We start from the raw sequence: 57,671 nt of genomic DNA on the forward strand, positions 1-57,671 counted from the left end.
GCCTGTACCGCGTAGATATCGTGGTCAACGGCCAGGCATTGGGGCGCAGGGAGGTGGAGTTCGTCGCAGCCCAGGCAAAGGCCGGCGCGCAGCCATGCTTGAGTCGCGAAGTGTTGGAAAAAATCGGTATCGCGATGGATAAAGTCGATACCGAGGCCCATGGGCGCGAGGTCGGCAACCCTGCCGCAGCCGGCCAGTACTGCGGCGACCTGGGGCAGTGGATTCCGATGGCATCCAGCACCTTCGACCCGGGTGCGCTCGAGTTGGCCGCCAGCGTGCCGCAGGCCTATATGAAGCGTTCCATGCGTGGCTACATTGACCCCGAGTCGCTGGATGAGGGGATTGCCGCAGGGTTACTCAATTACAACTTCAGCACCAGCGCAGTCACCGCCGGTGAAGGTGACGGTCGTACTTACCTGGGCCTCAATGCAGGGATCAATCTGGGCGCCTGGCGCGTGCGGCACCAGGGCGCCCAGGCCTGGAGCAATCGCACAGGCTTCGAGACTTATCAGAACACGTCCACGTATGTGCAGCGCAGTATCATCCCCTGGCAGTCACAACTGACCCTGGGAGACACCTTCAGCAACGGACAGATCGTCGACGGGGTCCGCCTGCGGGGCGTGACCCTGGCCACCGATGACCGCATGCGCCCGCAGACGCAGCAAGGCTATGCACCGCAGGTACGGGGTGTCGCCGACAGTAATGCAACGGTCACGGTCAGCCAGAACGGCTACACCATTTATGAGACCACGGTGGCGCCTGGCCCCTTTGTCATCAGTGACCTGCATGCCACCGGTTACGGCGGTGATTTGATCGTCAGCGTGACCGAAGTCGACGGGCGTCGGAACACCTTCGTCGTGCCGTATTCAGTGGCCCCGCAGCTGCTGCGGGCCGACACGACGAAATACAGCGCCACCCTGGGTGAGGTGCAGCAAAAGGGCATCGATGCCAAAGGTGCGAACGTCTTTCAAGGCACTCTGCAACGCGGCTTGACCGATGACCTGACGGTGTATGGCGGCGGCAGTCTTTCCAAAGGCTATGAGCAGGGAAAGGTCGGTGTTGCGTTGAATACGCCCGTCGGCGCCTTTTCGCTGGACACCGCCACCTCACGTACCGCGGTGCCAGAGCATGGACGCCTGACCGGGCAAAGCCTCGGGCTTGGCTACAACAAAAGCCTGCCGGCCTCGGGGACGCATTTTGCGCTGGGCGCGTATCGATTCTCCACGGAGGGATACCTGAACCTTCCGGATGCCCTGAATGTGCGTGAGATCGCGAGCCGCTCCGGTGATGTCAACGGCTATGCCCGGCAAAAAAGCCGGCTCGACTTGACCATCAGCCAGCAACTGGGCATCGGCACCCTGAGCCTGTACGGCAGCTCTGTCGACTATTGGGGCGAGAACGAGGGCCGCCAGGTTTCATTCACCGCCAGCTACGGCTCGACCTGGAACAAGCTCAACTGGAACCTTTCGGCGCAACGTTCGAGGGTCCAGGACACGCGACAACTGACCCAAAGCGAGCTCAGTGACGATGTGTTCTTCGGGCGTATCGGTCAACCCGGGCGCATCGATAACCGCTACATGCTCACGCTATCGATGCCCCTGGGGAGTGAGTCGAGGTCGCCGACGATCAATACTTCGCTGTCTCGGGATACCGGCGATACACGGGGCAGCCAGCAGCAGGTGGGCATCAACGGCTTCCTGGGCGAGAACGCCGAGGTCAACTACGGTGTTTCCGCCCACCGTGCGATCAGTGAAGGCACGCGCTCCAGCCAGTTCAACACCTATGCAGGTTATCGCACCGATGCCACCCACCTGCGCGCCGGATATGGCCAGAGCCGCGATAGCTCGCAGCTTTCGTTCGGCGCCGACGGCGGGGTCGTCGTGCACCCCGACGGTGTGGCGTTCTCGCAAAGCCTGGGCGAAGCCTCGGCGCTGGTCCATGTGCCGGGAGCCGAAGGCGCCCGGCTTGGCGGTGGCGGCGGTACACGGGTCAACAGCAAGGGATACGCCGTCGTGCCCAATCTGACGGCGTTCCAGAACAATACGGTGGAGATCGATCCGGAAGGCATGTCGCTGGATGTGGAGCTTCAGGAATCGACCCGCAACGTCGTACCGACCTCGGGTGCGGTATCGCTGGTCAAGTTCGACACGGTCAATGGCCGGGCAGTGGTGGTCAAGGGCGTTCGCGAGAATGGCAGCCCGCTGCCATTTGCTGCACAGGTATTCGATGGGCAAGGGCGTGAGGTCGGTGTGGTGGGGCAGGCCAGCAAAGCCTTCGTCCGGGACATCCCGCAGGAAGGCCGCCTGACCGTCAAGTGGGGCAGCAAAATCGCCGAGCAGTGCGATATCCACTATCACATGCCGGCGGTGACCGCCGGCCAGCGACAGGTCACTACCGATTTCATGCAAGGGGTATGCGTGGCGAGCCAGGCTCGCCAGGTGGCGGGCCAGCCATGAGCGAGCGCCGATTCATGATTGATGCGATGCAAGACTTATCCGATATGACAGAGGTGTTGTTTTCATGACTAGGTATTCGCTTGCCGGCGTGGTGCTGGGAGGATGGATGGTGGCGCTGGAGGCTCAAGCGATCACCTGCGCCCCCGGCCCGTCGGTGAATATTACTATTCCCCCGATCACCGTTGCGGCCGGGCAACAGGTAGGACAAGTGATAGGGTCCGCCAGCGGCTATCGCTTTGACAGCCCTCCAGGATCTGCGCTTCGGTGTACCACTGGCATTGCTTTTGGGGCACAGGCCAGGCTGGCGCTGGTCAATAGCCCGCCGACGGGCCAGACATTTTCCGCCAACGGGCTTTCAATGCCGGTGCACGCCACCAATGTGCCTGGGGTCGGGTTTGCCATGATGGCGAGGGACCCGAATCGGCCGTTCATGCCTATCAACACGGCGGGTGTCACACTGATTGTTGGAGATATCAGGGCAAGGCCCATCGTCCTCGGGCTTGATACCCGTATCTACTTTGTAGCCACGGGCCCCATCACCGGCGGCACGATCGCCGCCAGGAACCTTGCAAGGTATACGATCACCGGCACGCCCATCAGCGGGGCCGGCTATTACGCGGTGAACTTTTCCAATATCACGATCAATGCGCCCCGCAAACCCACCTGCAGCGTCACCACGCCTTCGGTTGCAATGCCCATGCCGGCCGTGGCTGCACGTGACTTTCGCGGGGTGGGCAGCTTCGCCGGCAGCGTGACCCGTAACATCACACTGTCATGTAAGGGCGGCACCAGCGGTGCTACGCGTGACGTATTTATAACGGTGACAGACCAGACCGCGCCGGCCAATCGCAGCGATGTGTTATCCCTGACCCCGACCTCCGTGGCCAGCGGCGTCGCACTGCAACTACTGCGGGGGAGCACACTGGTGCGTTACGGCGCCGACTCCACGACCATTGGCAACCCGAACCAGTGGCTGGTCGGCACAACCGGCAATGCAACCGTGCAGATTCCTTTGACTGCACGTTATATCCAGACGGGCTCATCGATCCGGCCCGGCAGCGCGAACGGGTTGGCGTCCTTCACAATGAGCTACCGATGAGCATCGCGCTGTGGAGCAGGGGCCTTGGCGTGCTGATGAGCCTGCAGGCGATCGTCACGCAGGGTGAAATCGTGATTGACCGCACACGTGTCATCTATCCGGGCGCCGCGCGCGCGGTGGTGATCAACCTGCACAACGAGGCTGACAGTCCGCGCCTGGTGCAGGCGTGGATCGATGACGGCGATGCGGCGGCGGCGCCCGAAAACAGTGATGTGCCGTTCACGATTACGCCACCCATCGTTCGCATGAATGCAAGCACCGGACGCGCCTTGCGGATCATGCATTATCAAACGCCGAAGCCGATGGCTGACCGGGAGTCGGTGTACTGGCTGAACGTGCTGGCAATCAGGCCGAGTGTTGAGGCCTCGGCTGAAACCAACGTCCTGCAATTTGCCTTTCGTACGCGGATCAAGCTTTTCCTCCGGCCCGCCGAACTGCCGGGGCAGGTGCAGGACGCGGCTCACGCGCTGCAATGGTCCGTAAGCGGTGGAGGCGAGGCGGGGTTGGAGGTGCTTAACCCCACGCCCTATCACGTGACCTTGTCCGGGGTGGTACTGACACTCCGCGCAGTGGAGCATCGCAGTGAAGATCCGCCGATGGTCGCGCCCTATGGGACTGCACGGATTGCGATGCCCGGGCTGCCTCACGAGGGCCTGACCGGCACGCCAGTAGAATTCACCACCCTGGACGATGAGGGGGCCACTCAACATCATCAGGCGCTGTTGCGACCTGTCGCCTGTTCGTCGCTCAAGCCCTGCGCTGACGCACCAGGTGCTTGACCCCTTCGAACACAAGGACCATGACCGCTATCCAGATCGGGATGTAGGTCAACCATTCGCCGGCCTTGATGCCTTCACCCAGCAGCAGCGCCACCACCAGCAACAGCACCGGCTCGACATAACTGAGCAGTCCGAACAGGCTGAACGCCAGCAGGCGGCTGGCGATGATATAGCTCACCAGCGCCGAGGCGCTGATCAGGCCCAGTATCGGGATCAACCCGTACAGCTTGGGGTGGGCATCCATCACCGCAAAGCCCTGTTCGCCGCTTTGCACAAACCACCAGGCCACCGGCAGCATCAGCGCCATGTCCAGCCACAGTCCGCCCAGGTGGTCGGTCTTGAGGTATCTGCGCGCAATGAAATACAGCGGGTAACCGATGATCACCACCAGCGTCGCCCAGGAGAACCCGCCGGCCTGCAACAACTCGTTGAGTACCCCGAGGCCGGCAAAAAACACCGCGATCTTTTGCAGGTAGGACAACTGTTCGCCCCATACCAGGCGCCCGGTCAGCACCATGGTCAGCGGCAGCAGGAAGTAACCCACCGATACATCCAGGCTGCGCCCATTCAGCGGCGCCCACATGAACAACCACAACTGCACGCCCAGCAACGCCGACGACAGCACCACACCGCCGATCAGCCGAGGCTTGGCCGCCAGCACTCGCAGCAATTCCCAGACCCGCCGCCATTCGCCGCTGACGATCATGAACACCGTCATGCACGGCACGGTCAGCAACATGCGCCAGCCGAAAATTTCCAGCCCGCTCAATGGCGTCAGCAATGACGTGAAGTAATACATCACGGCAAACAACACCGAGGCCGACACCGATAACACAACACCTTTAGACACGCTGTCCTCGCGAAAACCGATTTCAAACAAGTAGGGGGAATTTCAACAGGGGATTATGGTGCTTTTGAGGCGGGAAGGGCGCGCTGTTTTGGGGCGTTTTTCAGGAAAATGTCTCGCTGCCGCCGCTTGGGTCTGCCTGGCAGGGGCAGTCGGGGTGTTGTTGTGGTTGTTGTTGTTGTTGTTGTTGTTGTGGTTGTTGTGGTGAGCGGGCTTGCCCCGCGCTGGGCTGCGAAGCAGCCCCAATAACTGGCGACGAGGTTTTCCTGGAAAAACGCGACGGCTTTAAAGGGCTGCTGCGCAGCCCAGCGCGGGGCAAGCCCGCTCACCACAGCAAGCCCGCTCACCACAACAAGCCCGCTCGCCGCAGTAAGGCCGCTGCGCAACCCTTACTTGGTCAATCAGCCTACGCGCGCGTCACCCGGCCCGAGACAAAATGGCCCACATCATTGAACCCCGGCGTAGATGAATGCCCCGGCGTTACCAACGAATCAATGAACGCTTCATCCTCAGCCGTGATCTTCACGTCCAGCGCGCCGGTGTAGGCATCCCACTGCGCCTCGGTGCGCGGCCCTACGATCGCCGAGCTCACCGCCGCGTTGTTCAGCACCCAGGCGATGGCAAACTCGACAATGCCCACGCCACGGCCCTGGGTGTATTGCTGGATCTGCTGGGCGATGCGCAACGACTCCACGCGCCATTCGGTTTCCAGGATGCGCTTGTCCTGGCGTGCCGCACGGCTGCCGGCTTCGGGTGTCACGTCCGGTGCGTACTTGCCGCTGAGCACGCCGCGGGCCAGTGGGCTGTAAGGCACCACGCCCAGGCCGTACGCGGCAGCGGCGGTGATCTGTTCGACTTCAGCCTGGCGGTTGACGATGTTGTACAACGGCTGGCTGATCACCGGTTTGTCCACGCCCAGGCGTTCGGCGACGCGGATCACCTCGGCAATTCGCCAGCCGCGATAGTTGGACAGGCCCCAGTAGCGGATCTTGCCCTGGCGAATCAGGTCGCCGATGGCCGATACCGTCACCTCCAGCGGGGTGTCGTGATCTTCGCGGTGCAGGTAGTAGATGTCGAGGTAGTCGGTATCGAGGCGGGTGAGGCTGGTTTCCAGCGCGTTGAAGATGCGCTTGCGGCTCAGGCCACTGCGGTTGGGCAGGCCCTCGGTGGGGCCAATGGCGACTTTCGACGCCACCACCCAATCCTGACGATGGCGAGCGATGGCCTCGCCGACGATTTCCTCGGAGCGCCCGCCGGTGTAGACATCCGCCGTGTCGATAAAATTGATGCCCTGGTCCCAGGCCTTGTCGATGATGCGCAGCGAGTCCTCGGTGTGGGTCTGTTCGCCAAACATCATGGTGCCCAGGGTCAAGGCGCTGACCTTCAAACCGGACTGGCCCAATGTGCGGTAAATCATGCAAAGCTCCTTGCGGCAGTGAGACGTGCCCTATGCAATACCAGACTCGCAGGCTCTGGAACAAGCCCTGGGGGCGTATCTTCATGCACTCAGCAAGGCCTGGCAACGCCCTTGCAGAAATCGGTGCAGCGCTTTCACCCGCTCCGACACTTGCAGGCGGTGAGGGCACATCAGGTTGAACGGGGTGGGTTCGCCCTGCCAGTCCGGCAACAGGTGCACCAGCCGTCCGGCCTTGAGGTCCCGGGCGATGTCGAGGTTGGCCTTATAGGCAATGCCGTGGCCGGCCAGTGCCCAGCGCCGCACAATCTCGCCGTCATCGCTCAGGTAGTCGCCCGTCACTTCGACTTCCTGCAACGTGGCGCCCTGGCGAAAGTACCAGGTGCTGTTGGCCCGGCCCTGGCGCATGTACCGCAGCGTATTGTGCTGCGCCAACTCCGCCGGGATGCGCGGCGTGCCGTGACGCGCCAGGTAGTCGGGGCTGGCGCAGGGCAGGCGTTGGTGATCGGACACCACCGGCAGCGCCACCAGGCTGGAGTCCCGTGGGACGCCGAAGCGCAGGGCGATGTCGACGGTGTCGCGGAACAGGTCGGCATTGCTGTCGTTGAGCAGTAGTTGCAGGCGGATGTGCGGGTGTTCCAGCTTGAACTCATCCAGCCAGCCCAGTACCACATTGCGGCCGAAATCCGAGGGTGCGGCCAACTGCAACAAGCCGGTCAGGCCCTGGCTCTGCTGCTTGAGCGCTTGCTCGCCTTCGGCCAAGGCGGCCAGGGCCTCGCGCACGCTGTCGAGGTAACGCCGGCCTTCTTCGGTCAGGCGCATGCTGCGGGTGGAGCGTGCCAGCAGGCGGGTACCCAAGCGGGTTTCCAGGCGCTTGAGGGCAATGCTGGCCGCTGCGGGGGTCAAGCCGAGCCCGCGTGCGGCGGCAGACAGGCTGCCGGTGTCGGCGGTGCGTGCGAACACTTCGAGGTCGAGGATTGAGCTCATTTGTAAAAATCCTTTAAAGATCCTGTCGTTTTACCGGGATTTTTCGTTGATTGCCAAGCTGGGATGATGAACGCTCACTTTCTGACCCAGGACACTTCCCCATGAATTCCTCACTCAACGGCAAAACGGTGATCGTCATCGGCGGCAGCAGCGGCATCGGTGCAGCCGTGGCCAAGGCCGCAGCCGCACGCGGTGCCCAGGTGGTGCTGGCGGGGCGGCGCCTATCGTCTGGCCGCGATAACGGCCTGCGCAGCGAACCGGTGGACGTCACCGACGCCGCGTCCCTGCAACGGTTGTTCGAAACCGTCGGGCGCTTTGACCATCTGGTGTACACCTCCGGCCCCTCGGTACGCGCCAAGGCCCTGCCCGAAACCGACCTGGGCGAGGCCCAGGACAACTTCAACGTGAAACTCTGGGGTGCCTTGCGGGCGATCCAGCACGCGCTGCCTTTCCTCGATGAGCACGGCAGCATCAGCCTGACCTCCGGGCAACTGGGGCGCAAATTGGCACCGGGGCAGTTCATCAAAGTCGGTATCAACGCCGCCACTGAAGCCCTGGGCAAGCAGTTGGCAAAAGAATTGGCACCGCGTCGGGTCAACGTGGTGAGCCCTGGGGTGATTGATACCCCGGCGTATGCGGGGTTGGCCGAGGACCAGCGCCTGGCGATGTTTGCCAAGGCAGGTGGCGCGTTGCCGGTGGGACGTGTGGGGCAGGCCGAGGAAGTGGCGGCGGGGTATGTGCTGGCCATGGAAAATGGCTACATGACCGGTGCTGTCATTGATATCGACGGCGGTGGCCTGCTGTAAACGCAGGCTAAATGTGGGAGGGGGCAAGTCGAATCGTCGCACCGCCCCTCCCACATGGACCGCGTTATACCTTCAAGGTCCGCGTCATCCGCAACGCCAGCACACTGCCCGCCACAATCACCGCCGCCAGCAGGTACAGCGCCATATCCGTGGACCCGGTGGCGTCCTTCACAAAACCGACGATATACGGACTGAGGAAACCGGCCATCTGGCCCATGGAGTTGATCAGCGCCAGGCCGCCGGCCGCTGCGCCTGCACTGAGCATGGCGGTCGGCACCGGCCAGAACATCGGCAGGCCGGTGAGGGCGCCCATGGTGGCGATGGTCAGGCCGAGGATGGCGATGGCCGGCGTGGTGGCGAAGTTCACCGCGATCACCAGGCCGATGGCGCCCATCAGCATCGGCACCACCAAGTGCCAGCGACGCTCCTTGCGCAAGTCCGCCGAGCGGCCCACCAGCAACATGAAAACCGCTGCCAGCAGATACGGAATCGCACTGAGCCAACCTATTACCAGGTTATCGCTGAAACCCAGGTTCTTGATGATCGACGGCAGCCAGAAGTTGATGGCGTATACGCCACTCTGAATGCAGAAGTAGATCAGGCCGAACGCCCAGATCGCCGGGTTCTTGAACACTTCGGCGAGTGAATCGGTGGTGGTTTTCGGCTTGTTGGCCAGGTCGGTGGCCTGGTCGGCTTCCAGCACGGCGCGTTCGTGGGGCTTGAGCCACTTGGCATGGGCAAAGCTGTCGCTGAGCAGGAAGTAGGCGAGGGCGCCGAGGATCACGGTCGGGATGCCTTGCAGCAGGAACATCCACTGCCAGCCCGCCAGGCCGCCCTGGCCGGCGGCGAAGTGGTTGAGGATCCAGCCGGAAAACGGGCTGCCGAGCAAACCGGACACCGGGATCGCCGACATGAACAGCGCCATGATCCGCCCACGGCGGAACGTCGGGAACCACTGCGAGAGGTACAGCACCACACCGGGGAAGAAGCCGGCTTCAGCCGCACCGGTAAACAGGCGCAAGGTGTAGAAATGCGTCGGCGTGGTGACGAACAGCAGGCAGGTGGACAGTGTGCCCCAGACGATCATCATCAAGGCAATCCAGCGCCGTGGACCGAACCTGGTCAGCGCCAGGTTGCTCGGCACGCCGCACAGCACGTAGCCGATAAAGAAGATCCCGGCACCGAGGCCGTATACGGTTTCGCTGAATTCCAGCGCATCGAGCATCTGCAACTTGGCAAAGCCAACGTTGACCCGGTCGAGGTAGTTGAACAGATAGCAGATGAAAATGAAGGGGATCAGGCGCAGGGTAATGCGCTTGTAGATGGCGTTTTTATCGTCATCGGTGGCCAGTGTGACAGCGGCGCTCTGTGACATGGGAGTCTCTCTTTATTATGATTTTTTGCGATGCGAGGGTAACGTTGATCGCCCAATGAGTCTCGGCCACGTGGCGGGGTGCTGTCTTTGTGCTTGCGCACAGTGATGCATGCTTTGCGCTGTGCCGATGAACAACCACGCTTTCAAGGACTTTCTTTCAAGGAGATGGCCGCATGTTCGAGCTGGATCATGACCTGGCGCAGGATATCGTCAATCGCACCATGGCGATCCTGCCCTATAACGTCAACGTCATGGACAGCCAGGGCCTGATCCTCGGCAGCGGCGAACCCGAGCGCATCAACACCCGCCACGAAGGCGCACAATTGGTGCTGGCCAACGGTCGCGTGGTCGAGATCGACGGGCAGACCGCCAAGCACCTCAAGGGCGTGCAGCCGGGCATCAACCTGCCGCTGATGCACGATCAGCGCCTGATTGGCGTACTGGGCATCACCGGCGAGCCCGAGCTGTTGCGCACCTATGCCGAATTGGTGCGCATGACCGCCGAAATGCTCGTCAGCCATCGTCATCAGCAAGCCGAGCAGCAATGGCGACGCCAGCGTTGCGATGATCTGTTGGCGTTGCTCCTCGCCGACAGCGGCGACTCACCACGCCTGGTCGACGAAGCCCAGCAATTGGGCCTCAAGCCGCAGCTGGCACGCACGCCGTACCTGTTCGAACTGGGGGCGGGCCAATCGGCGGAGGCCTTGAACACCTGGCTGACCTCGCGCTACCCGGACAGTTGGTGCGTGAGCTCGGCGCAATTCTCGCTGCTGTGGTGCCGACCGGCGGCGCAGCAGGTGGACAATCCACGGTTGCTGGAAAAGCTCCAGGGCCTGGGCTGGAACATCCTGCGGGTGGCCGTCGGCGGCCAGGCGGATGGCCTGGCCGGATTGCGCCGTTGCTATCGTCGCGTCGGCGATTTGCTGGCCTACGGTCGCGATGTACTGCCGCACTCGCGGCTGTTGACCCTCAACCGCTACCGCCTGCCCGTGATGCTCTGGCGTCATCGCAACGACGATGCCCTGGACGAACTGCTCAACCCCTTGCGCAAGGTGCTGGCCAAGGACAGCAACGGCCAACTCCTGGCCACGCTGCGCAGTTGGTGCGAACACGACGGGCAAAGCCAGGCCTGTGCCGACGCCCTCGGCATTCACCGCAACAGTCTGCGTTATCGTATGGAGCGCATCGCCGAACTCAGCGGCGTCGACCCGTTGACCCTGGATGGCATGCTGGCGCTATACCTCGGCGTGCAGCTGCTGCCCCAGGCTTTGTCGGAATGAACAACAAACCTTACCCGTACTTGTGCATCGGACCGGCGTCAGCGGCGGTGCCAACTGGCAGCATGGGCGTGATAAAAACCGGAGAAAGCCCATGAAAATCATCATCGCCCCCGACTCGTTCAAGGACAGCCTGAGTGCCGAGGGCGTCGCCCAGGCCATTGCCGCAGGGTTGGCGCAAGTCTGGCCGGACGCACACGTGATCCAGTGCCCGATGGCGGACGGTGGTGAAGGCACGGTGGACGCGGTGCTCGCCGCCTGTAACGGCCAATTGCGCCGCCAGGCGGTACGTGGCCCGCTGGGCGGTACGGTTGAAGCACGTTGGGGCTGGTTGGCCGACAGCCACACCGCGATCATCGAAATGGCCGAAGCCAGCGGCCTGCAATTGGTAGCGCCAGGCCAGCGCGATGCGTGCACCAGCAGCACCTACGGCACCGGCGAGCTGATTCGCGCGGCCCTGGACCTGGGTGCCCGGCGCATCATTCTGGCAATTGGCGGCAGCGCCACCAACGACGCCGGCGCGGGGGCGATGCAAGCCCTGGGTGTGCAACTGTTCGACGCTGCGGAACAGGCCTTGCCACCCGGAGGCCTGGCCTTGTCACGGCTGGCACGTATCAACCTGGAAAAACTCGACCCGCGCCTGGCCCAGGTACGCTTTGAAATCGCCGCCGATGTGAACAACCCGCTGTGCGGCCCCCACGGCGCCTCGGCGATATTCGGCCCGCAAAAAGGCGCCAACCCCGAGCAGGTGCAACAACTGGACGCCGCCCTCGGCCACTTCGCCGATCACTGCGCTAACGTCCTGCCCAAGGACGTGCGCGACGAGCCCGGCAGCGGCGCCGCCGGCGGCCTGGGTTTTGCCGCCAAGGCGTTCCTCGGCGCGCAGTTCCGCGCGGGCGTGGAAGTCGTCGCCGAGCTGGTAGGCCTTGACGACGCCGTACGCGGCGCCGACCTGGTCATCACCGGCGAAGGCCGCTTCGACGCCCAGACCCTGCGCGGCAAAACCCCCTTCGGCGTGGCCCGCATCGCCCGGCAACACGGCGTCCCGGTGATCGTCATCGCCGGCACCCTGGGCGACGGCTACGAGCAGATGTATGCCCATGGCGTGGAGGCGGCGTTTGCCTTGCCAAGCGGCCCGATGAGCCTGGAGCAGGCCTGCAGTGAGGCACCGCGTTTGCTGCGCGAGCGCGCAGCGGATATTGCGCGGGTGTGGCGTGTGGCTGCGCAGGGCTGATAGAGGCAGCCCTTGGCGTCGTGACAGATCTGTCGATAATTACTATGATCCGTGCTTACTTTGAAGACTGGCTGACCTGGCCGGGCACGTTGGAAGCCGATCATGCAGATCAAGCGTTTTACTCTCGTCAATTTTCGCGGCATCGAGCACATGGAACTCGACTTCGAGGGTAAGAAGACTGTCGCTTTGGTGGGCGTCAATGGGGTGGGCAAGTCTTCGATTCTGGATGCGTTGGCGATTACGCTTTCGAATTTGACGGCACGTATGGTTGGTCAACCTTCTAAATCAAGAACGATCTCGAAAGACGACATCAAAGTTGGGGCCGAATACACACGCTTGCACGTCGAGACAAAGCTGTTTGAAAACTACGATGTAGATTGGGCAATTGCCCTGAATCGAAAAGCCGGCAAACATCCACGTGAGCGCAGCAGTGATTTGTTTCGGTTGAATGACGCTGCTGATGGCGTTGAATATGGCATCAATCAGCGCGAGTTTGAGGGTGGCGGACCAATAGAATTGCCTTTGGCCGTTTACTATGACGTTCATCGAGCGGTGCTAGACGTACCCTTACGCGTCCGCGAACGTCTGGAGAATGCTATTGCTGAAGGTTATGACGACGCGCTAGGGCATGGCGGCGCCGACTTCAAACGGTTCTTTATCTGGTTCCGCAATCAAGAAGACTTGGAGAATGAAAACAGCCGGGATACCCCGGGCTATCGAGACCCTGCGCTTTCCGTTGTTCGCCGGGCAATTGAAACCTTTACTGGATTCAAGGATGTCCGGATTCGCCGCAAGCCAGCATTGAGAATGACCGTCCTAAAAGGCAACCTTGAATTCAACGTGTTGCAGCTTTCGGATGGAGAGAAATGTCTCTTGGCATTGGTCGGAGACCTTGCCCGCCGACTTACATTGCTTAATTGTGAAGTACTTGACCCTTTAGAGGGAAAGGGTGTTGTCCTTATCGACGAACTGGACCTTCACCTTCACCCGGGTTGGCAACGCACCGTCGTCGCCAACCTGGAAAAAACCTTTCCCAACTGCCAATTCATTATCACCACTCACTCTCCGCAAATATTGGGTGAACTTCCTGCTGAGGCGGTGATGCTGCTCAAGGAAGGCAAGTATATCGGTCATCCGGAGCGCTCACTGGGCCTCCGAAGTGGTGAGGTCATAGAGGAACTGATGGGGGAATTGGCCCAAAACCAAAACGTCAGCCAGCAACTCAGAACAATCTACCGTGACCTCGACGACGACAATCTTGAATCCGCCCAGGCTAAACTCGCGAAATTGCGCGAACAGGTCGGCAAAATCCCTGATGTCCTTGAAGCCCAAGCCAGTATTGACTCTCTGAGGTCGCTAGAAGAGGGCGGCGCGTGAGGTCTATCAAAAAAGGCGCCGAGCCACGGGCGCTGATTGAATGGAAAAGAGAAAACCGCAATACGCCGCATAACCTTTACTACGGCAAGGGAAGCAGCTTTCCGAGCGAGTCCGTTCGCCAGGCGCTCTTGAAGGAGCAGTTCCATTTATGCGCCTACACCTTGCGGCGGTTGCCCACTGCGACCGAATGCCAGGCAAAGGGACAGGGCACACAATTCAGCTGCCACATTGAGCATGTCCTTGCACAAACGCATCACGAGGCTGACAGCATCGCCTACGACAATTTGGTGGCGTGTTACCCCTCCAGCCAAACCAAGATGGCTTGTGGTTATGGTGCCGTGGAAAAAGCCGACTACGACGTGGCCCGAAAGCCCTTCGTTTCTCCGTTGTCAGCCAATGTCGAGCGCCAGTTTCGATATTCCAGTGATGGCTACGTAGAAGGTCTGACGCCTGACGCTGTTGCCACCGTCGAGGTCCTTAAACTCAACCATCCAACGCTGGTAAACGATAGGGCCGCCGTTATCAGAGGCCGATTGCGACCACGCGGCACTCCGATCACTGCCGCTGCTGCCCGGCGCCTGGCAGACGAAGTCGACTCACCCGATGCCCAGCATTGCCTCCCCGAATACTGCCAGGCACTCAAGCAACAGGCCGAACGTCACGCACAACGTCTCGAAAAGTACGCAGCCCGTGTTCGCGGCCAAGCCAGGCCCTGAGTACTACCGTCTTAAATAGTGAACATGGGACAATCCGCGTCATTTTTCGACACGGAGAGTCCCCATGCTGCGCCCCGTACTCCTGGCCCTGCTGCTGACCGGCAGCGCCACCCAGGCCTTCGCTCAACCGCCCGCTGAAACCGTACCGCTGCTGCGGGAAATCAAGAACTGGGTCACCGGGTGCGACAACCTGCGCAATTGCCATGCCCTCAGCGCGCCCAGTGGCGTCGATGAAGAAGACTACAGCTCCCTGACCTTGCATATCTGGCATCAGGCCGGTCCCGAAGGGTATCTGCGCCTGCGCTTCGACCACCGTGGCGAAGCGCTGGACCTGTCGACCTTGCTGTTGGACGGTCAGCCGCTGGGCCTGGAGCTGACCCGGGATCTGCATGTGGAACTGGACGATCAGGGCGGCGATCCCGAGGTGCAGTCTTACGGCGTGATCGAGGACGCTGCGGCGCGTCGCTGGTTGCAGCGTTTGCGCAATGGTCAGCGCCTGCAATTGCCGGGCGACGAACAGGCCCATGTGTCGCTGAGCGGCCTGAGCGCTTCGCTGCTGTTGATGGATGCGGTGCAGGGGCGGGTGGATAACGTGACGGCCCTGGCACGCCCCGGAAAAGCGCCGGCCCGTGAGGTGCCGCCACGTTTGCCGACGCCGGTGCTGCGCAAGTTCCCTGCGCCGCCGACGTTGACCGCGCAGGAACAGGCCGGGCTGGTGGCCGCTGCAGTGCAGGCCGTGACCTCGGAGGAGGGTGAGCCCGAGGCAAAGGCCGGGGCGCTGACGGCGCAACAGGCAATGACGGTGGTGCGTTACGACTGCGCGGCCTACAACTGTGAGTTCGACGTGGTCAGCCGCCAGCGTCAGGCGCCCTATGCGCAAACGCCCCTGGAGATTGAGCCCTTGCCGTTGGACGGCGCTGCGCTGCAAGGCTCGGTGGGCTATGACGAAGCCTCTGGCACCTTGAGTTATTTCTACAAGCAGCGCGGCATCGGTGACTGTGGCGGCGGTGGCGTCTGGGTGTTTGACGGCAAGGCGTTCCAGCTCAGTGAGTTTCACAGAATGCCACGCTGCACCGGTGTCGGTTACGGCGACTGGCCGTCGTTATGGACGACCGTGCCGGCGCCCTAGCCAGGGAGCAGGCATGGCCTCTACACTGGCTGGCCACGTGTCTTTCAAAGGATGAAACACCATGCACGCACCTGAACCCCATATCGTGATCCAGCGCTTTACCGAGGCCCACCTTGAAGGTGTGGCGGCGCTCTATAACGAACCGGCCGTGTGCCGGCAGGTGCTGCAGATGCCGTTCCAGTCGGTGGATGTCTGGCGCAAACGCCTGGTCACCGACAACGAGCGGCGCCTGCAACTGGTGGCGGTGCACGGCGGCGAGGTGATCGGCCAACTGGGCCTGGAACAGTACCTGCGCGTACGCCAGGCCCATGTCGGTTCGTTCGGCATGGGCGTGGCGACGGCCTGGCAGGGCAAGGGCGTAGGCTCGCGGCTGTTGACGGCCGCGCTGGACGTGGCCGACAACTGGATGAACCTGCACCGGGTGGAGCTCACGGTGTACGCCGACAACGAAGCCGCGCATCACCTGTACCGCAAGTTCGGCTTCGAGGTCGAAGGGCGCTTGCGTGACTACGCCCTGCGCGATGGGGTGTTTGTCGACACCCTGAGCATGGCGCGCCTGCGCCAGTCGGCTTAACCCTCCAGCGCAAACGCCACCGCAGCCTGCGCATGCAGCTCGGTGGTGTCCAGCAGCGGCAGGTCGCTGTGTTCGGGCTTGACCAGCAGGCTGATTTCCGTGCAGCCGAGGATGACCGCCTGGGCACCCCGTGCGGCCAGGGACTCGATGACCCGCAGGTAAACCTGGCGTGACGCATCGCTGATCACGCCGACGCACAATTCCTCATAGATAATCCGGTGCACGGCGCGGCGCTCCTCCGCGTGAGGCACCAGCACGGTGAGGCCCTGGGCGGCCAGGCGCGACGTGAGAAAATCCTGCTCCATGGTGAACGCGGTGCCGAGCAAGCCGACGGTCAGGGTGCCGGCTGCCACCGCCGCCGCAGCGGCCGCATCGGCGATATGCAGGAACGGAATCGACACCGCCGCCTCGATACGCGGCGCCACCAAATGCATGGTGTTGGTACACAGCACCACACACTCGGCGCCGCCGGCCTGCAAACGGCGCGCGGCGTCTTCCAGGATCAGCGCGGTGTCATCCCAGCGCCCGGCGTGCTGGGCCTGTTCCACCGGGCCGAAGTCCACGCTGTACATCAACACCTGGGCCGAGCGCAGCGGGCCGAGCTGGTCGCGCACGCGCTGGTTGATGATGCGGTAGTACTCGGCGCTGGACTCCCAGCTCATGCCGCCGATAAGGCCGATGGTGCGCATGCGATGCTCCTGACAGGGAAAGTCGCTTCACCTTACCCATCGGCCGCTGAATAGTCATACGCAGTTACCCGCCAAATGACCGGAGCAGTTTCACATGTCCAGGTTGACCCATCCCGGCCGGGGTTGCTCCGCGGCAATGGCGTGGATGGGTTTACCCGTGGCCTGCTCCACGCGCCGCGCCACCTCCGGGTCGTCGGCGAACGGCAACATGCTGGCTTCGTCCAGGCTCGTCTCGGTCTGCCCGTGCAGGCAATACTCCACCGCAGCGTACAGGCACACCACGATCAGCACGCTCCACATATCAGGCGATCCGCGCATCGAGCCGGGCCACGTTCAAGTCTGCGACCCGCACCGTGCGCCACGTGTTGTAGGCCATCAGCAACATGCCCGTGAGGAAAAACACGCCGCCGGCAAACCGCACCACAAACCCCGGATGGCTGGCCTGCAAGGCTTCGACAAACGAGTAGGTGAGGGTGCCGTCGTCGTTCACCGCTCGCCACATCAGGCCTTGGGTAATGCCGTTGACCCACATCGAGGCGATGTACAGCACCGTGCCGATGGTCGCCAGCCAGAAGTGCAGGTTGATCAGCGCCACGCTGTGCATCTGCTCGCGGCCGAAGACCTTGGGGATCATGTGGTACAGCGAGCCAAAGGTGATCATCGCCACCCAGCCCAGGGCGCCGGCGTGTACGTGGCCGATGGTCCAGTCGGTGTAGTGGGAGAGGGCGTTGACGGTCTTGATCGCCATCATCGGGCCTTCGAAGGTCGACATGCCATAGAACGCCAGGGACAGCACCAGGAAACGCAGGATCGGGTCGGTGCGCAACTGATGCCAGGCCCCCGACAAGGTCATCATGCCGTTGATCATGCCGCCCCAGCTCGGGGCCAGCAGGATCAGCGACATCGCCATGCCCAGTGACTGCGCCCAATCGGGCAAGGCGGTGTAGTGCAAATGGTGCGGGCCGGCCCAGATGTACAGGGTGATCAGCGCCCAGAAGTGCACGATGGACAGGCGATAGGAGTACACCGGCCGGCCCACCTGCTTGGGCACGAAGTAATACATCATCCCCAGGAAACCGGTGGTCAGGAAAAAGCCCACGGCGTTATGCCCGTACCACCACTGCACCATGGCATCGGTCGCGCCGGAATACACCGGGTAGGACTTGAACCAATCCACCGGGATCGCCAGGTGATTGACCACGTGCAACATGGCGATCACCAGGATAAACGCGCCGAAAAACCAGTTGCCCACGTAGATATGTTGGGTCTTGCGCCTTACCACCGTGGTGAAGAACACAATGGCGTAGGCCACCCACACCACGGTCATCCACACCGCGCCGGAAAACTCGATCTCGGCGTATTCCTTGGTGGTGGTGTAGCCCAGGGGCAGGCTGACCAGCATGATCACGATCACCGACTGCCAGCCCCAGAAGGTAAACGCAGCCAGGCGGTCGGAAAACAGGCGCACCTGGCAGGTCCTTTGCACCGCATAGTAACTGGCGGCAAATTGCGCACTGCCGGCGAAGCCAAAGATCACCAGGCTGGTGTGCAAAGGCCGCAACCGGCCGAACGTGGTCCAGGGCAGGTCCAGGTTCATCTGCGGCCAGACCAGTTGCGAGGCGATCCACACGCCCATGGCCATGCCCACCACGCCCCACACAAGGGTGGCGATCACGAATTGGCGGACGACTTTATAGTTATAGGCCTGCCCGGTTGTTGCTGTGCTCATGCTCAGTCCTCCCACGGTTCCAAGTGGCGGGCACTGTAGGAAACGCGGGAAAAACAAAACAGGCTCAGAAAAAGCTCATTACAGCGGATCAGTCGACAGGCACGCCCACAGGCCTGTCAGCGTTAATCGTACGGTGAGTGGCCGCATCTGCCATGATCCGGCATCGCAACCTGGCACACCCAAGGAAATCCGCAATGGACGATGTACAGCAACTGGGCGAGATGCTTCGTCATTACGCCGATAGCGAAGCGCACAAGAAGCAACAGTTCGATGTGCAGTCGGCGCGCTGGACGCACAAGCTCGACGAGCTGTTCGGGCAGATCGAGCAATGGCTGGAGCCGGTCAAGACTGTCGGCCTGCTGGAGGTGCACCGTGAAGCCTATGTCGCCAGCGGGCCGGGCGTGCCGGTGGAGACCTCGACCTTCAAGACCGAAAAGCTGCTGGTGCAGATCACCGGCAAGACCGTGGAGTTCGTGCCTGAAGTCATGGGCGTGGGCGGCGTGATCTCGCTCTCGGTGATGGGCTTGACCGCTGCCCGCCACGGCAGCGTGTCGCTGGTGCTGCCGGCCGACAAAAACGACTGGCTGTGGAAGAAAACCAATGGCCTCAAAGACCCGGACACCTTTGGCTTCGACGCCAATTTCCTGGCCTCGCAGTTGCAGAGTCTGATTCCGCGCGAACGCGGCTGAGGGGCTCCCGCTTCGCGCAACGTCGATGGGGGACGCCGGTGTGTCAAACACTGGGTGGAAATACGCATTTTTTGCCCAGGATTGGCTATACCTACAGCTCCATGTTTCGATGATGATCGCCAGGGAGTTCAATGATGAAACTAAGGCTAATGATCAGTACGCTGTGCGTGGCCTCCATCGCAATGGCCGGCTGCGCCAGCAAGGTCACCCAACCGGACGAGTATTCAGGCTTTCTGTCCGACTACAGCCAACTCAAGGAAGCCAAGTCGCCTTCGGGGGTCGAGGTGATGCGCTGGGTAGACCCCCAACTCGACCTGAGCCGCTATACCGCGGTGTATATCGAACCGACGCAGTTCTACCCCAAGCCCCAGGCCACCACGAAAATCCCCGAAAGCACCCTCAATGGTATCAACACCTACTTCAACCAGGCGCTCAAGCGTGAGCTGGGCAAATCACTGCCCCTGGCCAACGGGCCCGGTCCCGGTGTGATGGTGGTACGTGCGGCGATCACCGCCGTCAGCAGCAAGACCGAAGGCCTCAAACCCTATGAATTCGTGCCGGTGGCCCTGGTGGCGGCAGCGGTGAGTACCGGCACCGGCATCCGCGACCAGGAAACCACCCTGGGCACCGAGGCGCAGTTCCTCGACGGCGCCAACGGCAAGGTGCTCGCCCAAGTGGTGCGCAAGGGCACGGGCAAGCCGCTGTCCAACGACTCGCAGGTGATGAAGGCCGATGACGTGAAAGGCGTGATCGATGGCTGGGCGTCGGACCTGCATCAGTCGTATGTGAAGCTGAAAAAACACTAGGGACTAGAACGCATTCCTGGCGGGTTTGTTGTAGTAGCTGAGCAGGGCGTCGTAGCGACGGGTGATGAGGTAGTAGTCATCACTCAGTTGCTGCGGCGAGGCGTGTTCCCGCCAGTCCCGATGCAGGGTACGCAACGCCTGGAGGTACGCGTCGGCTGACGAGCGGGTGGCATACCAGAGGTGAGTAGCCTCATCCTCCCGTTTGCTGCGTGGCATTTTAACCAGGAAGGCCTTGCTGGCATCGCTGGCCTGTTGCAGCGTCTCGGTCAAACTGAGCAGTTGCTGGGGCGTCAGGCTGGCGTCGCGTACACCCTGGTCAATCTGGTTCATCGCCTGGCGAGCCGCGATCATATGGTTGAGCAGGTGCCAATGCAGGTCCCGGCCGAAGCGCGATTCGATTCGCGCCAGTTGTACTGGACGCAGATGGATGTCTTCGTTTTCCAACTGGGTGCGTAACTCGGCGGATGCCCTCAGGTATTCTTCGCCCCGCTGAGCCAGTTTCCCTTCCAGACTCTTGTTCATGGCCTGCGCCACAAACTGGCGCATGTTCGACGGCATACCTTCGGTTTGTATCGGGTCAACCATGTCCGCCAGCGAGGTGAATTTATTCAGCTTGTCGGCATACACCGTGGCGAGAGTACCGAGGTGGCTTCCGGGCTGCTGGCGCTCTAGTTTGAGTGTGTACAGCTGCGAACAGACCGCCGCCTGGATAAGGCGTGGCTCGGGCTCGTCACGGTCGCCAAACTTATCCTGGGTGGGCGCTTCGGGCTGTGTCGAACGCATACGGTAGTACGCCAGGCGCGTATCGCGATCAATGCGGTTCACGCAGTCAATGATCGGCGCCAGTGCGCTGGCCGTCGCGGTGGTAGGGCTGTCCCGTTGGTCGAGCCATAATTGCACGCGTTGCAGCGGTTTGGTGGCGCCGGCCACACCGAGCAATCCCAGGCCCAATACCAGGCTGATGGGTAACAACCATTTCGGATTCATTGCGCGGCCTCCTGGCCATACCACTGTGCCTGGGTGGCGGGCGCCTGACAGTCGGGGGCGGTGCGAGGCATGCGGCTGCACAGGCGTTCGGGCCACTGTTGCAGGCCCTGGTTACGGGTCACGTGTTGCTGGTTGTCGAGCACCGTCAAGCCGGCGTACAGCACAATCCCACTGGTGACCAACAGCACCATGCCCAGGGCCGTCCAGCGTGGGTGGCGGGCGGTCCAGGGGGTGTGGCTGTTCATGAAGGGCCGCTTGATGACGCCGATAACCGCCAGGGTCGCGACCAGCGCCAGGCTGGCAAACGGGCCGAACGCGTAACCCAGCGCTGCGGCAAGGATCAGCCCTGGCAGCAGGTCCCGTATCGGCAGCAACGGCAGGTGAGTAGGGCTGAACCAGCGCGGCAGGCGCTCACTGAATCGTTCATCGAGCACGCGGTACTGATGAGCCAGCGGGCGCCAGACCTGCCAAGCCAATCCCGCGCCTATCACGGCGCTCAACGCCCACAGCAGGCCGTAGCCCAAGGTCGGCAGCACATTGCCGGCCAGGGGCTCGGCATTCACCAGCACGCCCACCAGGCAGCTCAACACCAGTGCGACAATCCAGGGCCAGGTGTCCATGGTCGTGTCCCAGCCTTGCCAGAAATACACGGTACCGCCGGGCATCGCTTCGGCTTCGGCCACATGGTCGGCGTAGATATCTGCGCTGAGTGCCTGGCAAGCTTTCCAGTCATGTTCATCGAAGCGTTGGGCGAAGGCACGGCGCTGCCCCAGGCTCATCGGTGCCAATAGCAGCCGGGCGGCACGTTGTTGCGGGCTGTTGGGCGCTTCGGTGGCCAGTGCCCGTTGACGTGCCATGAAGACCGGGCCTTGCTGGCGTTGCAACAGCCGCGCCCAATCCCCCGCCGGGCAGTCATGACCGGCGCCGCCATGCCAGTGCTGGCCGGCGCACACCGCGTCGAACACCGCGCTCGACCAGTAGTGACTCTGCGCAAGCAGGCGGGCCAGCCATTGGTTGAACCACTCGGCATGCGGGTGATTGTTCACCCAGGGATGCTCGGAGCGCGCGGCATAGGCAGCCAGGAACGCAGCCTCGTCCTTTTGCTCAAGGGCCTGGCGCAAGGGTTGCTGCAAGGCGCTGCGGTGCTTGCGCTCGAGTCTTTCGATCAGCTCGCCGGGCAACTCCAGGCGCTGCCAGGCCGTCAGCCAGTTGAAGGTTTCAAAGGCCCAGCGGGTGTCTTCGGGGTTGAGATGCCCCTCGATGTCGCGCAACAACAGCTGGATTTCAAAGTGCAGCGCATTGCCATGGGCCATGGCCGCCTGGTAGTGGTCGGCAAGGCTGTCGCCCCGGATGTCGATGATCACTTCGTCGACTTCCTGCAGGCTCTGGCTCCACGCCAGTGCGGCCTCATAGGCTTCGCGCAGGCGCTGGAAACCCTCGGGGTCATCATCCGGCCGGGTTTTCTTCAGCAGGGCGGCGTATTGGCGCTTGATCGCGCGGCTATCGGCATCCGGGGCCAGGCCGAGGACATTCCAGCAAGTCATGTGCAGTGCAACTCCGTAGGCAATCGCGCGCACATTACCTGTTTTACGGGTTGATAAACCAGCGGTAGTAGGGGGTAGGGCTCGCGGTAGGACTGGCCCGGTCCAGCCCTGCGGCGACCGGGCACGTGGTGTTACTTAAGCGGCGTCAACGGCGGCAGCTTCCACTGGCCGTTACCCACCTCAGGCGTGGGCAGGTAAATCCGCAGGATTGCGTAGAACGGACCGGGTGGGGCCGGCAACCAGTTGCTCTGCTCGGCTTTAGGCGGCTCGTGGTGCTGCAGGGCCAGGGTCAGGCCGCCATCGGCGTCGCGCTTGAGGCCGGACAGCATGTGCGAGTTGATCAGGTAGCGTTTCTTGTGGTTGGGCACCAGTTGCTTGGTCTTGGCGTCGTACATGGTCAGCGACCAGAACGCATCGGCCGGTGGCAACTGGTCCTTGGCGAAATGCACGGTGTAGCTGTGGCGTGCGCCGTTGGCAGGCTTGCCCTCGCTGTCGATGACGTAGCTCAGGTACGCGACCTCATCGCCGGAGTTACCGAAAACCCCCATGTCCGCACCGGCGTAGCGGTACAGGTAATTGTTGTTCAGGTGGTCGCGGCTGCCGTACAAATCGGCACTGGAGACCTGATGCGTGTCGACCTTGTCCTTTTTGAACGCGGCAAACTCGGCGCGGGCATCGGAGATACCGTCTTCCAGGGCCTTGCGCTGTTCAGCGGTCAACGCCTTGACCTTGAAGGGCGCGCCTGGGGCGATACCGATCTTGGCGAAGCGCGCCAGCAGGTCTTTCTCGCTGTCCTGGGGCGCGGCGAAGGCCAGCATGAAGTTCAGGTAGCGAAACAGTTGCGGGCCTTCGGTCATGGTCGCCATGGGCTTGGGCCACTCCACTTTCGGAGCCTTGGCCGGCGCGGCTTGCTTCACGTAGCTGCTCAGTGACTGCACTTTGTAGCCGTTCTGGATCTGCTTGACCTTGTTCAGGTCCTTCTCGTCGAACAACTGCGTACGGTAGAGGGCGTAGGCGATGTTGCTTTCGCTGTACACCACCCGGTCCACGTTGACCGGCTGCTGACCTTTCCAGTCAGGGCCGGCGATCATGTAGTGGCCGCCGTTGTTGCCGGTGCTGCGGGTGCCCAGGTAGGCGATGTTCTGCGTGTAGAGATCGATCAACTGCACCGAGTAATAACGGTTGTCTTCGATCCTGGGCAGTGTCAGGACCTGGGGCTCGCTGCGCAGGTCCAGCCAGACGAAGGAGTAGGGCGTGTCCAGGTTCGGGGTGGCGAAGGCGGTGTCCTTGGGAGTGACGATCTGGGCAGTGTTGCCGATGTGGTTGAACGGTGCCTTGAAGTTGGCACCGCCCTTGTCGACGGCCTGGGTGTAGAGCGTCTTGTACATCTCCACCACCGGGTAGCCATACAGGTAGGCTTCCTTGGCGATGGCCCGGGCTTCGCTGGGGGTGGCGGTAAAGTCGGCCCAGGCGCCGGTACTCATGAGTATCGAGAGGCTCGCCAACAGCAGGCGCGTCGGTTTTCCAATCATGTTGTCGCGTCCTTCCAAAGTGCGTTTGACTGACGGGGAATAAAGGCGATGAGTTTCCTGTTTTATTTCCCGAACGTCACGTTAATCCCTGCGAATTATGCGAACTCATCAATGCCGATCCGTACGGCGGCTTGAACCTGTGGGTAAAGACGCACAAATAGCCGCCTCGATGGGCGGCATTGTGTAAAAGAGGGGGGGGGTCAGGCGGCAGGCAGCATCGATTTGACTTTGTCGCGCAATTGATCGATGGAGAACGGCTTGGCGATCACCTGCATGCCGGCGGGCACATCGATGTTCTCGGCATAGCCGCTGGCAAACAGGATCGGCAGGCTGGGGCGCAACGCTCGCACCTTGGCTGCCAATTGCTTGCCGTCCATGTCCGGCAGGCCGACGTCGGTCATCATCAGGTCGATGTGCTGCGCGGCATTTTCGACAATTTTCAAGGCTTCTTCAGCGTCTGCAGCTTCAAGCACCAGGAACTCCAACTCTTCGAGCACATCAACGATCAACATGCGCACGATGGCATCGTCTTCGACGACAAGGAGGGTGGAGGGGGCTGCGGACATAATGAGGGTTCCCGAAAAAATGGAGGTGCAGGTCTTTAGCGGTTGAAAGACCATTCTCTAATGAGTCGCGTCAATCTCGGCAAGTTCCGTTGGCGCGGGCATTGTGACGGGAATGGAGGAAAATGTCGCGTTAACCACGAGGGGCCGCGAGCTGTCAGTGGCACCCTCCTGCGCGCCGTTCAACGCCTTGCTTTTTCAGAAGCCCCAGCCCTGCCGGGGGCCGGGGCAATCCCATGCATCAAGACGGCAAGGGCGTGGACACCATCATTGAAACCGCAAAACTGTCGATCTTGTCTGTGACGATGTCATTGGGCTGGAACGCGCTCACGTGGAATTCCTTTTTGCCCGCCGGCGAAACCTTAGGTTTCAAGGTGCTGCTGATACTGCCGCTGTTGAGGATTTTTTCGACGCCTTCGCGCATGGACTCTACGTTGTCAAACCTGACCATCCCGCTATTGGGTTCGAAGAAAAACCACTCTTTTTGGCCATCCTTGACTCTGATGCCTGCCAGCATGGCGTGATCTTCCGTGCTGATCCTCAGGTATTTTGACGTCGTGGACTTGCTCAGATCGTCAATGATGGACTGAGGATTGAACAGTGAAGGGGTGGCGTTTATATGGAAGGTGTCTTTTGTGTTTACGGCGTAATGCAGTGTTTTTAAATCCTGATTGAATTTGTCATGCAGCGAAGAGGGAGATTTAGTCGTGGAGGCCTTGCGAAGGTTGTCGAGGAATGTTGTTTCGTCTCCTCGGTGCAAGGCGAGCGCCATAGCATTCGATAGCCCTGCGCAATCTCCGTTGGAGGTCAAATCAACACGGCCGAGGTAGTCCGTCTGGGCAAAGCGATTGATGGAGACGCCGGGAAGATTCTCGACGTCGCGGGTAAGCAACGCAGTGAAATACTCGCCCTCTTCAATTCTTTTGGCCTTCAACTCCCTGGCCAGAATCCCCATTTCTTCAGGGGTCCTACCAGGTTTTGCCGCCAATGCCATCAACGCCTCGAAACTGCGCTGTCCAGCGTAATCCGGCAGATCATCCAATGCGCCGTTTCGATAACCCAGGTTGAATTTTGGAAGTGTGTTGGAGGTTCTCGCGCCGGCGATATTCGTTCCGACACTCGCCAGGCATTTATCTGCGACTCTACCGAACAGATTGCCGCGCAGGGGGGAGAAATCCTCGATTGGCGGGCCATAGGGCAGGTTCCGGACAGGGTCATAACTGAACCACTGATCGTTTTTCAACACGGCAAAGCCTTCGACACTTTGCTCTCCGACCTTATAAGACCCTATCAGCGTCGGGCCATGTTCCTTGTTTGCGGCCTTCAACAGGTCATAGCTTCCGGACGCGCCACGCACCTTGTTGATCAGTAACTGCCCGGAATCGCCGAGAAATCGTGCGCCGCGCGTGGCCAGCTTGGCGGCTCCCGTCGCCGCGCTCCTCACTCCGCTCAACGGGTTGAGCGAGCTGATAAGGCTACTGCCGATGACGCGACCCGCCTGCAGTGCCTTCATGGCAGCGGACGCCGAGGATGAAGCCACCTTGGCGACCTTTGTGCCCGCACCGTAGCCCGCGGTCAGCAGCCCCAGCGCATCCAGGCCAAGGTCCATGAGCCCGGCTTCATAGTCACCGTCGCGGAAGTTGACAATGGCCGATCTCAAGGGAATCAAGTTGAGAGAAAACTGCCTCAGTCGCTCATCATTTTCTTTCTGCTGATCGAGTGTGGTGCTTCCATTGGCTTGCTGCCATTGGCTTTCGATATCAAGGTGCTCAAAAAAAGCGCCTGCCAGGTCGTGTGTTCGGGCAGAGGTGAAACTCGATGGGGGACGAGAAGGGTCCTCCGGCGGCTGTTCTTGCCCGAGCCGGTCCTGATGCCCAGGGGTGAACTTTTCGACTTTGGTCAATATATTCGCGTCGCGCCATTCACCCCGCGTAATGGCTGCCTCACTCTGTCGCTTGACGATGCGTTTGTTCCGGACATCGATCTCATAAACATTGACCTCGGTTTTTCCGTCAACCTGCCTTTCGGTTCTTACCAGCAATTCGTTGAGCTTGGATTGGAAAGCGGCCGGGTTTATGAAGCCCCTGCCAATCTTGTATTGGTTGTATTGAAATAATTCGATTTTACCGAACTCCAGGTTTTTCCGATCTTCCAGTGGCAGCTCGGAAATCATGTGTTTTACCTGGGTCTGAATGCCATCTTTGAGTGATTCGATTGCCGATTCGTATTGCCCCAGGAATGTCCCATTGACGTTGAGCCTGGGTTGCTGGTTGATCGCGTGGATAGGAAGGCCAGGGTCGTCGGTTCTCCAGTTGACGTTAATGCCCATCATGGCCATGTCCAGCATCGAGTGCTTGCCAGGCAGTTGCCTGGCCTCGTCATCGGAAACGGTTGAGAGACTTTTTGACTCAAAGTCGATGCCCTCGCCAAAGTGCTCCTTGAGCTTTTCCAGGGCGATGGCTTTTCTGCTTGGAGTCTCGGCCATCAATGATTGGGAGGCCTTGACTCTGGCGCTTAACTGCTCATTGAACGCGGTCCGGATGCTGTCCACTTCCTGAGGGGTGTAGGAGGCATCGTCCTTCTTTGCGACCAGTCCGTTGGACACGCCCCAATCCAGCAACAAGGGCGTGATGATGTGCTCCGCTGGATCATTCAGGGCTTGTGCGGCACTCATGACCTGGCCGTAGCTCATCCGGGATGCCGTCCCCGGGGCACTCGCCTCGACCTTGGCCACCGCCAGGCAGAAACTCACCCAGGCCTGGCTGCCGTTGACCAGCGGGCCGGGAATATCCCTGACCAGGAACTGGGGCGCTGTACGTGACAGCAACAGGTGAGTGGCCAGCTTGGCCGTGGCTGGCGTAGCCCGGCCTTTAGCCACCAGATGATCACTGAGCCCCTGGACGATGGCTGACGGTGGCAGGCCCCAATAGTTTTGATGGCCCAAGTCAAAGCCAGCGATTGAATTTCTCACAGGCAACACGACGGACTCACGATCGAGACCGATGTGAAGGGCGGCCAACAGGTAGTCGCTGATACTGGTGGGCGTGGCGATTCCATTCAGCCCGCCCTGGATTGTCTGCCCTATGGTCTGGGCCATGGGGGACTTGAGCAGGGTGTCCAGCGCCCTCGCGGGGTCTTGCAGTTCGACATCCGAAAGCGCGCTGGCCTTGATAAGCGCACCCAGCGCCCCTTTGGCCAGCTCTGCCCGAGCTAAGGAGGGCTCTGCCTGGATATTGCGGCGCAGGATGCCGGACTCGACGATGACCCGTATCTTGCGGCGTTGTTCCTGGGTCAGGGGAAGGGGCCAGGATAAGCCTCCGCCGAGATCACCCAGCGGCGGTTCCAAGGCGCGGGCGTTCGCGGCATCTGCCAGGTGAAGCAGGTCGGCTCGGGTTTCAGGGATAGGTAAATCATGGTGCTTGATAAAGCTTTCCAGGTTGACAGTGGAGTCGCTGCCCGGAGCGCCGGACGCGTGAAAGGCCGAGTGTGGATCAATGACTGTTTGAGTGGTTTTCAAATGTGACAACACGGCGGCTGGAGCCGCGTCCTCTCCCAGGCTCTTCGTCGCCTCGGTGAGCTGGTGCGCGAGGTTTTTCCAGTTCTGTGCGTTTGCCTGTGCGCGTGCTTGGGGTGAAAGAGGCTGCGATTCATCCGCGGAGCGTCGTGCAGATGTGGCGACGGGGTCGCTGTGGGTGGACAGGGTGTTACCAGGGGTGGCCTGCGACTGAGCAGGCGTCGATGCAATGGAGTGATCTATAACCGAGGGGCGTGGTTGGAAGCTCAATGAGGATGCCATCTTCATTACCTGTGGTTGTTGGTCCTCCCTGGACCTGCTTCAGACCTCCGTTGAGTGTCGGGAGCGCACCAAGGTGTTCCTCCGGCATTGGTTCCATAAATGTCGGGCGTCGGCGGTGGCAAGTTGGGCGTGTTCATGGGTTTAAACCTTAATCCGCGTCAGAAACGTAGCCCTCTACCGACACTTTGGGGCAAACTCCCGGTTTTTCCCTATTTGGCCAAGGCATGCCCATGACTCCCGCGTCGTCCGTCGATGAAAAGAGCTTTCGTACACTGCTCAGCCGAAACGTGGCATTGCCCCTGGGTGTGGGCGTGCTCAGCGCGGTGTTTTTCGTCTGTCTGATCACCTATTTGCTCTCGGTGATCCAGTGGGTGGAACACACGGACCGGGTCATCAACAACCTCAATGAGTCGTCCAAGCTGACCGTCGATCTTGAAACCGGCATGCGTGGTTTCCTGATCACCGGGGACGAGCACTTCCTCGACCCGTACGAAGTGGCCAAGCCGCGCATCATTGCCGACCTGCGTAACCTGCAGGAGCTGGTGGCGGACAACCCGCAACAGGTGGACCGTCTGAAACGCCTGGAAGCCCTGCAAGCCGAATGGAACAAATACGCCCAGTCGATGATCGACCTGCAGCGCCAAAGTGGTGACTATCGCAACGCCGTGAAGTCCGGCCGCGGCAAGCGCCTGACCGACGAAATCCGCAAGGAATACGAAGACGCGGTGGCGATGGAGCAGCAGTTCCGGATCACTCGCAATGAACAGGTCACGCGCACCACGGTGATCAGCGTCACCCTCTATCTGTTGTTCGTTCTCGGCCTGAGCGGGATCCTGGCGTATATCGGTAGAAAAAATTTACTTTCCCTGTCAGATAGTTACAGCGCAAACCTCGCGTCACAACAGAAGATTGCGCAGCGTCTGGAGCGGCAGGCCTGGCTGCGTAACGGCCAGACCGAACTGGCCGAACAAGTGCTCGGTCAACTCACCCTCAACATGCTCGGACGCAATATCCTGCAGTTCTTTGCCCAGTACATGGGCTCAGCGGTGGCGGCGCTGTATGTACGCGAAGAGCACGGCGGCCTCAAGCGTGTGGCCACCTATGGCTTCTCCCGCGAGCAGGAACAGCTGGAGCAGTCGATCTACAGCGATGAGGGCATCGTTGGGCAGGCCGCCCAGCTCGATCGCCTGATTCGCCTGGACGACGTGCCGGTGGACTACTTCAAGGTCAGCTCCGGCCTGGGCGAAGGCTCGACCCGCAGCGTGCTGGTGGTTCCGACCAGCGATGACGACCGCGTCAACGGTGTGATCGAACTGGGCTTTTTGCGCCCGCTGGAGGAGCGCGACGTCGAACTGCTGGAGCTGATCGCCGGCAATATCGGCACCTCCATCGAGGCCGCCCGTTATCGCCAACGCCTGCAGGAAGTGCTGGCCGAAACCCAGCAGCTCAACGAAGAACTGCAGGTACAGCAGGAAGAACTCAAGACCGCCAACGAAGAACTCGAAGAACAGTCGCGCATTCTCAAGGAGTCCCAGGCTCACCTGGAAACCCAGCAGGCCGAGCTGGAGCAGACCAACGAGCAACTGGCCGAACAGACCCAGACCCTGGCCGAGCAGCGCGACGCCATGGACCGCAAGAACGTCGAACTCAACCAGGCCCAGCTGGAGCTGGAAGATCGCGCCGATGAATTGCAGCGCTCCAGCAAGTACAAGTCCGAGTTCCTCGCCAATATGTCCCACGAACTGCGCACGCCGCTGAACAGTTCGTTGATCCTGGCCAAGTTGCTGGCGGAAAACCCCCAGGAAAACCTCAGCGCCGAACAGGTCAAGTTTGCCGAGTCGATCTATTCGGCGGGCAATGACCTGCTCAACCTGATCAACGACATCCTGGATATTTCCAAGGTGGAAGCCGGCAAGTTGGAAGTGCGCCCGGAAAACTCAAGCGTCACGCGCCTGGTCGATGGCCTGCGCGGGATGTTCGAACCGTTGGCCGCCGACCGTAAGCTGGGCTTCCAGGTGCAGGTGCAGGCCGATGCACCGATCATGCTGTTCACCGACCGCCAGCGCCTGGAGCAGATCCTCAAGAACCTGCTCTCCAACGCGATCAAGTTCACCGAGCAAGGCGAGGTCAGCCTGTCGGTGTCCCGCGCGCCGGGGGAAGGCATCGCCTTTACCGTGCGCGATTCGGGCATCGGGATTGCCCCGGACCAGCAGGAAAGCATCTTCGAGGCGTTCCGCCAGGCCGATGGCACCACCAACCGCCGTTACGGCGGCACGGGCCTGGGCCTGTCGATTTCCCGCGACCTGGCCGCGTTGCTTGGCGGCTATATCAGCGTGACCAGCGAACCCGGCAAAGGCAGCACCTTTACCCTGGTGCTGCCGGAGCAGTATGTCGAACGCGAGGAAGATGCCGCGCCGATCGAGCAACCGCGCCAGGTGGTGACAGCGCCCGCACCCACGCCCATCGCAATTTCGCCGCTGCCGGTGGCCGACACCAGGCAGATCCCGCGCTTTGCCGATGACCGCGACAAGGCGCCGTTCACCACCCGCTGCATCCTGGTGGTGGAGGACGAACCGAACTTTGCCCGCATCCTGTTCGACCTGGCCCATGAGTTGGGTTACCAGTGCCTGGTGGCCCACGGTGCGGACGAGGGCTACAGCCTGGCCGAGGAGTACATTCCCGATGCAATCCTGCTGGACATGCGCCTGCCGGACCATTCCGGGCTCACCGTGCTGCAACGCCTCAAGGAGCACGCCAACACGCGCCATATCCCGGTGCACGTGATTTCCGTGGAAGACCGTGTCGAAGCTGCCATGCATATGGGCGCCATCGGCTATGCGGTAAAACCGACGACGCGCGAAGAGCTCAAGGACGTGTTTGCGCGCCTTGAGGCCAAGCTGACCCAGAAGGTCAAGCGCGTACTGCTGGTGGAGGACGATGACCTGCAGCGCGACAGCATTGCCCGCCTGATCGGCGACGATGACATCGAAATCACCGATGTCGGCTACGCCCAGGCCGCCCTGGAGCTGCTGCGCACCAACGTCTATGACTGCATGATCATCGACCTCAAGCTGCCGGACATGCTGGGCAACGAGTTGCTCAAGCGCATGGCCACCGAAGATATCTGCTCGTTCCCGCCGGTGATCGTCTACACCGGGCGCAACCTGACCCGCGATGAAGAGGCCGAACTGCGCAAGTATTCGCGCTCGATCATCATCAAGGGCGCCCGTTCGCCAGAGCGCCTGCTCGATGAAGTCACACTCTTTCTGCACAAAGTCGAATCCCAGCTGTCCCATGACCGCCAGAAGATGCTCAAGACCGCCCGCAGCCGCGACAAGGTATTCGAGGGGCGCAAGATTCTGTTGGTGGACGACGATGTGCGTAACATCTTCGCCCTGACCAGCGCCCTGGAGCATAAAGGTGCCGTGGTGGTGATCGGGCGTAACGGCCGCGAAGCTATCGAGAGACTCAATGAAGTCGACGATATCGACCTGGTGCTGATGGACGTGATGATGCCGGAGATGGACGGCTACGAGGCCACCGCCTTGATCCGCCAGGACCCGCGCTGGAAGAAACTGCCGATCATCGCGGTGACGGCCAAGGCCATGAAAGACGACCAGGAGCGCTGCCTCGCGGCGGGTTCCAACGATTACCTGGCCAAGCCGATCGACCTGGATCGCCTGTTCTCGCTGATTCGCGTGTGGCTACCGAAGATGGAACGCATTTAAGTGGAGCAACGTTTTTTGGAGAAGAGCAGCGATATTGAGCTGCGCCTGTTGATCGAGGCGATTTACCTCAAGTACAGCTACGACTTTCGCGACTACTCCGGCGCGTCGGTCAAACGCCGCGTGGCCCATGCCTTGCGCCAGTTCGACTGCGCTACGATTTCTGCGCTGCAGGAGCGGGTGTTGCATGACCCGGCAGCGTTCATGCAGTTGCTGCAGTTCCTGACGATCCCGGTGAGCGAGATGTTTCGCGACCCGTCGCACTTCCTGGCCATTCGCCAGGAAGTGGTGCCGCTGCTCAAGACTTACCCGTCGATCAAGGTCTGGATTGCCGGCTGCAGCACAGGGGAGGAGGTGTACTCCATGGCCATCCTGCTGCGTGAGGAAGGGCTGCTGGAACGCACGATCATCTATGCCACCGACATCAACCCCGCGTCCCTGGATAAAGCCAAGCAAGGCATCTTCTCCCTGGAGAACGTGCGGGCCTACACCGCCAATTATCAGCAGGCCGGGGGGCAGCGATCATTTGCCGACTACTACACGGCGGCTTACGATTACGCGATCTTCGACAAATCGTTGCGTGAGAATGTGACCTTCGCCGACCACAGCCTGGCGACCGACAGTGTATTCTCAGAAACTCAATTAATTTCATGTCGTAACGTGTTGATCTACTTCAATAAAAAATTGCAGGATCGAGCGTTTGGATTGTTTCATGAGTCGCTGTGCCATCGCGGCTTTCTGGTGCTGGGCAGCAAGGAAACCCTGGAGTTTTCGGGGTACAGCAAGCAATTCGAACCCTTGGTCAAGCAGGAACGGATCTACCGCAAATCATGAACGACGTTGCCGCCAACCCGATTCGCGGGATTGAAGCCATCGTCGTCGGCGCCTCCGCCGGCGGCGTCGAGGCGTTGCTGAGTATTTTCAGCGAACTGCCCGACACCTTCGGCCTGCCGATCATTGCCGTATTGCACCTGCCGGATGAGCGCCGCAGCCAACTGGCGGAAGTCTTTGCGCGACGCCTGCCGATTCCGGTAAGGGAAGGGCAGGACAAGGAAGCGATCCAGGCGGGCACGTTGTATTTCGCCGGGCCCGGTTATCACCTTTCGGTCGAGCATGACCGCAGCCTGTCCCTCAGCCAGGAAGAGCGGGTACACCATTCCCGGCCGGCGATCGACTACCTGTTTGCCTCCGCCGCCGATGCCTATGGCAAGGGCCTGCTGGCGATTTTGTTGACGGGGGCCAATCAGGACGGCGCCCACGGGCTGGCCCATGTCAAGCACTCGGGCGGTACCACGGTGGTCCAGGACCCCAGCGAAGCACGGATTGCCGTGATGCCGCGGGCGGCCCTGGCCCTGCACACCCCTGACCATATTCTGACCCTGAGCCACATTGCCGCATTGCTGGCTTCCCTGGAATCCTCCCCATGTTAAGTACTGTCCAGGCCAAACTGCTGATCGTCGATGATCTGCCGGAAAACCTGCTGGCCCTCGAAGCGTTGATCAAGCGCGAGGACCGTCAGGTCTTCAAGGCTTTGAGCGCCGATGAAGCCTTGTCCCTGTTGCTGGAACACGAGTTCGCCATGGCGATTCTCGATGTGCAGATGCCCGGCATGAACGGGTTCGAGCTGGCCGAACTGATGCGCGGCACCGAGAAAACCAAGAACATCCCGATTGTGTTCGTCAGCGCCGCCGGCCGTGAACTCAACTATGCGTTCAAGGGCTATGAAAGTGGCGCCGTGGACTTCCTGCACAAGCCGCTGGATATCCACGCGGTCAAGAGCAAGGTCAATGTGTTTGTCGACCTGTACCGCCAGAGCAAGGCGATGAAGCAGCAAGTCGAAGCCCTGGAACGCAGCCGCCGCGAGCAGGAGCTGTTGCTCACGCGCCTGCAGGCCACCCAGGCCGAGCTGGAGCAGGCAGTGCGCATGCGCGACGACTTCATGTCGATCGTCGCCCACGAGGTGCGTACGCCCCTTAACGGCCTGATCCTCGAAACCCAGCTGCGCAAGATGCACCTGGCCCGGGATAACGCCGCCGCGTTCACTCTGGACAAGATGCACGCCATGGTCGACCGCGATGAGCGCCAGATCCAGAGCCTGATCCGCCTGATCGAAGACATGCTCGACGTCTCGCGTATCCGCACCGGCAAACTGTCGATACGCCCGGGGCGCTTCGACCTGGCGCAATTGGTGAGCAACCTGGTGGAGAATTTCGCACCGCAGGTAGCCGCCGCCGAATCGTCGATGCACCTGGCGGCCGAGGGGCCGGTGGTGGGCAATTGGGATGAGTTTCGTATCGAACAGGTGGTCACCAACCTGCTGACCAACGCCCTGCGCTACGGGGCCAAGAGCCCGGTGGAGGTGCGCGTGTATACCGAGCATGGCGAAGCCAGGGTAGAAGTGCGTGACCACGGGATCGGCATCAGCGAAGAGAACCAGAAGCGTATTTTCCAGCAGTTCGAACGGGTGTCAGCCAGCCAGGTTGCCGCGGGACTGGGCCTTGGGTTGTTTATTTCCGAACAGATCGTGGCCGCCCATGGCGGCACCATCGAGGTCGAGAGCCAGATAGGCCAGGGCGCCTTGTTCCGGGTGTGCCTGCCCCTTGAACCGTCGGCATGAAATCAATCGTCACCCCGACGCAACCTCTACGTGACCCCATGGTCGTAATTGCAGCAATTGACCGGACAAAGGCTTCCCATGAGTGAAGATGCACAAGATGTCGTACTGATCGTCGAGGACGACGAATCCATTATGTTTGTGCTGGGTGAGTACCTGGCCGGCCTGGGGTATCGGGTGTTGAAGGCGATCAACGGGGAGCAGGCCTTTGAAATCCTCGCCACCAAGCCGCACCTGGACCTGATGGTCACCGATTACCGTTTGCCCGGTGGGATTTCCGGCGTGCAGATCGCCGAGCCGGCCATCAAGTTGCGCCCGGAATTGAAAGTGATCTTTATCAGCGGCTACCCCCAGGAAATTCTCGACTGCAACAGCCCGATCACGCGCAATGCGCCGATCCTGGCCAAGCCGTTTGACCTGGATACCTTGCAGGAGCATATACAGCGTTTGTTGGCCTAAAGGGCCAGGTGGTGAATCAGGCTCTTCCTGAGCCTGAATGACACTGCTTGGCTAATGGCCATTTACGCCCGAATCATCTCCCGCACCTTCGCCGTCAACAAATCAAAGGTAAATGGCTTGGTGATCAACTGCATCCCCGGATCCAGGAACCCACCACGCACCGCCGCATGCTCGGCATATCCGGTAATGAACAGCACCTTCAGGTCCGGACGAACCTGCCGGCCTATCTCTGCCAGTTGGCGTCCATTCATGCCGGGCAAGCCGACGTCGCTGATCATCAGGTCAATGCGCTGGCTGGATTCGATAATCGGCAGTGCGCCATCGGCATCGCCCGCTTCGACAAAGGCGTAGCCCAGCTCACTCAATACCTGGCTGACCAGCACGCGCACCGCCGGGTCGTCCTCGACGATCAGCACGGTTTCCCCCCTGTTGGCGATCGGCAACAGGGCAGGGTCCACGGTCACATCGGGGGTGATTTCGCCGACAAAACGTGGCAGGAACAGGCTCACCGTGGTGCCTTTGCCTACCTCGCTATGAAGGGTTACATGGCCCCGCGACTGGCGCGCGAAACCGTAGATCATCGACAAGCCCAGGCCGGTGCCCTGGCCAATGGGCTTGGTGGTAAAGAAGGGGTCGAATACCCGGCCCAACAGGCTTTCCGGAATGCCGCAGCCGGTGTCGCTGACACTCAGTTCCACGTAGTCGCCGGGCTTGAGCGTGCCGTAGGCGGCGGTGAAGACGCTGTCGAGGTGACGGTTGCAGGTTTCGACAACCAGGCGGCCCCCACTCGGCATGGCATCCCGGGCGTTGAGCGCCAGGTTGAGCAAGGCACTTTCCAGTTGATTGGGGTCGGCCTCGGCCGTCCACAACTGAGTGTCCAGGCGCATGTCCAAGGCGATGCTTTCGTTGAGGCTGCGTTGCAGCAGCTCGCCCATGGAGGTCACCAGTTGGTTGATCTGTACCGGCTTGGAGTCCAGCGACTGGCGCCGCGAGAACGCCAGCAGGCGGTGGGTGAGGCCGGCGGCGCGGTTGGCGGAGGTCACGCCGAGGTCGATCAGGCTGTCCAGATCATCCAGCTTGCCGCGGGACACACGCCTTCGCAGCAGCTCCAGGCTGCCGATAATGCCGGTGAGCATATTGTTGAAGTCGTGGGCGATACCGCCGGTCAACTGGCCGACGGCTTCCATCTTCTGGGATTGGCGCAAGGCTTCTTCGTTGCTGCGCAACTGCGCCGTGCGTTCTTCGACTTGCTGTTCCAGCGTCTCAAGGGTGCGCTGCAGGCGCAGTTCGCTCTCGCTCAGGTCGATCAACCTGTCCCGTGCCTCATATTGCCGACGCCGTCCACGCAGGGCGGCGCTCACCAGGCTGATCAACGTCACGGGGTGGAAGGGGCGCTCCAGGAACGTCACGTTGCCCAGCAGGCCGCTGAGGTGGGATGAACCGTTCTGCTCGCTACCGCCGTGATGGGTCATCAGCACGATGGGCAGGTCGGACCAGGCGGGCTGCTGGTGCAGGTATTCCAGCAGGGGCTCCAGGTCCGCGCCGCGCAGGGCTTCGGCTGCGATGATCAGCATGCCGGCGCCTTGCTCCACGGCCTCGCACAATACGGGCAGGCTGCTGGCAACCATGCCGGTGTAGCCGGCTTCCTTGAGCATCATCAGCGCCAACGAACCATCACGGCCCATGGGCGCCAGGACGATTGCGCGTTCGGATACAGGTGAAATGGTGGTCACACGCCCTCATCCTTGAGCAAAGGCGAACCGGCGCCCATGTAGGTCGGGATGCCGCGCAAAACCCCTTGGAAATTGTCCAGCGGTTCCCCGACGGTCATGCCACGGCTGCTGATACGGTATTCACGGATAGTCGACTCGTGGGCGCCGGTGCGTTTCTTGATAATCGAGATGGCGCGGCGCACCTTGCCCAACGCCTCGAAATAACGCAGCAGAATCACGGTGTCGGCCAGGTAAGTGATGTCGACAGGGGCCTGCATGTCGCCGACCAGTCCATGTTGCGCAACGGTCATGAACGTCGCCGCGCCACGGCGGTTGAGGTACAGCAGCAGTTCATGCATATGCAGGATCAGCGCGTTTTCTTCCGGCATTGCCGCCTGGTAGCCATTGATACTGTCGATGACCACCGTCTTGATCCCGCGCTCGTCCACGCAACGGCGCACGCGGTGGGAAAACTCGCCGGGGGACAGTTCGGCCGCGTCCACCTGTTCGATCAGCAGGTTGCCGGTAGCCTGCAAGGCGGCGAGGTCGATGCCCATATTGTTCATGCGCTCGAACAGCAAACCCAGTTCTTCATCGAAGATAAACAGCGCGGCCTTTTCGCCACGGCCTACCGCCGCTGCGGCGAAAATCATCGAGATCAGCGACTTGCCGGTACCGGCCGGGCCGAGAATCAGGCTGCTGGAGCCGGTCTCGACGCCGCCGCCCATCAGGGCATCCAGCTCGCGAATGCCACTGCTCAAGGTCTGGCGTATGTAACCGCCACGATGCTCCGCCGCGACCAGGCGCGGAAAGACGTGGATGCCATCGTGCATGATGGTGAAGTCGTGAAACCCACCCCGATATTTCTGCCCGCGATATTTCACCACCCGCACGCGACGGCGTTCGGCGCCGTAGTTGGGGGTCAGCTCTTCCAGGCGAATCACCCCGTGGGCCACGCTGTGCACGGTTTTGTCGAGGGATTCGGTAGTCAGGTCGTCGAGCAGCAGCACGGTGGCGTCGTAGCGCACGAAGTAATGCTTGATCGCCAGGATCTGGCGGCGATAGCGCAGCGAGCTTTGCGCGAGCAGGCGGATTTCCGAGAGGCTGTCGATGACCACTCGGGTCGGCTTGACCCGTTCCACCACTTCGAAGATCTGCCGGGTTGCTTCGCCCAGCTCCAGGTCCGAAGAGTACAACAGGCTCTGCTGATGCTCGGCATCCAGCAGGCTCTCCGGCGGGGTCAGTTCGAAGATATGAATATTGTCGTCCAGGTCCCAACCGTGGGACTCGGCGCCCTGGCGCAACTCACGCTCGGTTTCGGACAGTGTGATGTAGAGCGTTCGCTCACCCGCTTTCGCCCCGGCCTGCAGGAAGTGCAGGGCGACCGTGGTTTTACCGGTGCCAGGTTCACCTTCCAGCAGGAACAGGTGGCTGCGCGATAGCCCTCCGGCAAGAATGTCGTCGAGACCTTCGATGCCGATGGCTGCTTTTTCGGTTAACAACGCTTTGGATGTAGACAAGAAGTGCCCTCAGGTCACATACGAGTAGAGGATGCGCATCCAGGTGGACGCGCCATGTTCTCTTGACCGTAGCGCTTTGTGGCGGTTCAAACTGATGCGCGATTATTGTGCCTACAGGCCTTGCTGCAGTGCCGGATCGTCAGGGTTTTGCTGTTCGAGTTGGGCGAGCAGCACCTGCACATTCTGCAATTGGCCGCTTTCTTTCCAATAGTTGACCAACAGCACCCGCGCCCTGCGATTGGCCGGGTGGCGCTGGACGATTTCCTCCAACTGGCGCTGGGCCGCTTCCAATTCCTGCTGGGCATGCAGGGTGGTAGCGAGGTCATAGCGGTAATCCTGATTGTCCGGCTCCAGCTCCACGGCCTTGGACAGGCCGAGCAACGCATAGGGGCGCTCGCCATGGTGCAGCAGCCACATACCCAGGGCATGTTGCAGGTAGGCCGACTCAGGGTGCGCCGCCAATTGCCGGGCCAGCAATTGGCGGGACTCATCGGTCTTGCCCTGTTTATCCAGCAACTCGATCTGCGCGACCACCGCTTGCAGGTTGTCCGGCTGCAAGCGCATGGCCTGTTCCAAGGCGTTTTGCGCTTCCGGCAGCAGGGCGCTGTGAATGTACAGGCGCGCCAGTTGAATCCAGCCTTCGGCCGTTTCCGGTTGGGCCTTGAGCTTTTTCACGAACTCGTCCAATACCTGCTGCAATGGCCCGAAGTACAGGCCCAAGGTGTCGGGCGACAGGCCGAGCAGGGCATTGGCGGCGGCAAAGCGTACGCTTTGTTCGGGATCATCGAGCACCGGGCCGAGCAGCAGGGTGCGCTGGCCGCTGGGCACCAGGCCGACAATGCTGTGGATGGCCGCTTCGCGCACCAACGCTGAGTCGCTGGTGAGGTCTTTGTCGGCGAGCTTCAAGGCCTGGGGGCTGGGGTAGTTGGGCAATTCGGCATGCAGCGCGGCGCGGCGTTCGGGTGACAGGTCCGGCCGGCCCAGTTGCTGATACAGCACGCGCGCGGCGCCCGGCTCGCCGTTATGCGCCTGTTTCAAGGCTTTTGAGTAACCGTGGGCAATGGCAGGAGGCACGGCCACCTGGGCGGTGCGGGAGAAATACCAGGTGATCAGCACAATCAACAACAGGGCGCACAGGCCGATGATGGAGTAACGGCGTGACTTTGACATGCAGGCGTCCGAAAAGCTGAAGAAGCAAAGCCGCAAGCTTCGGCCAGACCACGGCAGGTGTCAAACCCGCATCAGGTCAGCACGTATTCCACCGGTTCCAGGGCCGGCGGCAGGTCGGTTTCGCCGAGGGCGGCCAGCAGCTCACGCTCCAGGGTGCGCAGGATCGCATTGCAGGGCAGGTCGTTTTCGTCAAAGCCGAAAGGGTCTTCCAGGTCGTCGCCGATCTCATCGAGGCCGAAGAAGGTGTAGCTGACAATGGCGGTAAACACCGGCGTCAGCCAGCCGAGGGGTTCGGCCATGGCGAACGGCAAGAGGATGCAGAACAGGTAAATGGTGCGGTGCAGCAGCAAGGTGTAGGGGAAGGGCAGCGGCGTGCTTTTGATGCGCTCGCACGCGGCCTGTACCTGGCTGAGGCTGACCAGGCGGGTTTCCAACTGGGTGTAACGCCATTCGCTGAGGGCGCCTTGCTCGGCCAGGGCGGAAAATCCCGCGCCAATCTGTTGCAGCACCCGGTCAGGCAGGTTGGGATGACTCGCTTCCACACTGGCCCAGGGCTGGATCGCCCGGGCTTCGTCTTCGTGGCGCAAGCGCGCGACCAGCCCGTGGGCGAAGCCGCCCAGGCCCCGTAGCAGGCGCCCACGCTCCGTCGGGTCAGTGAGCACCTGGGTCTCGCGAATCAGCGAGCGCACCTCAATGATCATCTGCCCCAGTTGCTTGCGGCCTTCCCACCAGCGGTCATAGCAGGCGTTATTGCGAAAACTCATGAAGATCGACAGCGACAGCCCGAGCAACGTAAAGGGCGTGGCGTTGACCTTGGAGAAATAGGCCGGGTGCAAGGTTTCCACCAGCACGATCACCGACGCCAGCAGCGTGACCAGCAGGCTGCGCAGGGCGATGCGCTTGGCAATCGAGCCCTTGAGGGAAAACAGGATGCCCAGCAGGTTCGGTTTGGGACGTACGATCATCGCGGGCAGGACTTCTTCGGTGGCGCAGGCCCTCAGGTTAGGAGCTTGCACTGCGCACGTCCAATCGCTTGGGCTGACCGGACGATCAGCGCGGTCGATGATTGGCCAAACCAGTCAGCCATGTTGAAGGCTTTGACCATTGCTGCCGTGGCGTTGCAGAGCGACTATTTCGACGATCTCGACCGTTCAAGGAAACAATAATGCAGATTGAGAACAAGGTTTTTCTGGTCAGCGGCGGCGCTTCCGGCCTCGGTGCGGCCACCGCAGATATGCTGGTCGCGGCCGGCGCCAAGGTCATGCTGGTGGATTTGAATGCCGACGCCGTGGCGGCCAAGGCCAGGCAGCTCGGCGACAACGCCCGCAGTGCAGTGGCGGATATCAGCCAGGAGGCCGCAGCCGAAGCCGCCGTGCAGGCAACCGTCGCGGCGTTTGGCGGTTTGCACGGCTTGGTCAACTGCGCGGGGGTGGTGCGCGGTGAAAAGATCCTCGGCAAGACTGGCCCCCACGGGCTGGCCAGCTTTGCCCAGGTGATCAACGTCAACCTGATCGGCAGCTTTAACCTGCTGCGCCTGGCGGCGGCGGCCATCGCCGAAACGGAAGCGAACGCCGACGGCGAGCGCGGGGTGATCATCAACACCGCTTCGGTGGCCGCGTTCGACGGGCAGATCGGGCAGGCCGCTTATGCGGCGTCCAAAGGCGCGATAGCCAGCCTGACCCTGCCCGCCGCACGGGAGCTGGCGCGCTTCGGCATTCGCGTGATGACCATCGCCCCGGGCATTTTCGAAACCCCGATGATGGCCGGCATGACCCCGGAAGTACGCGACTCCCTGGCCGCCGGCGTGCCGTTCCCGCCACGCCTGGGCAAGCCTGCCGAATACGCCGCGCTGGTGCGGCACATCATTGAAAACAGCATGCTCAACGGCGAGGTGATCCGTCTCGACGGCGCCTTGCGCATGGCGGCCAAGTAAGGAGGATGAGCCATGAATGATCCCATCGTGATTGTCAGCGCCGTGCGCACGCCCATGGGCGGGTTCCAGGGCGACCTCAAGGGCCTCACCGCACCGCAACTGGGCTCTGCCGCCATCCGAGCGGCGGTCGAGCGTGCCGGCATCGCCGCCGATGCCGTGGATGAAGTGTTGTTTGGGTGCGTGCTGCCGGCCGGCCTGGGCCAGGCGCCTGCGCGTCAAGCCGCCTTGGGCGCCGGGTTGGATAAGTCCACGCGTTGCACCACCCTCAACAAGATGTGCGGCTCGGGCATGGAAGCGGCGATCCTCGCCCATGATTCCCTGCTGGCCGGCAGCGTCGACGTGGTGATCGCCGGCGGCATGGAAAGCATGTCCAACGCGCCCTACCTGCTGGACCGCGCACGCAGCGGCTATCGCATGGGCCATGGCCGCGTCATCGATCACATGTTCCTTGACGGCCTGGAAGATGCGTATGAAAAGGGCCGCCTGATGGGCACCTTTGCCGAGGAGTGCGCGCAGCTCAACGGCTTCAGCCGTGAGGCGCAGGATGCGTTTGCCATCGCGTCGCTGACCCGTGCGCAGGAGGCAATCACCCATGGCAGCTTCGCCGCCGAAATTGTCCCGGTACAGGTCACCGTCGGCAAAGAGCAGAAAACCATCCTGCATGACGAACAACCGCCCAAGGCCAGGCCGGAAAAAATCCCCGGCCTCAAACCGGCGTTCCGCGAAGGCGGCACCGTGACGGCGGCCAATTCCAGCTCGATTTCCGACGGCGCGGCAGCGTTGCTGCTGATGCGTGAGTCCGAGGCGCAAAAGCGTGGGCTCAAGCCGCTGGCGGTGATCCACGGGCATGCGGCGTTTGCCGATGAACCGGGGCTGTTTCCGGTGGCGCCGGTGGGCGCGATTCGCAAGCTGATGAGCAAGACCGGCTGGAGCCTCGACAACGTCGATCTGTTCGAAATCAACGAAGCCTTTGCCGTGGTCAGCCTGGTGACCATGAGCAAGCTGGAAATCCCCCACGCCAAGGTCAATGTCCACGGCGGTGCCTGCGCCCTGGGCCACCCGATTGGCGCGTCCGGCGCGCGGATCCTGGTCACTCTGCTCTCGGCCCTGCGCCAGAAAGGCCTCAAGCGGGGCGTCGCCGCCATTTGTATCGGCGGCGGTGAAGCCACGGCCATGGCCGTCGAATGCCTGTATTAAGGACTGAGCCCAATGCTGCCCAATGACGAACAACTGCAAATCAGCGACGCCGCCCGGCAATTTGCCCAGGAGCGGCTCAAACCGTTTGCCGCCGAGTGGGACCGTGAGCACCGCTTTCCCAAGGAAGCCATCGGCGAGATGGCCGAACTGGGCTTTTTCGGCATGCTGGTACCCGAACAGTGGGGCGGGTGCGCCACCGGTTACCTGGCCTACGCCATGGCCCTGGAGGAAATCGCCGCCGGTGACGGCGCCTGCTCCACCATCATGAGCGTGCACAACTCGGTGGGCTGCGTGCCGATCCTGAGCTTCGGCAACGATCAGCAGAAAGAACAATTCCTCAAGCCCCTGGCCAGCGGCGCCATGCTCGGTGCTTTCGCCCTGACTGAGCCGCAAGCCGGTTCGGATGCCAGTGGCCTGAAAACCCGTGCACGCCGTGAAGGCGATCATTACGTGCTCAATGGCTGCAAACAGTTCATCACCTCCGGCCAGAATGCCGGGGTGGTGATTGTGTTCGCGGTGACTGACCCCGCAGCGGGTAAGCGTGGGATCAGCGCGTTTATCTTGCCCACCGATTCGCCGGGCTACAGCGTGGCGCGGGTCGAGGACAAGCTCGGCCAGCATGCCTCCGATACCTGCCAGATCCTGTTCGAGGATGTAAAGGTGCCGGTGGCCAACCGCCTTGGGGAGGAGGGCGAGGGCTACAGGATCGCCCTGGCCAACCTTGAAGGCGGTCGCGTCGGCATCGCCTCGCAATCGGTAGGCATGGCCCGCGCCGCGTTTGAGGCTGCACGCGACTACGCCCGCGAGCGCGAAAGCTTCGGCAAACCGATCATTGAGCATCAGGCCGTGGCCTTTCGCCTGGCGGACATGGCCACGCAAATCGCCGTGGCGCGGCAGATGGTGCACTACGCCGCCGCCCTGCGGGACAGCGGCAAGCCGGCGTTGGTCGAAGCTTCCATGGCCAAGCTGTTCGCCTCGGAAATGGCTGAGAAAGTCTGCTCCGCCGCCTTGCAAACCCTCGGCGGTTACGGTTACCTGAGCGACTTCCCTGTGGAGCGGATCTACCGCGATGTGCGGGTCTGCCAGATTTACGAAGGCACCAGCGATATTCAACGCATGGTCATCTCACGCAATCTCTAAGGAGCCGATACATGAGTTACGAAACGATTTTGCTCGAAGTCCAGGGCCGCGTCGGGCTGATTACCCTCAACCGCCCGCAAGCCCTGAATGCCCTGAATGCGCAGTTGGTCAGTGAGTTGAACCAGGCCCTGGATGGCCTGGAAGCCAACCCGGAAATCGGCTGCATCGTCTTGACCGGCTCGAAAAAAGCCTTCGCTGCCGGTGCGGACATCAAGGAAATGGCCGAGCTGACCTACCCGCAGATCTACCTCGACGACCTGTTCAGTGACAGCGACCGCGTCGCCAACCGGCGCAAGCCGATCATCGCCGCGGTCAACGGCTTCGCCCTGGGCGGCGGCTGCGAACTGGCGCTGATGTGCGATTTTATCCTGGCCGGTGACGGCGCCAAGTTCGGCCAGCCGGAAATCAACCTCGGCGTGCTGCCGGGCATGGGCGGCACCCAGCGCCTGACCCGCGCGGTGGGCAAGGCCAAGGCCATGGAAATGTGCCTGACCGGACGGTTTATCGATGCGGTGGAAGCCGAGCGCTGCGGGATCGTTGCGCGCATCGTGCCCGCCGATGAACTGCTCGACGAAGCGCTGAAAGTCGCCACGCTGATTGCCGGCAAATCGGTGCCGATCAGCATGATGGTCAAGGAAAGCGTGAACCGTGCGTTTGAAGTGAGCCTGTCGGAAGGCGTGCGCTTTGAGCGCCGGGTGTTCCATGCCGCGTTCGCCACGCAGGACCAGAAGGAAGGCATGGCGGCGTTTGTGGCCAAGCGCGCGCCGGAGTTCAAGGATAAGTAGCCGTTGCCAGCTGTATAGCTGCAAGCTTCAAGTAATCGCCAATGCGCTTTTACTTGAAGCTTGCAGCTTAAGACTTGCAGCTCTTACAGCTGGTAGTTTTTGAGTTCCCGGGCAATCACCATCCGCTGAATCTCGCTGGTCCCTTCGTAAATCTGCGTGATCCGCGCGTCCCGGTAGTAACGCTCCACCGGGTAATCCTCCAGATATCCATAGCCGCCATGAATCTGCATCGCGCTGGAGCAGACCTGCTCGGCCATTTCCGAGGCAAACAGCTTGGCCTGGGACGCTTCCGAGAGGCAGGGCTTGCCGGCGCTGCGTAGGCGCGCCGCATGCAGGATCAGTAAACGGGCAGCGTTCAGGCGGGTTTGCATGTCCGCCAGCAGGTTGGCCACGCTTTGGTGTTCGATGATCGCCTTGTCGAATTGCACCCGGTCGCGGGCATAGGCCAGCGCCGCCTCAAAGGCCGCACGGGCGATGCCCAGGGCTTGGGCGGCAATGCCGATGCGACCGCCTTCGAGGTTGGACAGGGCGATGGCCAGGCCTTTGCCGCGCTCGCCGAGCAGGTTGGCCTCGGGCACGCTGCAGTGGTTGAGGGTGACGGCGCAGGTGTCCGAGGCGCGAATACCCATCTTGTGCTCGGTGCGGTCGACCACAAACCCCGGGGTGTCGGTGGGGACCAGGAACGCGGAAATGCCTTTCTTGCCCAGGTCCGGGTCGGTCACGGCAAATACAATCGCCAGCTTGGCGCGCTTGCCGTTGCTGACGAACTGCTTGGCGCCATTGATCACCCACTGGCCGTCGCGCAGTTCGGCGCGGGTGCGCAGGTTGTGGGCCTCGGAGCCGGCCTGGGGTTCGGTCAGGCAGAAGCAGCCAATCGCCTGGCCACTGGCGAGGTCGGCCAGCCAGGTGTGTTTCTGGGCATCGGTGCCGTAGTTGAGGATTGGCCCGCAACCGACTGAATTATGGATACTCATCAGTGCGCCGGTGGCGCCATCGCCAGCCGAGATCTCTTCCACGGCCAGGGCATACGCCACGTAGTCGACATAGGTACCGCCCCATTCTTCCGGCACTACCATGCCCAACAGGCCCAGTTCGCCCATCTTCGCCACCAGGGCGTCGTCGATCCAGCCGGCTTTTTCCCAGGCTTGGGCATGGGGGGCGATTTCACCACGGGCGAAGTCGCGCGCCATGTCACGGATCATTACCTGTTCTTCAGTATATTCAATGTCTTGCATGGCTTATTTCGCAACCTGCTCGAAGTGATGAAAGAAGCTGTCGACGTGGCTTTTGTCCAGTCCATGGAGCGTCGGCGGGTTCCAGCGAGGGTTCTTGTCCTTGTCGATGATCAGCGCGCGGACCCCTTCGATCAGGTCGCCGCGTTCGAACCATTGGCGGTCAAGGTGCAGCTCCAGGGCAAAGCACTGTTCCAACGGCAGGCGCCGGCCGCGTCGCAGCATTTCCAGGGTCACGGCCATGGCCAGGGGCGAGCGGGTCTGCATCAGGTGGACGGTGTTCAGTGCCCACTCATGACTGTCGGCGACAGTGACTTCCTGAAGTTGCTCGACGATGCTCGGAATGTCCGGCAGGCCAAAGAAGTGGTCGATAGCCGGACGCAACGCGGCCAACGGCGGGTCGGGCAGGCGCTGCACCGCCAGTTTGGCCAGCACGCCTTGCAGGTCTTTGAGGGGCGATTCGTGCCATTGCAGGCTGTCGAGTTTCTGGTCGAGGCTGGCCAGCTTGGCGCTGTCCAGGTACCAGTTGGCCAACCCGCAATACAGGGCGTCTGCCGCGCGAACCTGCAAGCCCGTCACGCCGAGGTAAATGCCCAGCTCACCGGGAATACGCGGCAGGAAGTAGCTGCCACCGACGTCCGGGAAGTAACCGATCGCCACCTCCGGCATCGCCAGGCGGCTGCGTTCGGTGACGACGCGCAAATCCGCCCCCTGCACCAGGCCCATGCCGCCGCCCAGGACAAACCCGTCCATCAGGGCCAGTACGGGCTTGCGGTAATGGTGGATGGCCAGGTCCAGCGCGTATTCCTCGACGAAGAAGTCTTCGTGCAGGGTGTCGCCGCGTTTGAAACTGTCGTACAGGGAGCGGATATCGCCGCCGGCACAAAATGCCTTGTCGCCCGCACCGCGCAGGACTACGGCATGCACCTGCGGGTCGTCTGACCAGGCCTGCAGCTGTTGCGCGAGGCGGCGGACCATGTCCAGGGTGATGGCATTCAAGCCGGCGGGGCGATTGAGGGTGAGGTGACCGATATGGTTGCGTACTTCGGCCAGTACGTCGTCCTGACGCCTCTCGGCGCTGCTTGCTTCGCTTGAAACCTGAGCAGTCATCTGTAACTCCCTGCTTTTATTGTTCTTTATCAAGATGTTCGTGAGTAAACACTCTTGTGAGAGTATCAGTGCAAATTTGCACAGTACAACCCGGAATCATGCAGGTCGTTTTTGCATTTATGCAGGGTGGCGGGCGTGGGTTCAGGTCACGCGGGTTGCCAGTACTTCACCGATGCTGCGGCGCCGAGCGTGGGTTTCTGCAGCATGGATCAATTGCTCCAGCTCCGTCGGGGCCACGTCGTAGAATTGCTCCATGTCTGCCAGCGCCAGCTTCAAGTCGGCGGCCGTGATAGCGGGGTCTCGGGCGGCCCTGGGGTCAGGCAGGACAGTCGTCGACGTCTCGACAGCACCCTTGGGGTAGCGCGTTCGCGTCGCATTATTGTAGGCCAATGCGCAGGCCAGCAAGGCACCGGCGCCGAGTAATACGGCCCCCAATTCGTACCAGCCCAGGGCGGCGGAGGCAGGGTCGGCCAGGACCAGGCTCATGGCCAGGCCACCGGCGGGCGGGTGCAGGCACCGCAGCCAGCACATCAGCACCACGGCCATGCCGGCCGCCAGGCAGGCACCGCCTAGGGTGCGCCCAAGGACGCGGGCCACCAGCAATGCCACGACACCGGCGCACAGGTAGCTGCCGATGATCGACCAGGGTTGTGCCAGCGCACCCGACGAGACCGCAAACAACAACACCGCCGATGCCCCCAGTGGGCCGAGCAGGTGCAGGGCCACCTCCATGCCAAAAACCTGGGCACAGAGCCACACACTGAAGAATGTACCCAAGGCCATGCCAATCGCGGCACGGCTCCATTCGGTGGGGCGGGTGTTGATAGCAGCGGGAAACCAGCGAGAGCGCATTGAAAGGAAATCCATAAACGGCGGGCAAAAAAAAGGCTTGTCTGGTTGCCCGGAAAAGCCCTTTGAAAGTTCCTGCATTTGGGGGAGGAACCCGCGCAGTGTGCCGCGCCCGGCAGGGCAGCGCCAATGCATATTAATGAGGGTTAAATACAAAAATAATGAGGTTATCAAGGCGTGGCGGAGCGGTAGATAGCTACCGCATGTGGCCATCGAGTTTACAGTTGGGGTTCAGACGCAACTCAAGGTTGGGCAGGTTTAGCCAGGTGCAGCAGCACATAGGGGTTTCGGTCGAACTCACCGCTCAACGTAGGCGTGATAGAGGCAAAGCGCGGGTCTTCGAGCCCTTCGAAATCCGCCTGGCTCATCACCAGCCACGCCGGCCCTTGCAGCGGTGCCAGGTCAGAGGCTTGTTGGGTAAACAACGGCACCTGGTCGCAGTCGAGGTTGACCATGTATTTGATCGCCTTGGCGTCTTTGCCCAGGCCGTGCAATACCACGGGGGCGCGCTGTTGCTTGACCTGCTCATGCACTTGCAGGGTAAAGGTGCGGGTGTCGTAGACGCTGCGTTCGAGCGGTTCGACCACGGCAATATAGGTTGCCCACACTGCAAGCACGGCGGCAAGCGCAGGACCCAGCGGCCGCAGGCGGGCCCTGAACAATGCCAGCAATGCCAAGGCTTGCAACACGCCGAGAACGGCGAACACCGGCCCCAGCTCGCTCAACTGCTGCGGATAGCGTGGCCGCGCGAATACCAGCCCGACGATCAGCAGGCCTGGCAGCAGCGTCCATAGACCCAGCATCAGCCCGCGTAGCCCTGCAAACAGCCGCCCCTCAGCGACCTGGAACGGGTACGCCGCAATGATCGCCGCCATGGGCAACATCGACAGCACATAGCGGGCCTTCTTTGCCTGGGGAATCGACAGGCCCAGCATCACCAGCAAGCCTGCGGCGGCGCAGTACAGCACCAGTTGCAACGCCGGTGTCGGCACGCGGCGCCCACCGACCGCAACCGCCAGCAGCACCAGCAGCGCCACGGGATAGGCGAGGGCGTAGTTGCCCAGCGAGCTGGTGAAGTAATACAACGCGCCGCTGGAGCCTTCACTGCCGTCCATTCGCCCCAGGAACTGCATGCGGATCACATCCTGCATGAAGCTTTCGCCGCCACTGAGCTTGGCCATCAGCAACAGCAGGCCGACACAGGCCGCCAGCAGCGCCAGGGCCAGCAGGCCAAAGCTGAACAGTTGGCGCCATTGCCGGTTGATCAGGTAGTAGCTGCACAGCACGCCCGTGGGAATGACCAGCCCGATCGGCCCGCGAATCGCAAAACCGAGGATCAGCAGCAGGTACAGCCAGTACAGGCGTCTGCCCGCACCGAAATGGTCATGGGCATAACCGAGGTAGAACACCGCCAGGGCGATGGCGGCGAGCATCTGGTCAAGGGACACCGCACGGGTTTCACTGATGAAGGTACTGCTCAGCAACAACAGCGCGATGCTCAGCAGCCCCCAACGCTGGGAGTAGGGCGCCGTCAGGCGATACACCAGGATGACGATCACTGCCGAGGCAATCGACGTGGGCAGCCAGGCCGTGAGGCTGGTGACCTCGCCCAGGGGCAGGGACAACAGCCAGGTCATCAGCGTCGAGGTGGCCAGGTAATCGGCATACGGCTGCCCGTAGGTGGTGGGGAAAAAGCCCGGCCCATGGCGCAGCATCTCCTGGGCAAACACCACGAAGCGTGAGTCGAAACCGATAATCGCCTGGTGCCAGCTGCCGGCGATGAACAACAGCAGCGCCAGCAATCCCAAGACGAGGGATTGGCGGCGGATCGTCGGGCTGAGCAGGGGCGGTTGAGCTTTGTTCACGAATCAGGCTTCCACGACCTGCGGCACCCACTGTTGCTGGGGGATCGGCAACTGGCAGGAATCGCCACGACCGATCGGGTAATACTGGAAGCCCTTGCGCGCCAGGCGCTCACCGTCATACAGGTTGCGGCCGTCGAAGATCACCGGGGTTTTCAGGCGCTGGTGGATCAGCTCGAAGTCGGGCGCCTTGAACTGCTGCCATTCGGTGCAGACGATCAGCGCATCGGCGCCGAGCAAGGTGGATTCCGGCGTGCCCATCAGCATCAGTCGCTCCTCGTCAGCGTAGATACGCTGGGTTTCCTGCATGGCTTCCGGGTCGAACGCCCGTACATTGGCGCCGGCGGCCCACAACGCTTCCATCAGCACGCGGCTGGGTGCATCGCGCATGTCGTCGGTGTTGGGCTTGAACGCCAGGCCCCACAGGGCAAAGGTCTTGCCGCGCAGGTTGCCCTGGAAGAACGCATTGATACGCTCGAACAGCTTGCTCTTCTGGCGCTGATTGATGGCTTCCACGGCTTCCAGCAGGTCGCTGGAGCAGTTGGCCTGCTTGGCGCTGTGGATCAAGGCACGCATGTCCTTGGGGAAGCACGAGCCGCCGTAGCCGCAGCCGGGGTAGATAAAGTGGTAGCCGATGCGCGAGTCGGCGCCGATGCCCAGGCGCACGGCTTCGATGTCGGCACCCAGGTGTTCGGCCAGCTCGGCGATCTGGTTGATAAAGCTGATCTTGGTCGCCAGCATGCAGTTGGCGGCGTATTTGGTCAGTTCGGCGCTGCGCAGGTCCATGAAGATGATGCGGTCGTGGTTGCGGTTGAACGGCGCGTACAGGTCGCGCATCACGTCGCGCACTTCTTCGCGCTCGCAGCCGATGATGATGCGGTCCGGGCGGCGGCAGTCGGAAACGGCCGAGCCCTCCTTGAGGAATTCCGGGTTGGAGACGATATCGAACTCCAGGTGCCGGCCGGCCAGGTGCAGGGCTTTTTCGATATGGGCGCGCAGGGTGTCGCCGGTGCCAACCGGGACGGTGGATTTCTCCACCAGGATCACCGGTTCGATACGGTGGCGGGCTACTGCGTCACCCACCGACAGCACGTACTTGAGGTCGGCCGAGCCGTCTTCATCCGACGGCGTACCCACCGCGATAAACAGCACTTCGCCGTGTTCGACGGCAAGCTTTTCGTCAAAGGTGAAGTGCAGTCGCCCGCTCTCCAGGTTTTCCTTGACCATGGCCGCCAGCCCCGGCTCGAAGATGCTCACATGGCCTTGCTGCAGGAGCTTGACCTTGTTCTGATCGACGTCCATGCAGATGACATCGTGACCGACTTCGGCTAATACGGTGGCCTGTACCAGACCGACGTAACCACTACCAAATACACTGATTTTCATGGGGCATTCCTGGCGCTTGCAGCGCTAGCACGGCGAGAGTTAATAACCAGCACACCAAGGATGACAAGCGCCACCCCCAGGGTTTTCGAGAGGGAAAAATGTTCGTTGAACACCGGCAGGCTGGCGGCCAGCAGGTACACCAGCGCATAGCTGATGCTCAGCAGCGAATAGGCGCGGCCCAGGGGCAGGTGTTTGAGGGCGCCGAGCCAGCAGAGCATCGACAGCGCGTAGGCCAGGATCGCCAGGCTCACCACGCCGAGCGCCGCGAAGTCGATGGCATTGCTGTGGAACGCCGTCAGCCATTCGGTGGGCAAGGGCAGGCGCGTCATGCTCCAGCGCATGCCCAACTGGGCGGCGCTGACCAGGCCAACGCTGCCCAGGGCCAGGGCAAACCCACGCACGCGGCTCATACCTGGCGCCCCAGCAGCACCACACCGGCAATCACCAGCACCACGCCCAGCCAATGCCGTGTGTCGATGGGTTCCTTGAACACTCCGCGCGCCACCAGGGTGACCAGGACAAAATTGAGGCTGAGCATCGGGTAGGCGATGCCGACTTCCAGGCGCTGCAACACCAGCAACCACACCAGCAAACCAAAACCCAGGCACAGCAGGGCCGACCACAACCATGGCGAGCGCAGTTTCAGCGCCCAACCGTCGGGCTGGTCGCGCCAGCCTTCCACGGCGAATTTCTGCGAGACCTGGCCCATGCATGTGAGCAGGCAGGCCGCCAATAACAGGAGCAGTGTGATCATGGCGCAACCTGCGGGAACACCAGGATCACGATATTGCCTTGCTCGTAGCGCTTGCCGTCCTTGGGCAGCAAGTCCACTTCGGCGAGTTCGTCGTCGCCCTTGACGCGCATGACCACACCGACCGCGCCGTGTTTGCGCGCGTCGCTCATCCATTGCTGGACCTGCGTGGTGTCGACCTTGTGATGGGCCGCATCGTCGAAGGCCAAGCCATATTTCACTTCGCCGACGGTGTTATAGAGGGTCACGTCCGGGCGCTTGACGCGCCACGCCAGGGCGGAGGCCGCGCCGAGGTCGTTGCTCAGCAACGCGCTGGTCTGGCTCAACTCCTGGAGGTGATCGATGATGAACTGGTCCGGGGTCTTGTTATAAACCACCGAATGGGGCAATGCGGCCGGGACCAGCGCCACCAGCAACCAGCTGCCGACCACCGGCGCTGCCCACAAGCGCAGCGGGCGCGAGGCCTGCAACAGGTTGGCAACGATCCAGCCGAACAGGAAGACAAACACCAGCACCAGGCTGAGGGTTTCACTGCCGTGCTCGTACACCGGTTTTTTCAGTTGGAACCAGGTCAGGGCCAGTAACGCCACAACGCCAATCACCAGGTTCAGCCAGCCGTTGATGCGCAACACGCGCCCACGGGCCTGGGCCAGTTTGTCGGCCAGGGTGTGGCCCATCAGCAACGCCAGCGGCAGCAGGCACGGCATGATGTAGGAGGGCAACTTGCCCTTGGCCAGGCTGAAAAACGCCAGGGGCATCAGCAGCCACAACAACAGGAAGGCGGTTTTCGCCGCGCGTTTTTCCTGCCACGCCTGTTTCAGGGTGGACGGCAACAGCGCCACCCACGGCAGGCAGAAGGCAATCAGCAGCGGCAGGTAATACCAGAACGGTTCGGCATGCTGGGCATCGTCGCCGGCAAAGCGCTGGATGTGCTCGTGCCAAAAGAAGAAGTTCCAGTAGTCCGGCTCCTGCAGGTGCACGGCCAGGGCCCACGGCAGGCTCACCGCAATGGCCACGACCACGGCGACCAGGCCGTAGCCGAGCAATTCGCGAAAGCGTTTCTGCCAGATCGCGTAGGGCAGGGCGATCAACACCGGCAACAGCCACGCGAGGAAGCCCTTGGTCATAAAGCCCATGCCACAGGCAAAACCGAGCAGCGCCCAGGCCCCCAGGCGGCCGTTGCGGGTGGTGCTGTCGAAGCAGAACCACAGGGCGACGCCGGTCAGGTTGACCCAGAACGTGAACTGCGGATCGAGGTTGGCATAGCCGCCCAGTGCCGCCACGCTGACAAAACTCATGTACAGCACACTGCTGACCAGGCTTTTTTGCGGGTCATTCCACAAGCGGCGCGACACCAGGTACACCAGCAGGATGCTCAAGCCGGTGCTCAGCGCCGAGGCGAAGCGCACGCCAAACAGGTTCTGCCCGAAGATCGCCTGGCCCAGCGCGATCATCCAGTAACCGGCAGCCGGTTTTTCGAAGTAGCGGATCCCCATGAAGTGCGGCGAGGCCCACTTGCCGGTCAGCAGCATTTCCTGGCTGATCTGTGCATAGCGGGTTTCATCCGGAATCCACAGGCCGTGGGTGGCCAGCGGCAACAGGTAAAACACACCGAACGCCAACAGGAGCAGGGGCAAGGCCCAACGCCGGATCATGCCTGCTGCACTCCGAGCCACCCCTCACGGCCGCTCAAGGCGCCGCGCACCAGGTGTTGCCGGGGCAGGGTGGTCAGGTCCGCAGGCAGCAAGTCGCCCAGGGGTTTGAAGTCGATGCCGCGCTGCCCTGCCTGGGCGAGCAACTGGCGAAAATCATTGGCCATCAGAATCCCTTCTACTTCTGCGTGGATCGTGTAGACGTTGAGCTTCGACTCGGCAAACCGGTCAAGAATGAAGCCGTTGAAGTCTTTGACGGCCACCACCGGCCCGACGACTTCGTCGAAGGTCGGCAGGTCCACCGGAATTTGTGGCGTACCCGCGTTGCCATCGGCCAATGTCGGCCGAAACAGGCTGGTACCCCGGCAATCGCTGTTGTAGCGGAAGTTGAAACCTTGCTTGGCCTGCACCACCCGCTCATCGGCACGCCAACCAGCAGCCGCCGAACAGTCGATGCGCTCGCCGAGGATGTCGCTCAAGGTCTCCACGCCGCGTCGAATCTGCTCCACCAGCTGTGCATCGCTCCAACGCCCGGTGTTGGCCTGCCAGCCGTGGTGATCCCAGGCGTGCAGGCCGACTTCATGCCCCGCCGCCTTGGCCTGGCGCATCAAGTGCCCCAGGTCACGGCCGATCGGCTTGCCTGGCCAGGCGGTGCCGGCCAGCAGGATGTCCCAGCCGTACAGGCCGGCCGCGTTGGAACGCAGCATCTTCCACAGGAACTGCGGGCGGATCAGGCGCCACAAGTGGCGCCCCATGTTGTCCGGCCCGACACTGAAGAAGAACGTCGCCTTGACCCCGGCCTCATCCAGGGATTCGAGCAACCGTGGCACGCCTTCACGGGTGCCGCGGTAGGTATCGACGTCGATGCGCAAGCCTGCCTTCATTACTTTTTGTCCGCGATTTCGAGCATGGCTTCACGCAGGAAGAAGTCCAGCGTATTGCCGATGGTTTCGCTCATCTCCACGGTCGGCTCCCAGTTCAGCAGGCGCTTGGCGTTTTCGATGCTTGGCTTGCGGTGCGCCACGTCCTGGTAACCGGTGCCGTAGAACGCCTTGCTCTCGACGTCGCGGAAACCGGCGAACGGTGGGAAGTTGCCGCGCAGCGGGTGCGCCTCGAACTGACGCAGCAGCTCTTCGCCCAACTGGCGGATGCTGGCTTCGTTTTCCGGGTTGCCGATGTTGATGATCTGGCCGTTGCAGGCATCGTTGTCGTTATCGATGATGCGCGCCAGGGCTTCGATACCGTCGGCGATGTCAGTGAAGCAACGCTTCTGCTCGCCACCGTCGAACAGGCGGATCGGCGTACCTTCCACCAGGTTCAGGATCAGCTGGGTGATCGCCCGGGAGCTGCCGATACGCGCCGAATCCAGGCGGTCCAGGCGCGGGCCCATCCAGTTGAACGGACGGAACAGGGTGAAGTTCAGGCCCTTGGCGCCGTAGGCCCAGATCACGCGGTCCAGCAGTTGCTTGGAGACCGAGTAGATCCAGCGTTGTTTGTTGACCGGGCCGACCACCAGGTTGGAGGTGTCTTCGTCGAAGTACTGGTCCTGGCACATGCCATAGACTTCGGAGGTCGACGGGAAGATCACGCGCTTGTTGTACTTGACGCAGTAGCGCACCAGCTTGAGGTTTTCTTCGAAGTCCAGTTCGAACACGCGCAGCGGGTTGCGGGTGTATTCGATCGGTGTGGCGATGGCCACCAGTGGCAGGACCACGTCGCACTTCTTGATGTGGTACTCGATCCACTCGGTGTGGATGCTGATGTCGCCTTCGACGTAATGGAAGTTCGGGTGGCTGCGCAGGCGCTCGATGGCGTCGGAGCCGATGTCCAGGCCGTAGACTTCATAACGGTCGTCACGCAGCAGGCGCTCGGACAGGTGGTTGCCGATAAAGCCGTTCACACCGAGGATCAGCACGCGGGTCCGGCGCGGCTTGCGGCCGGACTCGGCACCGCGCAGCACGGAGCCGTCGACCAGGCCCAGTTCATTGGCCAGTGACGGGCCGGCCAGGTACAGGCCGTTGTCGTTGCGCTGGCCGAACTTGACCACCAGGGAGTCTTCGCCGCAGGCGATGCGCAGCGGGTTGACGCTGATCACACGGCCCGGCGCCAGGCCTTCATTGCCCTTGACCACTTCGGCTTGCCAGACGATGAGCTTGTGCTCGCCGACGGCGCAGAACGCGCCTGGGTACGGTTGAGTCACCGCGCGCACCAGGTTGAACAGTTCTTCAGCGGGTTTTTTCCACTCCAGCTTGCCGTCGGCAGCCGTACGGCGACCAAAGTAGGTGGCCTGGCTTTCGTCCTGGGCCGTCTCGCTCAGCTTGCCCGCAGCCAGTTGCGGCAGGGCGTCGCGCAGCAGGCTGGTGGCCGCATCACGCAGCTTGGCGTGCAGGGTCAGGCCGGTGTCGGTGCGCTCGATCCCGACTTTTTGCTGGGCCAGGATCGCGCCGGCATCGGCGCGCTTGACCATGCGGTGCAGGGTCACGCCGGTTTCGGTTTCGCCGTTGACCAGCACCCAGTTGGCCGGTGCGCGGCCACGGTATTTAGGCAGCAGCGAGCCGTGCAGGTTGAACGCACCTTTGCTGGCGGTGGCCAGCAGCGGCTCGCTCAGCAGGTTGCGGTAGTAAAAGGAGAAGATGTATTCCGGGTTCAGCTTGGCAATACGCTCGATCCACAGCGGGTGGTTGGCGTCTTCCGGCGCATGTACCGGGATGCCGTTGCGCGCGCAGAGTTGGGCGACAGAGCCGTAGAAATTGTTTTCCTTGGGGTCGTCGGCATGGGTAAACACGGCGGCAATGTCGTAGCCGGCAGTCAGCAGGGCTTCAATGCCCGCACAGCCAATATCGTGGTAAGCGAAGACAACGGCTTTTGAATTCATGACGAAACCTGATCGGAAGGAAAAGTAGTGGTGGAATGGGAGGACACCAGGCCGTCGACGACGACCACGGGTGCCGGTGCCGCCGGTTGGTTGCGCAGCACTTTTTCAATAAAGAAGCGGGGGCGGGCGCGCACGTCGCTGTACATGCGCCCCAGGTATTCGCCCAGCAGGCCCATGCCGATGAACTGGCCGCCGGTGAACACGAACAGCACCGCGAACAGTACGAACAGACCGTCACCGGCCCAGTCGGCGCCGAAGGCCAGGCGCATCACGATCAACGCAAAGGCGAAGAACACGCCCAGCGCCGCCAGGCTGAAGCCGACGATGGACAGCAAGCGCAGCGGCGTGGTGGTCATGCAGGTCAGCAGGTCGAACATCAGACTGATCAGGCGCATGGCGCTGTATTTGGATTCGCCGTGTTCACGCTCGGCGTGGTGCACCAGGATCTCGGTGGTGTGACGGGCAAAGCCGTTGGCCAGGATCGGGATGAAGGTGCTGCGCTCGCGGCAGGCGAGCATGGCGTCGACGATGGTGCGCCGGTAAGCGCGCAGCATGCAGCCGTAGTCGCTCATGGCCACGCCGGTGGAGCGTTGCACGGCGAGGTTGATCAGGCGCGAAGGCCAGCGGCGAAAAGCCGAGTCCTGGCGATTGTTGCGTACCGTGGCGACCACGTCGTAGCCCAGGGCGGCCTGTTCCACCAGGCGCGGGATTTCTTCGGGGGGGTTCTGCAGGTCGGCGTCGAGGGTAATCACCACGTCGCCCCGGCACTGCTCGAAACCGGCCATGATCGCCGCGTGCTGCCCGTAGTTGCGATTGAGGATCACCGCCACCACGTTGCTGCCGTCTTGCGCGGCGGCGTCTTCGAGCAATTGGGCGGAGTTGTCGCGGCTACCGTCATCCACCAGGATGATTTCGTATTCGTAGGCCAGTTGCTTGCAGGCGGCAGTGGTACGACGCAGCAGTTCAGGCAGGCTTTCTTGTTCGTTGTAGACCGGGATAACGATCGACACGCAATGAATAGGGTAGGGTTTCAAAGATTCATGACCTCGGGACTGGAGCAACTTGGCGCGTGAAAGCAGTAGTAATCATTGGACGAACACCTGGCCCGCACTTAAAAAGCGGCACTAAAGATGAAGCGTAATCAACAGCTTAGCTGGTGTTGTGGAATTCGCTCTGAAGTTTCACGTTCAAGATTAAGCGCAAAAATGTGCAACAGATATGAAAGGCAGATGAAAAACTCGTTTATTTGACAGGTAGACAGCTAGGGTTCAGCTAGGTAACTAAGGTATGGCAG

48 protein-coding genes (1 of these 48 running past the window's edge) are annotated in these 57,671 nt (G+C 61.7%); 21 read left to right on the forward strand and 27 right to left on the reverse strand.

The features are described 5' to 3' along the window. The 3 genes from J1N02_RS29620 to J1N02_RS29630 all read left to right on the forward strand — a co-directional run. Window positions 1-2,456, forward strand: partial view of a fimbria/pilus outer membrane usher protein gene (locus tag J1N02_RS29620; RefSeq protein WP_421148160.1) — the 3' portion only. 118 nt of this gene lie to the left of the window's left edge; 2,456 of the gene's 2,574 nt are visible here — the last part of the coding sequence; the start codon falls outside the window, past its left edge; its stop codon occupies window positions 2,454-2,456. A 64-nt stretch (window positions 2,457-2,520) separates the two neighbouring features. Continuing rightward, entirely contained in the window at window positions 2,521-3,555 is a 1,035-nt protein-coding gene (locus J1N02_RS29625; protein ID WP_421148161.1) for a fimbrial protein, read from the forward strand. Beyond that, window positions 3,552-4,334, forward strand: a complete 783-nt coding sequence (locus tag J1N02_RS29630) for a molecular chaperone (RefSeq protein ID WP_421148162.1) — start codon at window positions 3,552-3,554, stop codon at window positions 4,332-4,334. Before J1N02_RS29625 ends, J1N02_RS29630 begins: the two co-directional genes overlap by 4 nt. Here J1N02_RS29630 and rarD read toward each other — a convergent pair. The 3 genes from rarD to J1N02_RS29645 all read right to left on the reverse strand — a co-directional run bounded on the left by rarD (window position 4,303) and on the right by J1N02_RS29645 (window position 7,582). Continuing rightward, complete coding sequence (rarD, locus tag J1N02_RS29635) at window positions 4,303-5,184, reverse strand: EamA family transporter RarD (protein WP_421148163.1); 882 nt, start codon at window positions 5,182-5,184, stop codon at window positions 4,303-4,305. The two genes, J1N02_RS29630 and rarD, sit on opposite strands and share 32 nt — an antisense overlap. A gap of 403 nt (window positions 5,185-5,587) precedes the next feature. Then, on the reverse strand, window positions 5,588-6,598 hold the full coding sequence (locus tag J1N02_RS29640; protein ID WP_421148164.1) for an aldo/keto reductase: 1,011 nt from the start codon (window positions 6,596-6,598) through the stop codon (window positions 5,588-5,590). Window positions 6,599-6,679: 81 nt separating this feature from the next. After that, window positions 6,680-7,582 (reverse strand): LysR family transcriptional regulator, encoded by a 903-nt coding sequence (locus J1N02_RS29645; RefSeq protein WP_421148165.1) that lies wholly within the window; start codon window positions 7,580-7,582, stop codon window positions 6,680-6,682. Window positions 7,583-7,683: 101 nt separating this feature from the next. Between J1N02_RS29645 and J1N02_RS29650 the strand changes: the two genes are divergently transcribed. After that, on the forward strand, window positions 7,684-8,388 hold the full coding sequence (locus tag J1N02_RS29650) for an SDR family oxidoreductase (protein ID WP_421148166.1): 705 nt from the start codon (window positions 7,684-7,686) through the stop codon (window positions 8,386-8,388). A 64-nt stretch (window positions 8,389-8,452) separates the two neighbouring features. Here J1N02_RS29650 and J1N02_RS29655 read toward each other — a convergent pair whose 3' ends face one another. Further along, window positions 8,453-9,763: an MFS transporter gene (locus J1N02_RS29655; RefSeq protein ID WP_027606571.1), complete on the reverse strand. Its 1,311-nt coding sequence runs from the start codon at window positions 9,761-9,763 to the stop codon at window positions 8,453-8,455. Window positions 9,764-9,936: 173 nt separating this feature from the next. Here J1N02_RS29655 and J1N02_RS29660 point away from each other — a divergent pair, with 173 nt between their 5' ends. The 6 genes from J1N02_RS29660 to J1N02_RS29685 all read left to right on the forward strand — a co-directional run bounded on the left by J1N02_RS29660 (window position 9,937) and on the right by J1N02_RS29685 (window position 16,070). Beyond that, a complete protein-coding gene (locus J1N02_RS29660) occupies window positions 9,937-11,043 on the forward strand; it encodes a sugar diacid recognition domain-containing protein (RefSeq protein ID WP_092357976.1) in 1,107 nt (368 codons plus the stop codon). 91 nt (window positions 11,044-11,134) lie between these two features. Further along, window positions 11,135-12,274, forward strand: a complete 1,140-nt coding sequence (locus J1N02_RS29665; RefSeq protein ID WP_421148167.1) for a glycerate kinase — start codon at window positions 11,135-11,137, stop codon at window positions 12,272-12,274. Between the two features lie 102 nt (window positions 12,275-12,376). After that, window positions 12,377-13,651 (forward strand): AAA family ATPase, encoded by a 1,275-nt coding sequence (locus J1N02_RS29670; RefSeq protein WP_092357980.1) that lies wholly within the window; start codon window positions 12,377-12,379, stop codon window positions 13,649-13,651. After that, window positions 13,648-14,367: a hypothetical protein gene (locus tag J1N02_RS29675; RefSeq protein WP_092357982.1), complete on the forward strand. Its 720-nt coding sequence runs from the start codon at window positions 13,648-13,650 to the stop codon at window positions 14,365-14,367. Before J1N02_RS29670 ends, J1N02_RS29675 begins: the two co-directional genes overlap by 4 nt. 64 nt (window positions 14,368-14,431) lie before the next feature. Next, window positions 14,432-15,496 (forward strand): DUF1176 domain-containing protein, encoded by a 1,065-nt coding sequence (locus J1N02_RS29680; protein ID WP_421148168.1) that lies wholly within the window; start codon window positions 14,432-14,434, stop codon window positions 15,494-15,496. 61 nt (window positions 15,497-15,557) lie between these two features. Further along, a complete protein-coding gene (locus J1N02_RS29685) occupies window positions 15,558-16,070 on the forward strand; it encodes a GNAT family N-acetyltransferase (RefSeq protein WP_098479481.1) in 513 nt (170 codons plus the stop codon). Here the strand turns inward: J1N02_RS29685 and J1N02_RS29690 are convergent. The 3 genes from J1N02_RS29690 to ccoN form a co-directional block, all read right to left on the reverse strand. Then, window positions 16,067-16,759 (reverse strand): aspartate/glutamate racemase family protein, encoded by a 693-nt coding sequence (locus tag J1N02_RS29690; RefSeq protein WP_421148169.1) that lies wholly within the window; start codon window positions 16,757-16,759, stop codon window positions 16,067-16,069. The two genes, J1N02_RS29685 and J1N02_RS29690, sit on opposite strands and share 4 nt — an antisense overlap. Window positions 16,760-16,849: 90 nt before the next feature. Next, window positions 16,850-17,059, reverse strand: coding sequence for a cbb3-type cytochrome c oxidase subunit 3 (locus J1N02_RS29695; RefSeq protein WP_421148170.1), 210 nt, complete (start codon window positions 17,057-17,059; stop codon window positions 16,850-16,852). A 1-nt stretch (window position 17,060) separates the two neighbouring features. Further along, a complete protein-coding gene (ccoN, locus tag J1N02_RS29700; protein WP_405125837.1) occupies window positions 17,061-18,488 on the reverse strand; it encodes a cytochrome-c oxidase, cbb3-type subunit I in 1,428 nt (475 codons plus the stop codon). A gap of 194 nt (window positions 18,489-18,682) precedes the next feature. On the opposite strand from ccoN, the gene J1N02_RS29705 reads away from it, so the two are divergent. Together J1N02_RS29705 and J1N02_RS29710 are read left to right on the forward strand one after the other, a co-directional pair. Then, on the forward strand, window positions 18,683-19,177 hold the full coding sequence (locus tag J1N02_RS29705; RefSeq protein ID WP_027606562.1) for a hypothetical protein: 495 nt from the start codon (window positions 18,683-18,685) through the stop codon (window positions 19,175-19,177). Window positions 19,178-19,311: 134 nt separating this feature from the next. Then, a complete protein-coding gene (locus J1N02_RS29710; RefSeq protein ID WP_027606561.1) occupies window positions 19,312-19,983 on the forward strand; it encodes a DUF3313 domain-containing protein in 672 nt (223 codons plus the stop codon). Between the two features lie 3 nt (window positions 19,984-19,986). Here J1N02_RS29710 and J1N02_RS29715 read toward each other — a convergent pair whose 3' ends face one another. The 5 genes from J1N02_RS29715 to J1N02_RS29735 all read right to left on the reverse strand — a co-directional run bounded on the left by J1N02_RS29715 (window position 19,987) and on the right by J1N02_RS29735 (window position 28,405). After that, window positions 19,987-20,970: a DUF3829 domain-containing protein gene (locus J1N02_RS29715; protein WP_421148171.1), complete on the reverse strand. Its 984-nt coding sequence runs from the start codon at window positions 20,968-20,970 to the stop codon at window positions 19,987-19,989. Further along, entirely contained in the window at window positions 20,967-22,514 is a 1,548-nt protein-coding gene (locus J1N02_RS29720; protein WP_146476333.1) for a J domain-containing protein, read from the reverse strand. Before J1N02_RS29720 ends, J1N02_RS29715 begins: the two co-directional genes overlap by 4 nt. 131 nt (window positions 22,515-22,645) lie before the next feature. Further along, the gene (locus J1N02_RS29725) at window positions 22,646-24,046 is read right to left on the reverse strand and encodes a DUF1254 domain-containing protein (RefSeq protein ID WP_027606558.1); all 1,401 of its coding nucleotides are present in this window, start codon (window positions 24,044-24,046) and stop codon (window positions 22,646-22,648) included. Between the two features lie 200 nt (window positions 24,047-24,246). Then, window positions 24,247-24,612 (reverse strand): response regulator, encoded by a 366-nt coding sequence (locus tag J1N02_RS29730; protein WP_092357991.1) that lies wholly within the window; start codon window positions 24,610-24,612, stop codon window positions 24,247-24,249. A 238-nt stretch (window positions 24,613-24,850) separates the two neighbouring features. Then, window positions 24,851-28,405: a hypothetical protein gene (locus J1N02_RS29735; RefSeq protein ID WP_421148172.1), complete on the reverse strand. Its 3,555-nt coding sequence runs from the start codon at window positions 28,403-28,405 to the stop codon at window positions 24,851-24,853. 230 nt (window positions 28,406-28,635) lie between these two features. Between J1N02_RS29735 and J1N02_RS29740 the strand changes: the two genes are divergently transcribed. From J1N02_RS29740 to J1N02_RS29760, 5 genes are all read left to right on the forward strand, one after another. Further along, window positions 28,636-32,133, forward strand: coding sequence for a response regulator (locus J1N02_RS29740; RefSeq protein ID WP_027605880.1), 3,498 nt, complete (start codon window positions 28,636-28,638; stop codon window positions 32,131-32,133). Next, entirely contained in the window at window positions 32,134-32,964 is an 831-nt protein-coding gene (locus J1N02_RS29745) for a CheR family methyltransferase (RefSeq protein ID WP_421148173.1), read from the forward strand. After that, entirely contained in the window at window positions 32,961-33,560 is a 600-nt protein-coding gene (locus J1N02_RS29750; RefSeq protein ID WP_027605878.1) for a chemotaxis protein CheB, read from the forward strand. Before J1N02_RS29745 ends, J1N02_RS29750 begins: the two co-directional genes overlap by 4 nt. Next, on the forward strand, window positions 33,554-34,747 hold the full coding sequence (locus J1N02_RS29755) for a hybrid sensor histidine kinase/response regulator (RefSeq protein WP_027605877.1): 1,194 nt from the start codon (window positions 33,554-33,556) through the stop codon (window positions 34,745-34,747). Before J1N02_RS29750 ends, J1N02_RS29755 begins: the two co-directional genes overlap by 7 nt. A gap of 78 nt (window positions 34,748-34,825) precedes the next feature. Continuing rightward, window positions 34,826-35,203, forward strand: a complete 378-nt coding sequence (locus J1N02_RS29760; protein WP_027605876.1) for a response regulator — start codon at window positions 34,826-34,828, stop codon at window positions 35,201-35,203. 62 nt (window positions 35,204-35,265) lie between these two features. On the opposite strand, the gene J1N02_RS29765 is transcribed toward J1N02_RS29760, so the two are convergent. From J1N02_RS29765 to J1N02_RS29780, 4 genes are all read right to left on the reverse strand, one after another. Next, complete coding sequence (locus tag J1N02_RS29765) at window positions 35,266-36,936, reverse strand: ATP-binding protein (protein ID WP_027605875.1); 1,671 nt, start codon at window positions 36,934-36,936, stop codon at window positions 35,266-35,268. Beyond that, window positions 36,933-38,435: an ATPase domain-containing protein gene (locus J1N02_RS29770; RefSeq protein WP_027605874.1), complete on the reverse strand. Its 1,503-nt coding sequence runs from the start codon at window positions 38,433-38,435 to the stop codon at window positions 36,933-36,935. The genes J1N02_RS29765 and J1N02_RS29770 overlap by 4 nt, the downstream gene beginning before the upstream one ends. Before the next feature lie 111 nt (window positions 38,436-38,546). Next, window positions 38,547-39,605: a tetratricopeptide repeat protein gene (locus J1N02_RS29775; RefSeq protein WP_027605873.1), complete on the reverse strand. Its 1,059-nt coding sequence runs from the start codon at window positions 39,603-39,605 to the stop codon at window positions 38,547-38,549. A gap of 71 nt (window positions 39,606-39,676) precedes the next feature. Further along, entirely contained in the window at window positions 39,677-40,570 is an 894-nt protein-coding gene (locus J1N02_RS29780) for a bestrophin family protein (RefSeq protein WP_027605872.1), read from the reverse strand. Window positions 40,571-40,770: 200 nt separating this feature from the next. Here J1N02_RS29780 and J1N02_RS29785 point away from each other — a divergent pair, with 200 nt between their 5' ends. The 4 genes from J1N02_RS29785 to J1N02_RS29800 are packed head-to-tail and all read left to right on the forward strand — an operon-like array spanning window position 40,771 to window position 44,660. Then, window positions 40,771-41,538: an SDR family NAD(P)-dependent oxidoreductase gene (locus tag J1N02_RS29785; protein ID WP_065946985.1), complete on the forward strand. Its 768-nt coding sequence runs from the start codon at window positions 40,771-40,773 to the stop codon at window positions 41,536-41,538. A 12-nt stretch (window positions 41,539-41,550) separates the two neighbouring features. Beyond that, window positions 41,551-42,735 carry an acetyl-CoA C-acyltransferase gene (locus tag J1N02_RS29790; RefSeq protein ID WP_027605870.1) on the forward strand — a complete coding sequence of 395 codons (1,185 nt, stop codon included), beginning with the start codon at window positions 41,551-41,553 and terminating at the stop codon, window positions 42,733-42,735. A 12-nt stretch (window positions 42,736-42,747) separates the two neighbouring features. Continuing rightward, entirely contained in the window at window positions 42,748-43,875 is a 1,128-nt protein-coding gene (locus J1N02_RS29795; RefSeq protein WP_092358003.1) for an acyl-CoA dehydrogenase, read from the forward strand. Window positions 43,876-43,886: 11 nt separating this feature from the next. Next, complete coding sequence (locus tag J1N02_RS29800; RefSeq protein ID WP_027605868.1) at window positions 43,887-44,660, forward strand: enoyl-CoA hydratase; 774 nt, start codon at window positions 43,887-43,889, stop codon at window positions 44,658-44,660. 83 nt (window positions 44,661-44,743) lie between these two features. Here the strand turns inward: J1N02_RS29800 and J1N02_RS29805 are convergent, their stop codons facing one another. The 11 genes from J1N02_RS29805 to arnC form a co-directional block, all read right to left on the reverse strand. Continuing rightward, window positions 44,744-45,895, reverse strand: coding sequence for an acyl-CoA dehydrogenase family protein (locus tag J1N02_RS29805; protein WP_027605867.1), 1,152 nt, complete (start codon window positions 45,893-45,895; stop codon window positions 44,744-44,746). 3 nt (window positions 45,896-45,898) lie between these two features. Further along, on the reverse strand, window positions 45,899-47,002 hold the full coding sequence (locus J1N02_RS29810; RefSeq protein ID WP_421148174.1) for an enoyl-CoA hydratase/isomerase family protein: 1,104 nt from the start codon (window positions 47,000-47,002) through the stop codon (window positions 45,899-45,901). A gap of 141 nt (window positions 47,003-47,143) precedes the next feature. After that, on the reverse strand, window positions 47,144-47,854 hold the full coding sequence (locus J1N02_RS29815; protein WP_421148175.1) for an HPP family protein: 711 nt from the start codon (window positions 47,852-47,854) through the stop codon (window positions 47,144-47,146). A gap of 239 nt (window positions 47,855-48,093) precedes the next feature. After that, window positions 48,094-49,716 (reverse strand): ArnT family glycosyltransferase, encoded by a 1,623-nt coding sequence (locus tag J1N02_RS29820; protein WP_421148176.1) that lies wholly within the window; start codon window positions 49,714-49,716, stop codon window positions 48,094-48,096. A 3-nt stretch (window positions 49,717-49,719) separates the two neighbouring features. After that, window positions 49,720-51,099 carry a UDP-glucose dehydrogenase family protein gene (locus J1N02_RS29825; protein WP_405125841.1) on the reverse strand — a complete coding sequence of 460 codons (1,380 nt, stop codon included), beginning with the start codon at window positions 51,097-51,099 and terminating at the stop codon, window positions 49,720-49,722. Beyond that, window positions 51,096-51,509 carry a 4-amino-4-deoxy-L-arabinose-phosphoundecaprenol flippase subunit ArnF gene (gene arnF, locus J1N02_RS29830; RefSeq protein WP_092358009.1) on the reverse strand — a complete coding sequence of 138 codons (414 nt, stop codon included), beginning with the start codon at window positions 51,507-51,509 and terminating at the stop codon, window positions 51,096-51,098. The genes J1N02_RS29825 and arnF overlap by 4 nt, the downstream gene beginning before the upstream one ends. After that, window positions 51,506-51,853: a 4-amino-4-deoxy-L-arabinose-phosphoundecaprenol flippase subunit ArnE gene (gene arnE / locus J1N02_RS29835; RefSeq protein WP_027605861.1), complete on the reverse strand. Its 348-nt coding sequence runs from the start codon at window positions 51,851-51,853 to the stop codon at window positions 51,506-51,508. The genes arnF and arnE overlap by 4 nt, the downstream gene beginning before the upstream one ends. Further along, the gene (arnT, locus tag J1N02_RS29840; protein ID WP_146476336.1) at window positions 51,850-53,505 is read right to left on the reverse strand and encodes a lipid IV(A) 4-amino-4-deoxy-L-arabinosyltransferase; all 1,656 of its coding nucleotides are present in this window, start codon (window positions 53,503-53,505) and stop codon (window positions 51,850-51,852) included. Before arnT ends, arnE begins: the two co-directional genes overlap by 4 nt. Further along, window positions 53,502-54,386 carry a 4-deoxy-4-formamido-L-arabinose-phosphoundecaprenol deformylase gene (gene arnD, locus J1N02_RS29845; protein WP_098479508.1) on the reverse strand — a complete coding sequence of 295 codons (885 nt, stop codon included), beginning with the start codon at window positions 54,384-54,386 and terminating at the stop codon, window positions 53,502-53,504. The genes arnT and arnD overlap by 4 nt, the downstream gene beginning before the upstream one ends. Next, window positions 54,386-56,377, reverse strand: coding sequence for a bifunctional UDP-4-amino-4-deoxy-L-arabinose formyltransferase/UDP-glucuronic acid oxidase ArnA (gene arnA, locus J1N02_RS29850; RefSeq protein WP_419480450.1), 1,992 nt, complete (start codon window positions 56,375-56,377; stop codon window positions 54,386-54,388). The genes arnD and arnA overlap by 1 nt, the downstream gene beginning before the upstream one ends. Beyond that, a complete protein-coding gene (gene arnC / locus J1N02_RS29855; protein ID WP_027605857.1) occupies window positions 56,374-57,411 on the reverse strand; it encodes an undecaprenyl-phosphate 4-deoxy-4-formamido-L-arabinose transferase in 1,038 nt (345 codons plus the stop codon). The genes arnA and arnC overlap by 4 nt, the downstream gene beginning before the upstream one ends. Window positions 57,412-57,671 lie beyond the last annotated feature (260 nt).

This window comes from Pseudomonas sp. NFX5 (genome assembly GCF_049132125.1).
GTDB lineage: Bacteria > Pseudomonadota > Gammaproteobacteria > Pseudomonadales > Pseudomonadaceae > Aquipseudomonas > Aquipseudomonas marginalis.

Coding starts and splice junctions, on each gene's coding strand:
- J1N02_RS29625 (WP_421148161.1), top strand. CDS start 2,521: ATGACTAGGTATTCGCTTGCCGGCGTGGTGCTGGGAGGATGGATGGTG.
- J1N02_RS29630 (WP_421148162.1), top strand. CDS start 3,552: ATGAGCATCGCGCTGTGGAGCAGGGGCCTTGGCGTGCTGATGAGCCTG.
- J1N02_RS29640 (WP_421148164.1), bottom strand. CDS start 6,598: ATGATTTACCGCACATTGGGCCAGTCCGGTTTGAAGGTCAGCGCCTTG.
- J1N02_RS29645 (WP_421148165.1), bottom strand. CDS start 7,582: ATGAGCTCAATCCTCGACCTCGAAGTGTTCGCACGCACCGCCGACACC.
- J1N02_RS29650 (WP_421148166.1), top strand. CDS start 7,684: ATGAATTCCTCACTCAACGGCAAAACGGTGATCGTCATCGGCGGCAGC.
- J1N02_RS29655 (WP_027606571.1), bottom strand. CDS start 9,763: ATGTCACAGAGCGCCGCTGTCACACTGGCCACCGATGACGATAAAAAC.
- J1N02_RS29660 (WP_092357976.1), top strand. CDS start 9,937: ATGTTCGAGCTGGATCATGACCTGGCGCAGGATATCGTCAATCGCACC.
- J1N02_RS29665 (WP_421148167.1), top strand. CDS start 11,135: ATGAAAATCATCATCGCCCCCGACTCGTTCAAGGACAGCCTGAGTGCC.
- J1N02_RS29670 (WP_092357980.1), top strand. CDS start 12,377: ATGCAGATCAAGCGTTTTACTCTCGTCAATTTTCGCGGCATCGAGCAC.
- J1N02_RS29680 (WP_421148168.1), top strand. CDS start 14,432: ATGCTGCGCCCCGTACTCCTGGCCCTGCTGCTGACCGGCAGCGCCACC.
- J1N02_RS29685 (WP_098479481.1), top strand. CDS start 15,558: ATGCACGCACCTGAACCCCATATCGTGATCCAGCGCTTTACCGAGGCC.
- J1N02_RS29690 (WP_421148169.1), bottom strand. CDS start 16,759: ATGCGCACCATCGGCCTTATCGGCGGCATGAGCTGGGAGTCCAGCGCC.
- J1N02_RS29695 (WP_421148170.1), bottom strand. CDS start 17,059: ATGTGGAGCGTGCTGATCGTGGTGTGCCTGTACGCTGCGGTGGAGTAT.
- ccoN (WP_405125837.1), bottom strand. CDS start 18,488: ATGAGCACAGCAACAACCGGGCAGGCCTATAACTATAAAGTCGTCCGC.
- J1N02_RS29705 (WP_027606562.1), top strand. CDS start 18,683: ATGGACGATGTACAGCAACTGGGCGAGATGCTTCGTCATTACGCCGAT.
- J1N02_RS29710 (WP_027606561.1), top strand. CDS start 19,312: ATGAAACTAAGGCTAATGATCAGTACGCTGTGCGTGGCCTCCATCGCA.
- J1N02_RS29715 (WP_421148171.1), bottom strand. CDS start 20,970: ATGAATCCGAAATGGTTGTTACCCATCAGCCTGGTATTGGGCCTGGGA.
- J1N02_RS29720 (WP_146476333.1), bottom strand. CDS start 22,514: ATGACTTGCTGGAATGTCCTCGGCCTGGCCCCGGATGCCGATAGCCGC.
- J1N02_RS29725 (WP_027606558.1), bottom strand. CDS start 24,046: ATGATTGGAAAACCGACGCGCCTGCTGTTGGCGAGCCTCTCGATACTC.
- J1N02_RS29730 (WP_092357991.1), bottom strand. CDS start 24,612: ATGTCCGCAGCCCCCTCCACCCTCCTTGTCGTCGAAGACGATGCCATC.
- J1N02_RS29735 (WP_421148172.1), bottom strand. CDS start 28,405: ATGGCATCCTCATTGAGCTTCCAACCACGCCCCTCGGTTATAGATCAC.
- J1N02_RS29740 (WP_027605880.1), top strand. CDS start 28,636: ATGACTCCCGCGTCGTCCGTCGATGAAAAGAGCTTTCGTACACTGCTC.
- J1N02_RS29750 (WP_027605878.1), top strand. CDS start 32,961: ATGAACGACGTTGCCGCCAACCCGATTCGCGGGATTGAAGCCATCGTC.
- J1N02_RS29755 (WP_027605877.1), top strand. CDS start 33,554: ATGTTAAGTACTGTCCAGGCCAAACTGCTGATCGTCGATGATCTGCCG.
- J1N02_RS29760 (WP_027605876.1), top strand. CDS start 34,826: ATGAGTGAAGATGCACAAGATGTCGTACTGATCGTCGAGGACGACGAA.
- J1N02_RS29775 (WP_027605873.1), bottom strand. CDS start 39,605: ATGTCAAAGTCACGCCGTTACTCCATCATCGGCCTGTGCGCCCTGTTG.
- J1N02_RS29780 (WP_027605872.1), bottom strand. CDS start 40,570: ATGATCGTACGTCCCAAACCGAACCTGCTGGGCATCCTGTTTTCCCTC.
- J1N02_RS29785 (WP_065946985.1), top strand. CDS start 40,771: ATGCAGATTGAGAACAAGGTTTTTCTGGTCAGCGGCGGCGCTTCCGGC.
- J1N02_RS29790 (WP_027605870.1), top strand. CDS start 41,551: ATGAATGATCCCATCGTGATTGTCAGCGCCGTGCGCACGCCCATGGGC.
- J1N02_RS29795 (WP_092358003.1), top strand. CDS start 42,748: ATGCTGCCCAATGACGAACAACTGCAAATCAGCGACGCCGCCCGGCAA.
- J1N02_RS29800 (WP_027605868.1), top strand. CDS start 43,887: ATGAGTTACGAAACGATTTTGCTCGAAGTCCAGGGCCGCGTCGGGCTG.
- J1N02_RS29805 (WP_027605867.1), bottom strand. CDS start 45,895: ATGCAAGACATTGAATATACTGAAGAACAGGTAATGATCCGTGACATG.
- J1N02_RS29810 (WP_421148174.1), bottom strand. CDS start 47,002: ATGACTGCTCAGGTTTCAAGCGAAGCAAGCAGCGCCGAGAGGCGTCAG.
- J1N02_RS29815 (WP_421148175.1), bottom strand. CDS start 47,854: ATGCGCTCTCGCTGGTTTCCCGCTGCTATCAACACCCGCCCCACCGAA.
- J1N02_RS29825 (WP_405125841.1), bottom strand. CDS start 51,099: ATGAAAATCAGTGTATTTGGTAGTGGTTACGTCGGTCTGGTACAGGCC.
- arnF (WP_092358009.1), bottom strand. CDS start 51,509: ATGAGCCGCGTGCGTGGGTTTGCCCTGGCCCTGGGCAGCGTTGGCCTG.
- arnE (WP_027605861.1), bottom strand. CDS start 51,853: ATGATCACACTGCTCCTGTTATTGGCGGCCTGCCTGCTCACATGCATG.
- arnT (WP_146476336.1), bottom strand. CDS start 53,505: ATGATCCGGCGTTGGGCCTTGCCCCTGCTCCTGTTGGCGTTCGGTGTG.
- arnD (WP_098479508.1), bottom strand. CDS start 54,386: ATGAAGGCAGGCTTGCGCATCGACGTCGATACCTACCGCGGCACCCGT.
- arnA (WP_419480450.1), bottom strand. CDS start 56,377: ATGAATTCAAAAGCCGTTGTCTTCGCTTACCACGATATTGGCTGTGCG.